Raw genomic sequence first — 55,066 nt, 5'->3', positions numbered from 1 at the left:
CGATACGGTGGGCGCGCGCACCATGCTCCTTGTGGCCGAATCCGTGTTCGACGGCGATCACGCCCCGCTGCACGCCATGACGCAGCATCACTGTGGCCCTGGCCCTGCCGCCAGGCGTTTCCAGAACAATTTCATCGCCATTTTCCAGCTTCAAACGCGCCGCATCGTCGGGATGCACGGCAACCGGGTTGTCAGGATGGATGCCGCGCAAGCGCCGCGCGCCGATGCTGTAGGAGTTCTGCAGCGCTGATTTAAAACTGATCAACTCGAATGGCCACTCGCTGGTCGGGTAGGCCTTGCGCACGGGCGTGCCGTCGGCAAACGCCGCCACTCTCCAGGCGGGCGTACCGGGGAAGCGTTTGCCGCTCAAGCTGTTCTTGCTCACGCCCAGGCCCTCGTTGTACAGCATCATGGGCTTCAGATAGCGGTGCGTGGACCAGTCCTGCGGATACGGCGTCTCATCGGCCACCGGGGCAGGAGCCACGGGCACCTTGGCATTCGCCGGCGGCGGCAGGCGCAGGCCGAACATCTCGCCATAGCTCTGGTAGCGCCCTCCCCGCGCCAGCATGAAGGCCACCTTGCGCCATTCTTCCGGCTTCAAGGTGCGCTCCAGTTCGGGACGGATGCGCGCCACGCCGGAAAGCTCGATGTCGTCGTCGCTCGCTTCCGGCACGGCCGTCTTGCCCTGCCAGGCGATGTTGGCGCCGCCGCGCAGATACCAGTCTTCCGCGCGCTGCAGGGGGAAGCGCTGGCCATCCATGTCTTGCAAGGCCTCGGGCCCGAAGCCGGGCAAGGCCATCGTGTTGGCCAGCGCAATGAAGAACGATTCCATGCAGATGGTCTGGCCATCCGGCGTTTTCTGCACGCGCGGTTCGACCACGGGCCAGCGCGCCGTGCTCATTTTGACGGGCATGCCACCCCAGGCGCCGGCCCAGCCCCAGCTTTCATACAGCAAGGTATCGGGCAGCAGGTAGTCGGCAAACGCCGAGCTTTCATTTATGAAGGGGTCGATGGCGACGATCAGGGGAATCTTCTTCGGATCGGCCAGCTCCTTGCCGATCTGCGCGCGCAAACCCGTGATGCCGTACACAGGATTGCAGCTCCACAGGATCAGCGCCTTCAAGGTGTACGGGTAGCCGTTCATGGCACTGGTGAGCCATTCGGTCGCCAGCGCGGGCGCGTTCGGATACCACGGCGCCCTGGCCGGATACGGCTTGCCCGCTTCCTTCTTCAGCTTGAATTCCGAGGTTTTTTCATAGGGCACATTGCGCCCGATCGGCATGCCCGCCGCCTTGATCTCGCCGTCGAAACTCTCGAGGTTATAGCGCGGACCGGGCCCCGCATCCTTGAAGCTGCCGCCATTGACCAGCGTGCCGCCCTTGCGGTTCAAATTGCCGATCAGGGTATTGAGCATGACCAGCGCATACGCGTTATAGAAACCGGCGCCCGACATCATGCCGCCATGCGCATTGACGGCCGCGCGCTTGCCATGGCTGGTGAGTTCCCGCGCCAGCCCTTCGATGATGTCGCGCGGGATGCCGCAGGCGGCCGCGTATTCATCCATGCTGTGGCGCTGCGCTTCCTCGTTCAGCATCGTCATGGCCGTCTTCAGGCGCAGCGGCACGCCTGCCACTTCCAGCGGGCCGTCGAAGAACAGCCGTCCCTCGCCCTTGGCGGCGTTGTGCGGCACGATGGCTTGCGTGGCAGCGTCGATCACGCAGAAGGCGTCGCCATCCTTGTAGCGCTCTTCTTCCGCCAGCTCCACCGCGCCGATGTCGGACGCGCGCAGGTAGCGGCCGTCGCGCGGATGGCCTTTCTCATTGATGATCAAATGCGTGGCATTGCACCAGGCGGCCTCGCCCGCCGCCTCCGCCACCTTCAGATTCGGCTGCGCGAGGAAATGACGGTCATAGCGTTCCTGCTCAATGATCCAGCGGATCATCGCCATGGCCAGCGCGCCATCCGTGCCCGGCTTGATCGGTACCCAGCGGCTGCGGTCGCCCGCTGCCAGGCTGTCCGCATTCGTCAGCACGGGGTCGACGACGACATAGCTGAAATCGCGCTTGCCCGAGCGGGCTTTCGCTATGAGCGTGCCCTGGCGCTTGAACGGGTTGCCAGCATTGCCCGGCGCCGTGCCCACAAAAATGCAAAATTCCGTATTTTCCAGGTCCACTTTCGCATGCGGCATTTTCTTCATGTCGCCGAACATGGCGCCCGAGCCGCTGCGGTAAGCGCCGCCACAATACGAGCCGTGGTTGACCAAATTCAAACTGCCGTACGACTGCTTGAAAAAGCGCGTACCGAACGCCAGGCGGCCGTCGTCCGTGCTGCACATCAGGCCCACCTGGTTGACTTGCGGGCCCAGTTCCGGCTGCGCCGGATCGATGGGCTTTTCCAGCTCGCGCAAGGCGCGCAAGCCCTGCACGTGACCTTCGCCAAACAAGTCACCGCCTTCCGTCACTTCCTTCACCAGCTGATCGAAGGCGATCGGCTCCCACTGGCCGCCGCCGCGCGGTCCCACGCGTTTCATGGGCGCCAGCACGCGAAACGGCGACTCCATCTGCTCCAGCACGCCATTGCCGCGACCGCAAGCGGTCGAGCGGCCTTTCAAGCCCTTTTCCTGGAAACGCGAGAGCGACACAAAGCTGTCGCGGATCGAGGTTTGATATGGCAGCGCCGGGTCGGCCGACATGGGACTGTAGGGATTGCCCGCCACGCGCAACACCTTGCCGCTTTTCTTGTCGAGGCGCACGCGCACGCCGCAAAACGTGGTGCAGCCCATGCACATGGTGTAGCTGACTTGCTGGTCCGGGTTGACCGTCAATTTCCCCGTGGCCGTGTCGACGGAAAACTCGGGCGGCAGAGAATTACCGTGCAGTTTCTGCACAGGCTTGTCTTGACCCAGCGCGTGGTCGACCATGCGGCCTGCCGTGGTGGAAAAGCTGGCGGCAAACGCGGCCAGGCCGCCGCCGATGGCGCCGTAGCGTAGCAGCTTGCGGCGCTTTTCGTTTTCGTCGTCAGGGCCGTCGTTGTTTGCGTTGTTGTGTACTTGATCGTTCATCATTAACTCCTCAGTGCGTGGCCATGGCAGGACGGCTGCGTGTAGTGATCGCGCGCCCCGCCCATGGCAAAAATTCCAGCATCAGCAACAGCAGCGCGATCCACAGGCCGGCCGTGCCGATGATCCCCAGCAAGCCGTCGTTCCCCATCGGCAGGTGGTAGTCGTACAGGCCCGCGCCCGTTTTCGGGATCGTCTGTCCGCCGATGAAAATCGTCCAGCGCATCATCCAGGCGCTATGCAGCGCGATCAGGCCATTCACCAGGCCACTCGTGGCCGGGCGCCAGATGGCCAGGGCCATCGGCACGATGGACGACAGCACGGCCCAGACAGCCGTGAACTGCCATTGCAGCATGCCCGCCACCTGGGTAAATGCCATGCTGTGGCTGACGCTCACGCCAGAGAGACTGACGAACAGCCAGCCGCCGCCCAGTGCCAGCACCAGCGCCAGCGACAGGGCCAGTGCGCGGTTCAGCGACACTTCCAGCGCCTTGTCGCGGCCCGGCAGGAAGCGGTTGAACAGCAGCGCCAGGCCAATGGCCCCCACAAAGGCAGTGGCGGCAAATTGCGCCGGCAGGAAAGGCGTGAACCACAGGGGACGGGCGCGCACCACCATCACTTCCATGCCCGTGTACAGGCCCACGACAAAGGCGGCGAGCAAGGTGAAGGCGGCGGCGATACGGATGGCCCGCAGGGAGGCGGCACCACCGCGCCCGGCCAGGCGGTACAGGAAGGCTAAACGGTCCTGTCCCTGGCCCCGCGTGGCGAAATCCACGCGCAGCGCCAGCCATGCGTACAGCATCAGACAGCCCAGATAGAGCGGAATGAAGAACGAGCCCCACGACATCCACGACTGCGGCTGGAAGTAAATATAGAAGTGGTAGAAGCGCCCCGGCCCGTGCAGGTCGGCCAGCAGCGCCACAGGCGCCGTCATGCCGCAGACGAGCGACGCCAGCAGCGCGATGCGCCCCAGGCGCTCATACGCCTTGCGGCCGAAGACGAAGTACGGCAGGGTCAGCATGAAGCTGCCGTAACTGAGGCCGATGAGGAAAAAATACTGCACCGCCCACGGCAGCCATGCTGCTTCGCGCGTGACGTTGACAATTTCGGTGATGTGGCTGTCCATGGTTTATTTCCCGTGTTTGCTCGGTTGCCAAAGAGTCGCTTCGCCCTCGACGTGGCCAGCGAAGCGCGTGTCCAGTCCCAGATAAAACACGTGGGGCTGGGTACCTTGTTCGGGTTTCAGCACTTTCACCTTGTTCTCGGTGAGCAGCTGGTGCACCATGCTTTGCGGGTCATTCAGGTCGCCGAAGATGCGCGCGCCGCCGACGCAGGTTTCCACGCAGGCAGGCAGCAAGCCTTCGTCGACGCGGTGCGCGCAGAACGTGCATTTGTCGGCCTTGCCCGTTTCGTGGTTGATGAAACGCGCGTCGTACGGGCAGGCTTGCACGCAGTAGGCGCAGCCCACGCAGCGGTCGCCGTCGACGACGACAACGCCATCCTTGCGCTGGAAGGTGGCGCCTACGGGACAGACGGGAATGCAGGGAGGATTGGCGCAGTGGTTGCACAGGCGCGGCAGCATGTAGGTGCCGCAGCGGTTCTCTTCCTTCACTTCATAGGTCGAGACGACGGTGCGGAAGCTGTTTTCCGGCACGGCGTTTTCCATGATGCAGGAGACCGTGCACGCCTGGCAGCCGATGCATTTCTGCACATCGACCACCATCGCCCAGCGCTGACCGCCTTCGCCCTTGGTGGCAGCCTTGCCGGGCAGCGGCGCGATGGCCGCCCCGATGGTAACGGCTGGCAAGGCGCGCAAAAAACTGCGGCGCGATTCAATCATGACACTCTCCTTGACTATGGGCGGCAAGCCCTTGTTGACTTGCTGCCATGATAGAAAAGAAGGTGCTGCGGGGGTATTGGGGTGATCGGGTGGAGACCTAGATGATCATGCCAATTGACAGAGGAGGAGAATGGGGGTAATGCGCCTAGAGCTCGTCGAGCGAATACAGCCGGCGGTGCTCGCGAATCGCGTAGCGGTCCGTCATGCCCGCGATGTAGTCGGCGATCTTGCGCGCCTGCTGCGTGACGTCGCCATCCTTGAGTTGATAGTCGGGCGGCAGCAGGGCCGGTTCAGCCATGAAGCTGTCATACAGTTCGCGCACGATGCGGCTCGCTTTCACGCGCATGCGGTTGACCTGGTAGTGGCGGTACAGATTGGCCCGCAAGAAGCGTTTCAACTCCGTCGCATCGCGACGCATGGCATCTGAAAAACGGATCAGCGGGGCACTGGCGCGCACTTCGCTGACATCGCGCGGCGCCGCGTCAAGGATCAAGGCATTCGACGTGACGATCAAATCATCGGCCAGCGCCGTGATCAGGCGGCGCAGGGTTTCGTAGATGGCGCGCCGGCCCGACAGGCCGGGAAACGCCTGCTGCACGTCGCGCCACAGGCGGCCAAAGAATTCCACCTCTTCCAGCTGGGCGATGGTGATCAGGCCGGAACGCAGGCCATCGTCGATATCGTGGCTGTTGTAGGCGATTTCATCGGCCAGGTTGGTCAGCTGCGCTTCCAGCGTTGGTTGCGTGCGGTCGATGAAGCGCAGGGCCACGGGACCCAGTTCGCGCGCATGCGCCAGCGAGCAGTGTTTCAATATACCTTCGCGCGTCTCGAACATCAGGTTCAAGCCATCAAAAGCGCCGTAGTGCTCTTCCAGGGTATCGACCACACGCAGGCTTTGCAGGTTATGTTCGAAGCCGCCATGCTCCCGCATGCACTCATTGAGCACGTCCTGGCCCACGTGGCCGAATGGCGTGTGGCCCAGGTCATGCGCGAGCGCGATGGCTTCCACCAGATCTTCATTGAGGCGCAGGTTGCGCGCGATGGAGCGCCCCACTTGCGCCACTTCCAGGCTGTGCGTCAGGCGCGTGCGGAACAGGTCTCCCTCGTGGTTGAGGAAAACCTGGGTCTTGTATTCGAGGCGGCGGAAGGCCGAGGAATGGATGATGCGGTCGCGGTCGCGCTGAAACTGGCTGCGCGAGGCGTGCGGCGCCTCGGCAAAGCGACGTCCCTGTCCCTGTGCCGAGTGAGCTGCGTAGGGAGCAAGGAAGTCTTCTGGCAGCATGTTATTGCACTCCGGCGGCCAGGGTGGCCAGCACCAGTTCGTGCGGCGCGGACGTGATGCACGGGCTGCCCAACGGTTTCAACAGGATGAACTTGATGGCGCCGCCCTCGTTCTTTTTGTCCACTTCCATCAGTTCCAGCCAGCGCTCGACACCGAGGTCCGGCGCCTTGATCGGCAGGCCGGCGGCGGCCACCAGCGCGCGCACGCGCTCGACGGCCGCCTGGTCGATATAGCCCATGCGGCAGGACAGGTCGGCCGCCATCACCATGCCGCAGCCGACGGCTTCGCCGTGCAGCCAGTGGCCGTAGCCCAGGCCCGCCTCGATGGCGTGGCCGAAGGTGTGGCCGAAGTTCAGGATGGCGCGCAAGCCGCCTTCGCGCTCGTCCTGGCGCACCACGTCGGCCTTGATTTCGCACGAACGGGCGATCGCATACGCGAGGGCGCCCTTGTCGCGCGCCATCAGCTTGGCCATGTTCGCCTCGATCCAGTCAAAAAACGCCGCATCGATGATGGCGCCATGCTTGATCACTTCGGCGAGACCGGCCGACAGCTCGCGCGCAGGCAGGGTTTCCAGGGTCGAGGTGTCGGCGATCACGGCGCGCGGCTGGTAGAAGGCGCCGATCATGTTCTTGCCCAGCGGGTGGTTGATGCCCGTCTTGCCGCCGACGGAGGAATCGACCTGCGCCAGCAAGGTGGTGGGCACCTGTACGAAGCCGATGCCGCGCATATAGCTGGCCGCCGCATAGCCGGTCAGGTCGCCGATCACGCCGCCGCCCAGCGCCACCAGGGTGGTCTTGCGGTCGCATTTATTGGCCAGCAGCGCGTCGAAGATCTGCATCAGGCTGGCCCAGTTTTTATATTCTTCGCCGTCCGGCAGGACGATGCAGATCACTTCGCGGCCATCGCTGGCCAGCGCGGCCTGCAGGCGGCCCAGGTACAGGGGGGCGACGGTGGTATTGGTGACGATGGCCACCTTGTGGCCGCTGATATGGCGCAGCAGCGCATCGGCGTCGGCCAGCAAGCCGGGACCGATGGCGATCGGATAACTGCGTTCGTCGAGGTCTACGCTCAACAACATTTTGGATTGCTCGTTCATCGAAGGCTCTGCATGAATGACGCAGTTGGGCGACGCCTCGCATTCGAGGCTGGCCAGCTGCATCAGGATGGTCTGAACCATCGATTGTACGTTAGGACGGCCCGTGTCGATCACAATGTCGGCCACTTCCATGTAGTGAGGCTCGCGCTGTGACGTCAATTCTTCCAGCTTGCGGCGCGGGTCGGCCGTCTGCAGCAGGGGACGGTTCTTGTCGTGGCTGGTGCGCGCCAGGATGTTGCTGACGCTGGCGCGCAGGTAGACGACCGTGCCCCGCTCCTTCAGGTAGGCGCGGCTGTCGGCGTTGAGGATGGCGCCGCCGCCCGTAGCCATGACGATGCCTTCCTGGGCGCTCAGGTCGCGGATGACCTCCGCCTCGCGCCGGCGAAAGCTGGCCTCGCCCTCGATTTCAAAGATCCACGGGATGGTCGCTCCCGTGCGTGCCTCGATTTCGTGGTCGGAATCGACAAAGCGCAAGCCCAGTTTGCGGGCCAGGATGCGCCCGATCGTGGTTTTGCCTGCGCCCATGAGGCCTACTAAAAACAGATTTTGCATGTGCTGCGACAGTTATTTTGAATCACTACAAACATTCGCCTGCCCGTACGGACTAATCACGCCCGGTGGAGACACATCCTGGCGGTTGAAGTCCGAGAACAGTCCCGGAAGCAAAGTGTAACCGACATAAGTTGCTTCCGTCCCGGAACTGTTGCCGCGAATTGTCAATTCGACATTCAGCCAGTTGGCCCTGTCGCGTGGATAAGTCAGGGTGACGGTGGTGGTGCCGCTGCTGTCGGTCTTGCCTCCGGTGGATACATTGAGAGGAATGCCGGGATCGAGGAAGCCGTTCTTATTCTCGTCTTCGTTCGCGTCGAGCATGCCATTGCGATTCTGGTCCTCATTCCTGCATTCCACATGCTGCGCCACGATCCAGCTTGTTGCAGCAGTGGAAAACTGCAGATAGCCCTTGTAATACGACTTGGGCCAGGCAGCGGCCGTGATAATCACATCAGGGACCGGATTGCCTGCGGCGTCCGTCACAAACACGGTGTAAGTCTTGCGATAGGTGCTGCTGTCGGCGCCGTCAAGCACATTTCCGCTGCCGGCGCTGATGAACAGCGATTTCTTCGTCACCGTAAGCTTGGCCGTGGCGCTGCTGGTCGATACGCCCTGCAACTGTGCCTGAACGATCACGCCATCGACACCGGTACTGGCCTGGCCGGCGACATAGCTGACCGTGGCCATGCCGTCGCCATCCGTATTGACCACTGACGGCGAACTCAAGGAGCCACCGCTGGCATCGCTCAGGATGGTGAAGCCGACCTGGGCATTCTTGACGAGGTTGTTTTCCGCCGTGCCATCGCGAACGACGGCGCGCAGGGAGCTGCGCTGGGAGGTGCTGCCTGACGTATTGGCGCCGATCACCGCAGGGTCGGCCTGCAAGGTAATGGTTGACTGAGGCGTCAGCGGGGCGACGAATTCCACGTCAGCCTGCACCGACACGCCCGTGGCCTCGTTCCTGGCCGTCAGCGCCGTCCGGCCTCCGCCAACAGCCTGCACATAGGCAATGGCATTGCCGCCAACGAGCGCCAGCGGCGCCAGCAAAGGCGTGGCGCAGCCGGCATCCCGGTAAATCGCACCGCGCGAAGTACTGAAACGGACATTTCCCGTTTGCGGCGTGCCGGCCACGTCGCTGTGCACGCTGATCGCGTAGCAGGTCTGCGTTGCCAGTGTTGTCAACGCTACATTGGCGCCGGTGACGGCGTTAATCGTGAAATTGGCCGCATTGATCACCACGGGCATGACCAAGCTGTCGCCCTGGCCCTTGATGGTGATCGTATCGCTGGTGCCGGACTGAGCGTCGTAGCTCAATACCAGCTGTCCATTATTGTCCGTCAATGCCGGGCTGGCGCCGCCACCCTTCACCGTCAGCGGATTGATCTGCGCGCTGAAAGTCACCGGCTTGCCCACCAGCGCATTGCCGCTGGAGTCGACCAGCTTGACCACCATGTCGGTACTCGTTTTCAGATTGATCGACGAAAAGGCATTGACGGCCAGTTTCGTGCCGCTGACGCTGATATCGGTACTGGCCGTTTGCGCGCCGGCACTGGCGCTGACCTTGATAGTGCGCAAGCTGGCATCGCCCCCCGTGTTCAGGCTAACCAGCGCCTGTCCCTGTGCATTGGTCGTGACGCTCGTGGCGCCCAGCGCACCCGAATCGGCTTTGAAGGTGACATTAGCATTGGGCACTATCGCGTTATTGGCATCCTTGACAAACGCGATGACATTGACAGCGGTACCGCCCGACGACGCCAGGGTACCACCGGAGGAAGTCAGCAGCAAAGTCGCGATACCGGACGTGACTGGCACCACCTTGACCACGACCGGGGCGGACGTGATACCGCCGCTGCTGGCCGTGATCGTGATGTCGCGCAAGGTCGCATCGCCTTTCACGCTGAGCTTTTCAGTCACCGTGCCGCTGGCATCCGTGACGCGCGTCGTACTACTGATCGTACCAGAACTGGCCGTCAAGGCGACCGTCTGCCCGCTCAGGGCATTATTAATGGCATTCTTGACAACCACCGTCAACGTCACTTCGGTACCATCGGCTCCCGAGGCAACGATGGTCGTGGCGCTGGCCACGAGCGAGACGCTGGCAACGCCGCTGTTCGTAGCGCCAGGCTTATCAATGGTCGGGTCACCGCCACCGCCGCCACACGCGACCAGCAAGGCGCTCAGCGCCAGCAAAGCCAGCCAATTCAATGCACTATTCCAAGAAGTATTGCCTAAAGAAAAATTCCGCATAGTCGCCATCAGTCCGCTTTCGTTTGCACTGTTACTTAAACGTAAAGATGTGACATTAACGTGTTGCTGGCCGATCTGCCACTATTTTCGGCGTAATAAACACCATCAGTTCCGTTTTTTCTTGACTGCGGCCCGTGCTGCGGAAAAAAACACCGAGCAAGGGGATGTCGCCGAGAATCGGCACCTTGCTGTCCGTGCCCCGTTCGGATTGCTGATAAATGCCGCCCAGCACCACCGTGCCGCCGTCTTCCACCATCACTTGCGTGCGCACGTGCTTGGTGTCGATGGCGAAACCGGAACGGGTTTCCTGGCCCACGCTATCCTTGTTGACGTCCACTTCCAGCACCACGTTGCCGTCCGGCGTGATCTGCGGCGTCACTTCCAGGCGCAGGTTCGCCTTGCGGAACGTGATCGACGTGGCACCGCTGCTGGTGGCCACCTGGTAGGGCAATTCGATGCCCTGCTCGATCAGCGCCAGCACCTTGTCGGCCGTCACCACGCGGGGGCTGGAAATGATCTTGCCCCTGCCATCGGCTTCCAGCGCGGACAGTTCCAGGTTCAAAAAGCGGTTGGCGGCCGCCGAAAACAGGCTCAGGGCGAAGCTGGCCGGCGGCAGGCCATTGATGCTGGCGGCCGGCAAGTTGATGAATTGCGTGTTCGGCACGAAAGCGCCACTGCCTGCCACCGTTTGCCCCGTCGCCTCGCCCACACCCTGGTAGCTGCCACCGATAGCCGCGCGGCGTCCACTGCCGCCCAGGGAAAAGCCGGGCAGCTGGCCCTGTGCCAGGCGCTGGTCCGTAAAACCCAGGCGCGCGCCCAGATTGCGGCTGAAACTGTCGTTCGCTTCGACGATGCGCGCCTCGATCATCACTTGCCGCGTTGGAATATCCGTCTTGGCGATCAGCTGACGGATCTGCTCCAGCCGCGCCGGCACGTCGGTCACGAACAGCTGATTCGTGCGCGGCTCGATCAGCACGCTGCCACGACGCGACAGCAAGCGGCTGCGCCCTTCCCCCGCGTCCAGGCCGAACACCGTGCGGAACGCTTCCGCCTTCTGGTAGTTGAGCTGGAAGATGTTTGATTGCAAGGGTTCGAGTTCGGCGATCTGCGCGCGCGTTTCGAGCTCCAGTTTTTCGCGCGCCAGCATTTCCTCGCGCGGCGCGATCCACAGCACGTTGCCATTGCGCCGCATGTCCAGGCCCTTCGCCTGCAGCAGCACGTCGAGCGCCTGGTCCCACGGCAAGTCGCGCAGGCGCAGGGTCAGGTTGCCCGCCACGCTGTCACTGGCGATGATATTTTGCCCCGACGCGTCGGCCAGGATATGCAAGGCCGCGCGCACGCCCACGTTCTGGAAATCGACGGAGATTTTCTCGCCGACATACAGACGCGGCGCCGTCACCTGCACCACCGCCTCATCGCCGGCCAGGGCGGCACCGTGCAGCAAGGTCCAATATATCAAGCACATCGAGCACATCCACACAGACGGCTTCATGGCGCGCCCTCCGGCACGCCAGCTTTGGCGTCACCCGTTTTTTGCAGGGACAGGCTGCCGTGCCGTTCGCGCCACCCGCCGCCCGCATCCTGCAGCAACTCCCGGTACTGCAGCGCCTGTTCACTGACCTGCGTGACCAGGCCGTGGTCTGCCCCCAGATACTGGCCCACCGCCACCCGGTACACGCGCTGGCCCGCCAGCAGCAGCGCGCTCAGGCGCCCGGCCTGTTGCACGCTACCGACCATGCTGATGCCCGGCAAGGCCACGCTTTCCAGCGGTTCGCGCACACGCTGGGGGTCGGGATCCGCCACGCTGCCACGTTGACCCGGCGCGCCGGCGGCGGGCAATGCATCAAAAGGATCGGCCAGGGCGCTGGCCTCGTAGGGATACGGGGCGACAGCGGCAAGCGGGCGCCATGCCGGTGCGGCGGCAGGCGCGCCTGCCTTGGGCGACAAAGCCGCTTGCGCCGCCCGTTCCCCCGCTTCGGGCAGGCGATATGCCTGCAGCACGGCATCGAACGTCAGCAAGCGGTCCTTGCCGAGGGTCAAGGCCAGCTCATGCACCGTGACGATGCGCGGCAAGCGCGCCAGGTCTGCCAGCAGCGCACCCATGGCGTGATAGCCGCCGCGCAACTGTATGGCGATCGGCAAGGCGACATATGGCGCTTGCGGCCGGGCCGCCCCCGGTTTGAACAGCGAAAATTGCAGACCGCGCGACTGGCCTGCGGCGTTGATGTCCGTCAACAGCACCGCCATCGCTTGCTGGTCGGGCAGTTGCTGTTCCAGGAGGGCCAGCTCGGCGCCAGCCTCGCGCTGCTGCGCACGCCACTGCGGCAATTGCTTCGCCCGGGCCTGCGCCACCACATACTCGGCGCGCAAGCGGCCCTCTTCCCTTTGCGCCGCCTGCACGGCAGCCATCATGCCATCCAGCCATGCGGCGTGCAGCAGGGTGGCCACCAGCATGCCAGACAGGACGGCGCAAGCGAGACGCACGGTTAGCGGCCACAGTGACGCGGTCTTCAAGCTCAGCATGATCAACCTCCACGACTAAGATTGCCCAGCGCTAGCCAACGCCAGCCGTATCGTCCACTCCACGGCGCCATCTGCCGCACCGCGCACTTCCAGCCGCACTTCCAACAATTCCGGCCGGGACCAGGGCGCTGCCCGTTCCAGCGCCAACAGAAGTTCCGCGACCTTGTCCTGCGAGACTGCATGCCCTTGCAGGCGCACCATCGCCGATTCCTGGCGCACACTGTGCAAGGCCACACCGGCCGGCATCGCCCGCGCCAGCGCGTCCAGCATGCGCACCCAGGCATTGCGTTGTTCTTGCAAACTGGCAATGACCTGCTGGCGCAGCACCAGCGCCGCCGTCTCGCGCTGCACCCGCTTGCCGGTGACAAGGATGGCATTGACTTGCTGCATGGCATTGCGCCAGCCCTCCTGGCGGCGCAGCTGCGCGTCGAGCTGCTGCTGCAGCCAGGCGCCCGCCGCCAGCACCAGCAGCAAGCCCAGCAGCGCCCCGCCGGCCAGTTGCCACAACAGCATCTGAATACGCCTGCGCCGCGCCGCCTGGCGATGCGGCAAGAGGTTGATGCATGGCATGTGCGCCACGCTCTTCATCGGGCGTACCGGTGCAAAGCCAGCCCCCAGGCTAGCTGAAATGCCAGTCCGCTGTCCGGCAAAGCTTGCCATCCCCCTTGTGCAACGGCCGCCTGGCGCGCCAGCGTCTCGCTATCCATGACGACGGGCGTCAAGCCGGCCGCCGTAGCCGCATCGAGGCGACGCTGCACGCTGGCGCGCCGCGCCGCCACGAGCAGTACTTCGATCTCACGCTGCGCCTGGCCGGCAAGCGGCGGCGCCGGCCCCAGCTGGTAAAAATCCAGGCTGGCGTCTTCCAGCGCAAACGGCATATATTGCGCCGCCTCCAGTTCCACCAGGATTTCCAGTTGCTCTTCGGACAAGCCCGCCTGCAGGCGGATCACATGCGCGATCAAGGCCGTGGCCGGCATGGCCAGCGCCACCCGCGTGCAGGCGCTACCACTGTTGCGGTGAGCCAGGCGCACGGCATCAGCCAGGCCGGGCAAATCTTCGACATTGCCTTCAAGCATCACTCCTGCAGCCAGCGCGGCGCTGCCGCAATGCCGGCACGACAGTTTTCCCCGCCGGCGTCTCAACTCGACCACGCGCACGGCATCGTCCGCCATGTCGACGCCCAGCAAACCGATGCCAAGAAAACTGCGGATAGACAAGTTTTTCATACAGAAACGTCAGCGTGGGAGGGGTGCCTGCCATCCGAAAGCCTAGTCCTGGCAACGCTGGCTTGTAAATGGATTTCCCACTGGTGTCTGCGGCGTGCAGCGCCTATCTGGCCCGGCTATGATCTGGCGCAGGATAATTGTTACCAAATCCTGGTTGCCAGCGGGCCAATACACGCTTATATAGAGTATCGACAAGTGTCTACACTTCCCCCGGCAAGCGCCACGGCGCGCTGCCACCCCGGCAAGCTCGCTTATAATTGACCGGCATAATTAACCGAAAGACATACGACGCATGACATCTTCAAACACCGCTGGCTCCGCTGGCTCGAAGCCGCCCACCAAGGGCAGCAAACCCAAACGTTTTCTGCTGATGGCGCTGGTATCGCTGCTGGGCCTGGGCATCGTCGGCGTCTTGCTGGTGGTTTTTGGCCTGGCGATGGCCTATCCGAACCTGCCGGCGCTCGATACCTTGACCGATTACAAGCCGAAAATGCCGCTGCGCGTGTTCACGTCCGACAGTGTATTGATCGGCGAGTTCGGTGAAGAACGGCGCAACATGGTGCACATCAAGGATATTCCCGATGTCATGAAGAAAGCCGTGCTGGCCATCGAAGATGACCGCTTCTATGAACATGGCGGCGTCGACTATCTGGGCATCACCCGCGCGACCCTGCACAACCTGACGGGCGGCGCCAAGCAAGGCGCCTCGACCATCACGCAGCAGGTGGCGCGCAATTTCTTCCTGTCCAGTGAACAGACCTTGAAACGCAAGGCGTATGAAGTCTTGCTGGCCTGGAAGATCGAGAAAAACCTCAGCAAGGACCAGATCCTCGAAGTGTATATGAACCAGATTTATCTGGGACAGCGCGCCTACGGTTTCGCCTCGGCCGCGCAAATCTATTTCGGCAAGAATATCCAGGATATCACCGTGGCCGAAGCGGCCATGCTGGCCGGCTTGCCAAAGGCGCCGTCGGCCTACAATCCCGTCGTCAATCCGAAACGCGCGCGCATGCGCCAGCAATACATTCTGCAGCGCATGGCGCAGCTGGGCTACATCACGCCAGAGCAATACACGGAAGCCAAGAATGAAGAGCTGAAAGTGAAAACCGACAGCAGCGCCTTCGGCGTGCACGCGGAATACGTGTCGGAAATGGCGCGCCAGCTGGTCTACGAGCAATTCAAGGAAGATACCTACACGCGCGGCCTGAACGTCTACACCACCATCACCAAGGCCGACCAGGACGCTGCCTACATCGCCTTGCGCAAGGGCGTAATGGATTACGAGAAACGCCACGGCTACCGCGGCCCGGAAGCCTACATCGAGATTCCGAAAACCAAGGCAGAAGCGGACGATGCGATCGAGACGGAACTGGCCGACCACCCGGACAGCGACGACATCATCGCCGCCATGGTGCTGCAGGCGTCGCCAAAATCGTTGCAGGCAGTCACGTCGGCCGGCGAGGAAATCACCATCACGGGCCCCGGCCTGACATTCGGCGCGGCCTGGCTGTCGGAAAAAGCGGCACCGAACCGCCGCATCAAACGCGGCGCCGTGATCCGCGTCATGCAGGAAGGCAACGCCTGGGTCTTGACGCAAATGCCGGAGGTGCAATCGGCCTTCGTCTCGGCCAGCACCACCGACGGCGCCATCCGCGCCATGGTGGGCGGCTTCGATTACAACCGCAACAAGTTCAACCATGTCACGCAGGCGTGGCGCCAGCCAGGTTCGGCCTTCAAGCCCTTCATCTATTCCGCCTCGCTGGAGCGGGGCCTGTCGCCCGCCACCATCATCAACGATGCGCCGATCTCGTTCGACGCGGGCCAGACGGGCGGCCAGGCGTGGGAACCGAAGAACTACGACAGCAAATATGATGGTCCGATGACCATGCGCAAGGGTTTGATGAAATCGAAGAACATGATTTCCATCCGCATCCTGCACAAGATCGGCGCCAAATATGGCCAGGAATACGCGACGCGCTTCGGCTTTGACGCAGACAAGAACCCGCCGTACCTGACCCTGGCCCTGGGCGCCGGCAACGTGACGCCGCTGCAGATGGCGGGCGCCTACGCCGTGTTCGCCAATGGCGGCTACAAGATCAATCCGTATCTGATCGCCAAGGTGACCGATAGCGATGGCAATATCCTGTCGCAAGCCAAGCCGGACCTGGCGGGCGAGGAAGCCAACCGCGTCATCGACGAGCGCAATGCCTTCATGATGAACAGCATGCTCAACGACGTCGTGCGCTTCGGCACGGCGAACAAGGCCATGGCCTTGAAGCGCCCTGACCTGGCAGGCAAGACGGGCACCACCAACGATTCCATCGACGCCTGGTTCGCCGGCTACCAGGCCAAGCTGGTGGGCATCGCCTGGATCGGCTACGACCAGCCGCGCAACCTGGGCAACCGGGAAACGGGTGGCGGCCTGGCCTTGCCGATCTGGATCAGCTACATGGCAAAAGCCCTGAAAAGCATTCCCGTCGAGGAACGCGCGGTACCGGAAGGCCTGATCCACGTGGGCGACGAGTATTACTATGCGGAAAATCCACCGGGCACGGGCGTAGGCAGCCTGGAAGGCGCGGCGCGCGGCACGCCGGAGGAAGAAAAAGCCAAGGAAGCCGTCAAGAACGAACTGTTTTAAGATCGTTTGATGCAAAAAGGGCAGACTGCAAAGTCTGCCCTTTTCTATTGCCGTGGCGAAAAGCTTATTTCAGGACCACGGGCGCACCGGCCTGCTCGCTGGCCATGGCAGACAGAGCCGCAAACAGTTCCGAACCGTCGCGCGTGTTGATCCACTCGTCGCCTACGCGCTTGTAGTGGAAACCGCCGGAACGGGCGGCCACCCACATTTCGCGCATGGGGGCCTGGCTGTTGACGATGATTTTCGTGCCGTTATCGATGAATTCGATTTCCAGCACATTGCCGCTGCGGCTGCATTCGACGTCGAGCACGTCTTCATCGTTCAGCCGGTCCAGCGCCGCCTCGATCTGGGTCAGGGTGGCTTCGGCCAGGGCCAGGAATTCCGATTCGCTCATGCTACACTCCAAAGATCTTAATCAAACCGTGATTCTAATCGTGAAGTCATCCTCAGCGTTTTATATCGGCATCGCCATTGTGGTCTCTAGCGTCCTGGCCGGCTGCGGCCAGCCCGGACCCCTGTACCTGCCCAAGCCGCCAGCGGCCAAGGGCGCACCAGCCAAAGGGCCGGTCGAACCGGCACCCGTGCCGCCGCCACCGGTCATCGTGCCAGCCACTTAAACGGAACGCACCGGGGTGGCGGCATTCGCCGCCCTGGCGCTTTTTACGCGCTTGCGCCAGGCGTAATACACGCGTATTAGCAGTAGTAGCGCGACGATACTGCCGAACAGGATCGGTTGCCCAAAATTGTGCTTGCCCGCCTTCATCCACCAGAAGTGCAGGATGCCCAGCGGCGCGATGACGTAGATCAACCGATGCAGCCACTGCCAGCGCTTGCCGCCCAGGCGTTTCACCATGCCGTTCGTGCTGGTCACGGCCAGCGGAATCAGCAAGACGAAGGCGATGAAGCCCACTGTGATGAACGGACGCTTGAGCACATCCTTCCACATTTCCTGCACATCAAAAAAGTGATCGAACCACAGGAAGGTGGTGAAATGCAGCGCCGCGTAGAAAAACGCGAACAGGCCCAGCATGCGCCGCAGCTTGATCAGCCAATTCCATTGCGTGATGCGCCGCAAGGGCGTCACCGCCAGGCTGATGCACAGGAAATACAGGGTCCAGTCGCCCGTGCCGCGCGTAATGAATTCCAGCGGCTCCACCAGTTGCCCCGTGTACGTCAGCCAGACCATGCGCACAAACGGCAGCAGCGCCAGCAAAAATATCAGGCTTTTGAATAGCGACAATTGTCTGGTCGTGGGGTTGAGGGCCATGGTTTTTCCTTAAAAGAACTTCTTCAGATCCATGCCCGCGTACAAGGAAGCGACATCGTTGTAGCCGTTGAACATCAGGGTCTTGCGCTTGCGCGTGAGAAAGCCGTCTTCGCCGATGCGCCGCTCGGAAGCCTGCGACCAGCGCGGATGATCGACGTTCGGATTCACATTCGAGTAAAAACCGTATTCGGACGGCGCCGACAGGTTCCACGAGGTGCGCGGCTGTTCCTTGACGAAACGGATCTTGACGATGGATTTGGCAGACTTGAAACCATATTTCCACGGCAAGACCATGCGCACGGGCGCGCCGTTCTGGTTCGGCAAGGTTTCGCCATACATGCCCAAGGTCAGCAGCGCCAGCGGATGGTTCGCTTCATCGATGCGCAAGCCTTCCGTATAGGGCCACTCCAGCACTCTGCTGCCCACGCCCGGCATTTGCTTCTTGTCGGCCAGGGTGATGAATTCCACGTACTTGGCATTGCCCGTCGGCTCGACCTTCTTGATGATTTCCGAGAAGGAATAACCAACCCACGGAATCACCATCGACCAGCCTTCCACGCAGCGCAGCCGGTACACGCGCTCTTCCAGCGGCGCCAGCTTCAGCAAGGCGTCGAGGTCCAGCGTCATCGGCTTTTTCACTTCCCCTTCGATACTGACTGTCCACGGCCGCGTGCGCAGGGTGCCAGCATTTTGCGCAGGGTCGCTCTTGTCCGTGCCGAATTCGTAGAAATTGTTGTAGCTGGTGGCGTCTTTATAGGCCGTCTGCTTTTCCAGCGCCGAATAGGCGGGATTAAGTTTGGCGGCCAGTTTGGGATTCGTGCCTTGCGCGAAGGCTTCGCGGCTGGCCATTTCCAGCAATGCCGCGCTGGACACGGAGCCCAGGGCGATTTGCTTGATGAAGCTGCGGCGCGATTCAAACACGGCACGCGGCGTGATTTCGGAAGAATACGGCAATTCGATGCCGTTGGGACTGCGCTTGATCAACATGGCGGCTCCGGGAAAGGTGAATGAATGTACCTTACACCAGTTTTCCCGGGCCGTTCATGACGCTTCTGTCATTAAAGTTTGCCGTAAGAATGCAGACCAGAAAGGAACATGTTGACGCCCAAAAACGCAAACGTCGTCACCAGCAAGCCCACCAGCGCCCACCAGGCGGCAACGCGACCGCGCAAGCCCGTCATCAGGCGCATGTGCAGCCACGCTGCATAGTTGAGCCAGACGATCAGCGCCCAGGTTTCTTTAGGGTCCCACGACCAGTAACCGCCCCACGCTTCGGCTGCCCACAGGGCACCGAGGATGGTCGCTACCGTAAAGAAAGCAAAGCCCACGGAAATGGCCTTGTACATGACGTCATCGAGCACTTCCAGCGACGGCAGGCGGTCGACCAGGTAGCCGCTCGATTTGAGCAGGTACGCCGCCGCCACCATGGCCGACAGGGCGAACGTGCCGTAGCCGATGAAGTTGGCCGGCACGTGGATCTTCATCCACCAGCTTTGCAGGGCCGGTACCAGCGGCTGGATTTCCGCAGCGTCGCGCGTGACCGTGTACCACATCAGGAATACGACGGCCGCCGAAATGACCAGCATGACGAAGGCGCCCAACTGGCGCGTCGCATAATGCTGCTCGTAATACAGGTAGAACATGGCCGTGATCAAGGAAAACAGGATGAACACTTCATACAGGTTCGACACGGGAATATGGCCCACGTCGGCACCGATCAGGTACGACTCGTACCAGCGCACCAGCATGCCCGTCAGGCCCAGCACCACGCCGGCCCAGCACAGCAGGGAGCCGACGGACGAGCCGAATTCCGAGCGAGCTACCAGGCCGATCCAGTAGAACAGGGTCGACAGTACGAACAGGGTGCCCATCCACAGGATGGCGGACTGGCTCGACAGGATATATTTCAGGAAAAATTTTTGATTCGCCATCTCCAGATGGCCCGAGTACAGCTCGATGGCGAACAGCGACAGCACGGCCGCCAGGGGGATCAGCCAGCGCACAGGCTTCCAGTACCAGCCTAGCCACGCAAACGTGGGCGCCGCTGCCAGCAAGATGGCCTTTTCATAGATATCCATGAAGGCGCCAAAGCGCATCAGGCCGAACAGGGATGCCGCCAGCAAGCCGGCGCCATACAGCCAATCGATCAGGCTCAGGCGCTTGAAAAATCCTGGTTCCTGCGTATATATTTGCTTGTTTGCCAATTCCATCATTTTCTCCAATCCCGGCGACGCGCAAGCGTCCCGGACACAGCGCAGCTTACGCCGATTGCGGCAGCTTTGCCTTCAAAGTCTCAAATTCTTTTTCAAAATCCAGCGTCTTGCGTTGCGTGCTCATGGCCATCAGCGCTTCGCTGCCGCCTTCGCCATCCTTGATCCACACCCACAGGCGGCGCTCGCGGATATAAAACATGGAAAAAACGCCGATCACGAGGAACAGGCAACCGAGGTACACCACGCTCTTGCCCGGCGAACGCGTCACTTGCAGCACGGAGGCCTTGATTTCCGTGAACTCGTCCAGCTGCAGATACACGGGCGCACCATAGAAGAAGCTGTCGGACAGCGCATTCGTGGCCAGTTGCAGGAAGCGGCCGTGCTTGTCATCGGCCTCGATGGCTTTCAAGCCATCCTGGGCGCGCGCCGCCTGCCACAAGTCCCACAGGCTGCCATTCAAGATTTTCATGAAGATATCGGCCGCTTTTTCTTGCTCGGCGGCGGGAATTTTCTCCAGGAAGCGCGAAATGGCGAGGAAACCGCCCTCTTGCCCATTGCCGGCAAAGATGCCCAGGCTTTTCGCCGCCGATTCCTGCAACTGGCCGCGCAAGGCTTCCGCGTTCGCCTGCGGCATGGCGCGCGCCGCATAGCGCGTGGCGGCCTGCTGGCGCAGCGCCGGATCTTGCAGCGCGGCACGCAAACGCATCCATTCCGTCACGCTGTAATTGTCATCGACGGGAATGCGCAGATAGCTGAACGGGTCGCTGGGGTTGACGCGCATACCGGCCAGAAACACCGTCGTGCCATCCACGGTGACAGGCTGCATGTAATTCTGGTACTCGCGCGCCTGGCCCGTCTTGTCGCGCAATTTGTATTGCACCGAGGGGCCGACATTCTTGAGATCCTTGTTATTCGCGTTCTTCGCGGCCGAACCGAGGCGCTTGTCCAGGCCGACGGCAAATTTATCGTTGAAACTCTCCGCCTTGCTGACGGCGCGCACATCCTGGCCGGCGCTGAGGTTTTCCACGTTGAAAGGACGGAAACCCGACCATTCCACCGTGTAGGAATTGCCGTCGCTGCGCTCGAGCGGCGTACTGCCGCCCACTTCGCCGCCGATATCGAAGCGCTTCGTCGTCTTGCCCGTCATGGGAAAACCAGTCAACTTGAGCTTGCTGCCGCCATCCTCAAAGCTGGACTGGTACAGGGCCAGGCCCTTGTACAGCAGCGGCTGGTTGACTTTGATGGTTGCTGGAAAACTTTCACCTGTGACATGGTCGGTGATGACGACATCGCTGGCAAACAGCTTGGGCATGCCCGTGCTGTAGAAATCGATATGGAATTTCTTCAGCAAAATCGTGATCGGCAGATCCTGGATCAGCACACCATCGGCCTGGGGAATGATGGCCGTGTTGCTCGACGAGCCTTCCGGGATCATGGTGTTGCCGCGGAAAGTGGGGTTTGACAGGCTCAAACGGTGCTGGGCGGGAATGTCGGCGATCACACCGCTGCCGGAAAACGGCGTCTTGCCAAAGAACCATTGCTGTACGCGGATCGGCATTTCCGAATCGAGCAAGCCACCCACACAAATAATGACGATGGCGCCATGGGCAAAGATATAGCCCCATTTATTGGCGGCGCCCCGCTTGGCCGCCACCAGGGTGGCATTGTCCTTCTCGACCACCTTGGCTGCATAGCCGCTGTCTTTCAGGCGCATCACCATCTGCTGCGCCAGCACGGCACGCGGCAGCGGCGCCTGCCACTCCATCTTGTGGTGGAAATTGCGCAAGGATTGCTCGCGCACATTGTCGCGCCAGCTACGCATATCCTTGAGCATCTTCGGCGCATTGCGCACGATGCACAGCGAGGTCGAGGCGACGAGGAAACCCATGATCACGAGGAACCACCAGGCCGAATACACGGAATACAGGCTCAGCTTGTCGAAGACGGCGAACCAGAACGGACCGAACTGGTTCACATAATTGGGCATGGGCTCGTTCTGCTTGAGCACGGTGCCGATGATGGAGGCGACGGCGATCAGCGTCAGCAAGCTGATGGCAAAGCGCATCGACGAGACCAGCTCGACAAATTCAGCCAGATTGCGGCGTTTGGTCTTTAACTCTATTCCGGTCGTGCCTGTGCTCATACGTTGATACTCATACGGGATATGCAATCTTCAAGAAAATGTGGCATGGAGCAGATAGTTTCTCCGCGCAAGGCGGCAGCATACTCCTGTTTGACCCCTGTCATAAAAAAGGGCAGCCCGTTGAGACGGCCGCCCTCTTCATGCGCGCTGGTGCGCCTGGCAATCTCTTGCCACTATGAAAACTTACTTCAGGCCGGCGATATAGTCGGCCACGGCAGCGATTTCGTCGTCCGACATGCGGGCGGCGATGGTGTGCATTTGCGCACTGTTCTTGCGGGCGTCGGCCTTGGTGCTGCGGAACATGGCCAGCTGTGCCACCGTGTAGTCCTGATGCTGGCCGGCGATGCGCGGATACTGAACGGGCATGCCATTGCCCGTCGCGCCATGACAGCTGGCGCAGGCAGCAACTTGCTTGGAAGCAATGCCACCACGATAGATTTTCTTGCCCAGGTCGATCGTATCCTTGTTTTTCGCGGCACCCGGCTTCGAGACCTGCGCGCCCAGGTAGGCGGCGATATTCTTCCTGTCGGCATCGCTGAGCATCTTCGCGTACGTCGTCATGACGGGCTGGCTGCGCTCCGGCGTGGTGAAGTCGACCAGTTGCTTGTAAATATAGCTTTCGTGCTGACCGGCCAGCTTCGGGTTGACCGTGATGGTCGAGTTGCCGGCAGCACCATGACAGGATACGCAGGCAGGCAAGCCGCGCGCCGCATCTCCATCGGCGTACAGGGTAGCACCCTTGGCAGCGTCGGCCTTGACGGCCGGTTTCGGTGCTTCGACCGCAGAAGCAGTTGCCGATACAGCCAGCAAAGCGAGCAGCATGGATTGGATAAACGGTGAAAACGCACGATTCATTCAGGCACCCTGAGACAGTGAGAAATTAGTGGTGGACATTGCCGCGCTCCTGAGATTTTTGATTTATTTTCAGGGCCGCAAGCCGCATCGCTGCTACGCCGGCAACAATTAACAATCCCTTATTGTACAATAGCTTCTTGGCGTTATCGCTCCCTTATCGCTCCATTTTGTTGCTTTACTACTCCCATGTCAAAACTCTGGCAAGCCCGCTTCTTTACGACCGTCAACCAATTGCGTGACCTGCCCGATACCACGGTGCCGGAAATCGCTTTTGCCGGCCGCTCCAATGCCGGTAAATCGACCGCCATCAACATCTTGTGTAATCAGAAAGGCTTGGCGTTCGCCTCCAAGACACCTGGCCGTACCCAGCACATCAACTACTTCTCCATCGGCGGCGCCCACGTGGCGCAACACCGCAAGGATGCCACCATCGTCGAAGAGATCGAATGCCTGCTGGTCGACTTGCCGGGCTACGGCTACGCGGAAGTCTCGGGCTCGGCCAAATTGCACTGGCAGCGCCTGCTGGGCGACTACGTGCAACGCCGCGAACAATTGGCCGGCTTGATCCTGATCATGGATTCGCGCCGTCCGTTCACCGACCTGGACATCCAGATGCTGGAATGGTTCGCCCCGACGGGCAAGCCGATCCACTGCATCCTGACGAAAGTCGATAAGCTGAACCGCAATGAGTCGGTCAACGCGCTGCGCCAGGCGAAAGCCAAGCTCGACAGCTATGTGGATGAAGACGGTGTCGGCTTCCCGTTCACCGTGCAACTGTTCTCGGCCTTGAAACGCGTCGGCATCGACGAAGCCAACGACAAGATCATGGAACTGGCCGGCATCAGCGAAGATGGCGCGGCCCAGATGGTCGAACTGATCGAGATGGAAGACGACGTCGAACCGGAAGCGGGAACCGACAAACCGGCTTGATCGACATCAACGCTGCGTAAAAAAAAGGCTGCCCGTTCACACGGTGCAGCCTTTTTTATTGCAGCGAGTTCCTAGCGCCGTCCCGGTCCTGGCCGCTTCTCCGAAAAGAATTCCTGGCGCAGGAAAGCGCTCAGCTCGGCCGTGTCTTCCACGCGGGCGCTGAGGTTGACATTACGCCCCAGGCGCCGCGATTCCCATACGAAGTCGCCCGGCTTTTCGGCACGGATCAGCTGGATCATCTTCTTGATGATGGCTGTTTCGATATCGGGCTCATTGCCCAGTTCGACTTTTTCCTGTTTCAGCCAATTGCGCTTGAAGTTGCCATTCCAGCCCTTGAACTTGACTTCGGCACTGAACGACGTCTGGTTGACGATGGAAAACACGCCACCCGAATCCTCGCGGTCGCTGCCGGAATTGCGCCCCTGGGCACCGGCGATATTCGCCTTGGCCACGCGCATGGCGCGGTCGTTTTCGCTTTCCTCGGCCGGTGGCGTGGGATTCTGCGCCTCGCGCTGCTTGCGGCGCTGCTCGATCATCGAGCTCATGTCTTCAGCCGGTGGTGGCGGCAACGGTACTTTCGACACCAGCGGCGGCGTGTATGTTTCCAGTTTCGGCTTGTCGCGCGGTACGTCCTTGCTCACCACGCGCTTGCTCGGGGCCGGCGGCGGTTTCACCTTGGCCACTTTCGTGTCCTTCGGTTTCGGCGTGGGTTTCGGCTGCGGCTTCGGTTGCGGCTTGTCCTTCAGCGGCGCGATGTAGACCATCGCACTTTCCTTCTTCGGCGGCGGAATCTTTTCGATCTTGTCGCTGCGCAACAAGGCATACGCCGCCAGCAGCACGTGCAGCAAGACGGACACCCCGAGCGCAACCTTGCGCATGGTGCTGGTCCTGGACCCGTAGGCCGGTGGTGGCTGGATTACTTGCCCACAGGTGGGGCAAACATCGGAATCGGCAGCCATCAAATGGGTCGTGTCATGCAAAATGAATCGTGCTTTCTGTGTAGCGAAGAAATAACATTACAGGGCAGCCATAGTGCCAGAGTCCCTTGCTTTTGGGAACACTTCCTCGGCCTTTCCAACCCGAAGCGTACAGGATAGCGACATTCCTTGCAGCGCTAAACAGAGTACCCGAGCCGTCTCTTGACGGTTGTTACCGTATGTATCACTGCCCATACAAAACCGGCGCCCCATTCACGCAGGAATGGGGCGCCGGTCAAGAGCCCACGGGGCACGCACGCGCTCAAGCCTTGTTGTCGAGTGCGACCAGTTGCTCATCCGTCACCGGTCCCGTGCCGCTGTACTTATCCAGGAACAAATAGATGACGGGGGTAATGAACAGGGTAATCACTTGTGAAAAAAGCAAACCACCGACCACTGCCAGGCCCAGCGGCTGGCGCAGCTCGGCGCCGGCGCCCAGGCCCAGGGCGATGGGCAAGGCGCCCATCAGGGCCGCCGCCGACGTCATCATGATGGGACGGAAACGCAGGATGCAAGCCTGGCGGATGGCTTCAGGCGGGCTCATTCCCTCGTTACGCTGCGCATGCAGGGCAAAGTCGATCATCATGATGGCGTTTTTCTTGACGATACCGATCAGCATCAAAATACCGATGATGGCGATCATGGTCAGGTCCATGCCGAACAGGCGCAAGGTCAGCAAGGCACCCACGGCCGCCGACGGTAAGCCGGCCAGGATGGTCAGCGGGTGGATGTAGCTTTCATACAGCACGCCGAGCAGTACATAGATCACGGCCAGCGCGGCGATGATGAGGATAATCTGGCTCGCCTGCGAATCCTGGAACACGGCCGCGTCGCCGCCGTAGCGCGTGATGATGGAAGCCGGCAAGCTCATGTCCTTGCCCATCACGTCGATCTTGCCGGTGGCGACACCCAGCGGCACGTCCGGTGCCAGGTTGAAGGAGATCGTCACGGCCTGCAACTGTCCCTGGTGATTGACGGAGGTGGGACCAATCGTACGTTCCACGTAGGCAATACTCGACAGTTTCACCAGCTCGCCCGACTTGCTGCGCACGGACACGCGCGTGAGCGCATCGTCATACTGGCGGTCCGCCGTGGCCGCTTCCAGGATCACGTAATAGCTGGCCGCCGAAGAATAGATGGTCGACACTTGCCGCTCGCCAAAGGCGCTGTACAGGGCCGTGCGGATATCGGACATTTGCACGCCCAACAGATTGGCCTTGTCGCGGTCGATCCGCAGGGACGCCTGCAAGCCCTTGATCTGAGAATCGCTGGTGACGTCGCGGAAAGCGGGATCGGCGCGCATGCCCGCAATAAACTTTTCCGCCCAGTCATTCAAGGCATCGGGACTGACGCTTTGCAAGGTGTACTGGTAGCGGCTCTTGCTCTGGCGTCCGCCCAGTTGCAAGTTTTGCACGGGACGGAAATATACGGCCATGCCGGGCACGGTACTCGTTGCGCGGCGCAGGTTTTCCAGCACCACGGGCATTTTCGGCCGTTCGTTGCGCGGCTTCAAGACCATGAACATGCGGCCCGTGTTGCCGCCACCGACGAACGAGGTCACATCCTGCACGCTGGGGTCCGCCTTGAGCACGGCCGCCACGCGTGCCTGCAAATCCTGCAATGCCGCCGAGGAAATATCCTCCGACGCTTCCGTATTCACCTGGATCTGGCCCAGGTCTTCCTCGGGGAAGAAACCTTTCGGTATCGTGGCGTACAACAGCACCGTCAGCGCGAAAGTGCACAAGGCGATGAACAGCACCACGTTGCGGTGCGCCAGGGCCTTGTCGAGCAGATGCACGTATCCGTTGCGCAACTTCGTGAATCCGGCCTCGAAGTGGCGGCCGATGAAGGACTTTTCACCATGCGTGGGGTCGCTGTCATTGTGTTCGCGTGTATCGGCCGGCAGGAAACGGCTGGCCAGCATCGGCACCAGGGTCAGCGACACGACGGCGGACACCAGCACGGCCAGCGAGACGACGACGGCGAACTCATGGAACAGCAGGCCGATCACGCCCGGCATGAAGAAGATGGGAATGAACACGGCCACCAGCGAGACGGAAATCGAAATGATGGTAAAGCCCATCTCTTTCGCCCCGTCCAGGGCCGCCCGTATCGGTTTCTTGCCCATCTCGATATGGCGCACGATGTTTTCCAGCACCACGATGGCATCGTCGACCACCAGGCCCACGGCCAGGGTAATGCCCAGCAGGGAAACGTTGTCGAGGCTATAGCCGAGCCAGTACAGCAGGGCCAGGGCGCCGAGCAGGGAAATCGGCATGGTGACGGCCGGAATGAAGGTGGCCGCCGCGCGGTGCAGGAACAAAAAGATCACCAGCACCACCAATACCACCGTCAGGGCCAGGGTCAGGTTGACGTCATGGATGGCTTCGCGGATCGACAGCGAACGGTCGTTGACCAGGCTGATCTGTATCGACTGCGGCAATTGTTCCTTGAAGCCCGGCAGCAAACGGCGCACGCCATCGACTACTTGCACGGTATTGGCGTCCGGTTGGCGCTGCACCATCAGGCTGATCGAGCGCTCGCCATTGAAACTGCCGACGGCCTTGATCGATTGAAAGCTGTCTTCCACCTCGGCTACGTCTTTCAGGCGCACGGGCTGGCCGTTGCGGCTGGCGACGATGAGTTCGGCAAAATCGGCCGCCTTCATCATCTGCGGATTGCCCTGAATGGTCAGCGTCTGGCTCGGGCCATCGAGGATGCCCAGCGGGGAATTCGTGTTCGAGGTGCGCAAGGCAACAGCCAGTTCGTCCATCGTCAAGTTGCGCGCATTCATCAGGTCGGCACGCGCACGCACGCGCACGGCAAAGCGCTTCTGGCCATTCACGATGACCTGGGCTACCCCAGGCAAGGTCGACAGACTGGGCGCAATCAGGTTTTCCGCATAGTCATTTAAATCCGACAAGTTCAGCGAGGGCGACGTCATCTGGATGAACAGTACGGGCGCATCGGCCGGGTTAACCTTGCGATAGGATGGCAAATCCGTCATTTCCGTCGGCAACTGGCGCTGCGCGCGCAGCAGGGCCGCCTGCACGTCGACGGCCGCCTCGTTGACATTGATGCTGGCGTCAAATTCCAGGGTCAGCGAAGTATTGCCCAGGGTGCTCGTGGAGGTGATCAGGCTGAGGCCAGAGATGGTGGAAAATTGTTTTTCCAGCGGCAAGGCTACCGACGAGGCCATGGTTTCCGGGCTGGCGCCGGCCAGATCGGCGCTGACGTTGATGACGGGCGTGTTATAGCTCGGCAAGGCCGCCACGGGAATGTGGCGATAGGCCAGTACGCCAGCCAGAATGATGGAGAGGGACAACAACACCACCATCACGGGGCGGCGAATGCTCAATTCGGACAGGTTCATGCTGGCTTGCCCTGCGGTGCGGCGGCGCCATCGGCAGCCTTGTGCTTTTCCACCAGGCGTACCTTGCTTCCCGGACGCAGGTTTTGCTTGCCATCGACGATGACTTTTTCATCACCGTTCAATCCGGTGACGACGGCATTCGGGCCGAACGCATACACGCGGGCAATCTTGCGCATCTTGGCCGTATTGTCCGCCTCCATCGAGTACACGAAGGTACCGGAGGTACTCGTAATGATGGCGTTTTGCGGGACCACCAGTGCATCCTTGAGCGTGCGCACGGTCAGCTGCGTATTCACGTACTGGCCAGGCCACAGGTCGGTGCCGGCATTATTGAAACGGGCCTTGATCTTGATCACGCCGGTGGCAGGATCGACGGCATTGTCGATAAAGTTCAGTTTGCCATCGAGTTGCTTGCCGCCTGCATCGGCCAGCAGCGCCTTGACCGCCACCTCGCCCGCCTTCTGCGCCGCCAGCAAGCCTGACAGACTGCTTTCCGGCAAGGTGAATACCACATCGATCGGGTCGAGCTGGGTGATGCTGGTGAGCGAAGTAGTCGGCTGCACCAGGCTGCCCGCGTACACATTGATGGCGCCCACCCTGCCCCCCTGCGGCGCGCGCAGGACGGTGTAGCTGGAGTCGACCTGGGCGGCGCGCAAGGCGGCCTGATCGGCGGCCAGCAAGGCGCGTGCCGCGTCGAGCTGGCTTTGCAGGGTATCCACGGCGCCCTGGGCGATGAAGTTCTTGCTCAGCAAATCCTGGCTGCGCTTGAGCTGACGTTCGAGGTCCAGCACCGAGGCGCGGTCGCGCAAGAGTTGCGCCTGCGCCTTGTCGACGTTCGCGTGCTCGCTGCGGGCGTCCAGCGTGAACATCAGCTCGCCCTGCTTGACGAACTGGCCTTCGCGGATGTGCACCTTGGTAATCGTACTGGTCGTCTGCGGATGCAGATCGACACTGCTGATCGGCGTCACGCTGCCATTGGCTTGCAGCAGCATCGGCACATCCTGGCGCAGCGGCGCGACCACGCTCACCGTCGTCGGTCCCGGCCCGCCCTTGCCGCCCTTGCCCCCTTTGCCATCCTGACCACCGGCCGCCACGCCGGACTGATGATTGAAATACCAGATACCGCCACCGATACACAGGGCCGCACCCACGAGGATTGCCAGGCTAGTCTTTTTCATTGTTCTGTCATGCTGTTGCAGCGCAAGGCTGCAGGTTGAATGTAGTTGCCAGGGGGTATAAAGCACAATATTGTCGCACGGAAATGCTCACTTTCCAGCGTAATACTCTGGCACGATCAGGGTGACTTCCAGTCCACCGTCGACATGATTGGCCAGCAATACCGTGGCGCCATGCTGCTCGGCGATGTTGCGCGCGATGGTCAAGCCCAGGCCCGTACCGCCCGATTCGCGCGAACGCGAGGTTTCGATGCGGTAAAACGGTTCGAATACCTTGGTCAGTTGATCTGACGCAATACCCGGCCCGCCGTCGCGGATACGGATGCGGGCCGCGCCGGCGATGCGCTCGACGGTCACCTGCGCGTACAGGCCATATTTGACGGCATTGTCGATCAAGTTCACCAGGCAGCGCTGCATGGCGATGGGACGCGCCATCAAGGCCATGCCGGCCTGCCCGGCCAGGGTCACATTCTGGCCGGCATCGGCCGCGTCTGAGCAGACGCTGTCGAGCAGGGAGTCGAGATCGAGCGCCTGCATCGCTTCCGTGCTATCCATCGAGCGGGCCAGCTCCAGCCCTTCCTTGACCATGCTCTGCATGGCCGACAGATCGCCCACCAGGCGCTCATATAACTCCGTATCGGCCACTTTTTCAAGGCGCAAGCGCAAGCGTGTCAGCGGCGTTTGCAAATCATGCGTGATGGCGGCCAGCATTTGTGTACGTTGGGAAATGTGCTGGCGTATGCGCGCCTGCATGGCATTGAAGGCAGCGCTGGCCTGGCGGATCTCGCCGGCGCCCGACAGGGTCAGCGGCGGATGGTTGATGTCGTTACCCAGGTCTTTCGCCGCCTGCGCCAGTTGCTTGAGCGGACGCATCGTCATGCGCGTGACCAGGTAAGCGAGGATGGCGATGCTGATCAGGAAAGGCAGCAGGGTCATCCAGTCGTTATGTTCATTGAACGGTGGCTGCTGGCGCGGTGGCAAGACCATCAGTCGCAGCACGTGACCATCCTGCATGCGCACGTCGAGGTTTTCGCAGGTGCCGCCCCAAGGCCTGGCACCAAACATGCCCGGCGACTGGCGTGGCTTGACGCAGGCTTCCGGGCGTTCGGCCAGCGCGCTGACCTTGAAACCCTCGCCCAGCTTGGCTTGCAGGGCGCTGGAAAATTCCGTCGGCGCGCCGGGCACATGTTCTTTGTCGGGACGCAATTCCAGGCGCACGCTGCCCTTGTTGGCCACCTTCAGGTAGGCCGCGCGCGAGGCCAGCGGCACCACGTCGGCCGCCATTACCAGCTGCTCGGCTCGCTCGACGGCGTGGTAGTCGCGATATTGCTCGATGGCGCGCTGGCGTTCGCCCACGGCCAGCCACTGCGTCAGCGCAGCCGAAGCGACGATGCCGATCAGCAGAAACATGAATACACGGCCCGTCATCGACCCCAGGAAGGCCTTCACGCGTGCGGCTCCACATTGACCTGGCCGGCCAGCACGTAGCCGCCATTGCGCACGGTCTTTATGATTTGCGGCAAACGGGCATCTTCGCCGAGTTTTTGCCGCAGGCGGCTGATCTGAATATCGATCGAACGGTCGAACGGGTCGGCGTCGCGCCCCTGTGTCAGGTTCAGCAGCTGGTCGCGGTTGAGCACGCGGTTTGGATGTTCCAGGAACACGCGCAACAGGCGGAACTCGGCGCCCGACAGCATGATCACCAGCCCGGTGGGATTGAGCAGGTGGCGCGCCGTCAGGTCCAGGGTCCAGCCAGAAAAACGGATTTGCTGCGCCATGTCGGACGGGGCATTCGACGGCATGGCGTGACTGCGGCGCAGCACGCTGCGTATGCGCGCCAGCAATTCACGCGGCTCGAACGGTTTCGGCAAATAATCGTCGGCGCCCATTTCCAGGCCCAGGATGCGGTCCAGCGGCTCATTGCGCGCCGTCAGCATGATCACCGGCACCGTCGATTGGGCACGCAGCTTGCGGCACAAGGTCAGGCCGTCGTCGCCAGGCAGGTTCAAATCGAGCACGATCAGGTCGGGCCGCGTTTCGTCGAGGATTTTCCACATGGCCGTGCCATCTGCCGCGCCCAGGGTGCGGTAGGCGTTCGTTTCCAGGTAGTCCGCCAGCAAGCTGCGGATGTCGCGGTCATCGTCGACGATGAGAATTGTAGAAGTGGGTTCCATGGTACGAATTATCCCCACTTCCCCCACCCTTGCACAGCGCATTTGTATCGTCTTGTATATAGGAGACCCGAAGAAACAGTTAGATACAAACTGTCTGGCAGCGGACACTTCGGGGAAACATGGCACGTCCAACATGGCTTCATGTGCAGCAATATGTACATCCCTCATCTTTTACAAAGGAATCCAGATGAACGCCTCAATGACAAGCTTGCGCAAGAATTTGATCATCGCCATGAGCGTACTCGGCATGGGTGCGGCATCGCTGACCGTCCACGCCCAGGAAGCGGCCGCCAGCGCGCCTGCCGCCAGCACCAAGATGCAACATGATGGCCAGCGCGGCCAGCACCGCGGTGGCAATCCCGCCGAACGCATGGCGAAATACCAGGCCCGTCTGCACGACAAGCTGAAACTGACAGCCGCGCAGGAACCAGCCTGGGCCGCCTTCACGGCGGCCAACGCGCCGAAGAAGCCGATGGGCGACTGGAAGGCCAGGCACGAAGCGATGGCCAAGCTGTCGGCGCCGGAACGTATGGAGCAATGGATCGCCATGTCGAAGGAACGCATCGCCGGCCAGGAAAGCCGTTTGGCCTCGCTGAAAACCTTCTATGCCGTACTGACGCCGGAGCAAAAGAAAGTGTTTGATGACAACGTGCCTGGCGGCATGCATGGCGGCCATCGTGGTGACCACCACGGTATGCAGGAGCATCCCAAAGCTGGTTAAATCTCGCTGTATGCAAGAATGGAAAAAGCCTGCAATGCAGGCTTTTTCTTATTTACAAGGCAAGTAAACGCTTACTGACCGTCGAGCTTGCGCAACGAAGTCAGGAACGTTGATGCGTTCTGGAAACCTATCACACGCGACTGGGCGATCTCCTGCCCTTGCGGATTGAACATGATGATGCCAGGCGGGCCGAACAGCTGGAAACGCTTCAGCATGGCCTTGTCGTCGGCGTCATTGGCCGTCACGTCCACTTGCAGCAGCACGGCTTGCCCCATCTTCTCGCGCACGGCGGGATCGACAAAGGTCAATTTTTCCATCTCGATGCAGGACACGCACCAGTCCGCATAAAAGTCCAGCAGGGCCGGCTTGCCATTGAGCTGCGCCAGCGCCGCATCGAGCTGCGCCACGGTTTTCACGCGCGTAAATGGTTGCGCATGCACCTGGCCACCGCCCAGATGCGCCAGCGGCGCCAGCGGGTCGCGGCCACCGCTGGCCACGCCGACCAGTTGCAGCACGCCCAGCACGGCAAACACCAGGCCGAAGGCCTTGGCCACCCAGTTGCCCTTACCGTTCAGCAAATACATGCCATAACCGATACCCAGCGCCGTCCAACCCAGCATCTTCACGGCTCCCGGCAACACAGGGGACACCATCCACCATGCCGTCACGAGCAGCATGAAGCCGAAGAAGCGCTTGACGGCATCCATCCAGGCGCCGGCGCGCGGCAACAGCCAGCCGGCCGACGCGCCCACCAGCAACAGCGGAATGCCCATGCCTATCGCCAAGGTGAACAGTGCCTGGCCGCCGAGCACCGCATTGCCAGTCTGGCTGATGTAAAGCAGCACGCCGGCCAGCGGACCGGCCACGCATGGGCCAACGATCAGTGCCGAAATGGCGCCCATGACAAATACGCCAACCAGCTTGCCCGAAGCTTGCTGGTTCGATGCATTGGTCAAACGCTGCTGCAGTGCAGCCGGTACTTGCAATTCATAAAAGCCGAACATCGACAGCGACAGCAGCGCCAACAACACCGCAAACGTACCCAGCACCCAAGGATTCTGCAGCCGCGCCGCCAGTCCTTCGCCGAGCAGGCCAGCCGCCACGCCCAACGCGGTATAAATGATGGCCATACCCAGCACATAGGTCAGCGATAACAGGAAAGAGCGCGAGCGCTTGATGCCGGCGCCTTCGCCGACGATGATCGATGAAAGGATAGGCACCATCGGCAACACGCACGGTGTAAACGACAGCGCCAAGCCGAATACCAGGAAGAGCGGCACGATCACCAGCAGCTTGCCGCTTTTCAATGCGGCTTCGGCCATTCCCATCTCGCCAGCGGGTGCAGTGGGTGCAGCGACGACCGCCGCTGCCGGTGCAGCGTCCGGCGTGCCGGTGATATCCGCCTGGGGAATGCTCAGCACGGACACGCCAGGCGACGCTTGCGCCTGCGGGCCGTTGACGGCCGCCGTGTCGACTGCCGGCGCGCCTGGCAAGGCGAATTTCGATGCCACGCCGCCCGGCGCCATGCTCTGGCCGCCGCCCCCCCCCACCAGCTGGGCCGTGGCATCCTGCGGCGCATAGCACAGACCCTTGTCGGAGCAGCCCTGTCCCGTCGCCTTCAGGGTAAACGCGCCAGCCGCCTGTACGGGAATCGTGATGGTAAGGGTCTTGCGGAACGTTTCCACATTCTTCTGGAAGGTGTCGTCAAACTTGACCTTGCCGGCCGGATACACGGGCGTGCCCAGCTTGGCACCCACGGCGTCGAACTTGAAGCGCTCGCGGTACATATAGTAACCATCGGCAATCACATAGGTGACGGCAATGGTGGTCGGGTCCTGCATGCGGGCGGAAAATTTGAAAGCCAGCTCGGGATCGAGGAACTCATCGTCGGCACGGGCATGGCCGGCGCCAAAAACGGCGATCAACAGGAAGAGGCAGGCGACAAACCACGTGAGCAAGGGATGGCGTGGCGCGGCGCCCGCATTGGCGCTGGAGGGGAAACGGGACATGAACTACCTTTTCAACCATTCGACAGAGGACGCGCGGAGCAGGCAGCGCTTGTGCCGGGCCGGCGCGAAAGGAGAATAGTACACCGCTGAAAGGATAGCTGCAGCAGAAAACAAAAAAGCCAGGCTAGGCCTGGCTTTCTTAGATGCAATTACTGGGATTACTCGCCAGCGATTTCAACTGCTTCGGTCGTATCTGGACGATCCATCAGTTCAACGAACGCCATAGGAGCGTTATCGCCGACGCGGAAACCCATTTTCAGGATACGCACATAGCCGCCGTTACGGTTAGCGTAACGTGGGCCCAGTTCAGCGAACAGCTTCAAGACCATTTCACGATCGCGCAGGCGGTTGAAAGCCAGACGCTTGTTTGCCAGGCAGTCAGTTTTGCCCAGGGTCAGAATTGGCTCGACAACGCGGCGCAGTTCTTTTGCTTTTGGCAAGGTGGTTTTGATCGCTTCGTGACGCAGCAGCGATACTGTCATGTTGCGCAGCATTGCCAGACGGTGGGACGAGGTACGATTCAGTTTACGGAGGCCGTGACCGTGACGCATGATAAATCCTTTCGGTGAGTGTTTAAATTCCAGCTCTTCGATCGATGAAGCTAGTGCAACATCGCGGGCCGGTTTGGTGCTTCAAAAATAAAAGCCTGGGACACCTGTCCCAGGCAGTTTGCTACAACTACAAATTACTTTTCCAGGCCTGCAGGCGGCCAGTTTTCCAGCTTCATGCCCAAAGTCAAGCCGCGCGATGCCAGCACTTCCTTGATTTCGTTCAGGGACTTGCGGCCCAGGTTTGGCGTTTTCAGCAGTTCGTTTTCCGAACGTTGGATCAGGTCGCCGATGTAGTAGATGTTTTCCGCTTTCAGGCAGTTCGCCGAACGCACGGTCAACTCCAGGTCATCGACTGGACGCAACAGGATAGGATCGACCAGCGGAGCGCGCGATGGCGCTTCGGCGGCAGCTTCCGTGCCTTCCAGGGCAGCGAACACATTCAACTGGTCCACCAGAACGCGGGCCGACTGGCGGATCGCTTCTTCCGGCGAGATCACGCCGTTGGTTTCGATGTTGATGATCAGCTTGTCCAGGTCGGTACGCTGTTCGACGCGGGCCGATTCAACGAAGTACGATACACGGCGCACTGGCGAGAAGGACGCGTCCAGGATGATGCGACCGATGGTCTTGTTCGTGTCTTCCGACAGGCGACGCACGTTACCAGGAACGTAGCCGCGGCCTTTTTCAACCTTGATCTGCATGTCCAGCTTGCCACCAGCGGTCAGGTGGGCGATCACGTGGTCAGGGTTGATCAGTTCGACGTCATGCGGCAGGTCGATGTCGGAGGCCAGGATCGCGCCTTCGCCTTCTTTTTTCAGGGTCAGGGTTACCGAATCGCGGTTGTGGACTTTGAAAACCACACCCTTCAAGTTCAGCAACAGATCGACGACGTCTTCTTGCACGCCATCGAGGGAGGAATATTCGTGGACGACGCCAGCGATCGTCACTTCGGTCGGCGCATAGCCTACCATCGACGACAGCAGAACGCGGCGCAACGCGTTACCCAATGTGTGGCCATAGCCGCGCTCGAACGGTTCCATCACGACCTTGGCGTGACCTGCACCGAGAGCTTCAACATCGATAATACGTGGCTTCAACAAACTGTTTTGCATGAAATGTCCTTTTCAATACCCTCGGCTCATTACACCGATAAGGCTGATGGCATTAGTGAAACGCCCACTTTACAAAATGCAAAGTGGGCGGGAGTCTTGCTACTTGATACTATTAACGCGAGTACAGCTCGACGATCAGCGATTCGTTGACGTCGTTAGCGATTTCGTTACGCTCTGGCAGGGACTTGAAGGTACCTTCCATTTTCTTGGCATCAACCGAAACCCAGCTAGGCATGCCAACTTGTTCAGCCAGCGACAGTGCTTCAACGATACGCACTTGCTTTTTCGATTTTTCACGAACTGCAACGATGTCGCCAACTTTAACCGCGTACGAAGCGATGTTGACAACGATACCGTTCACGGTGAACGCTTTGTGGCTGACCAATTGACGCGCTTCAGCGCGGGTCGAGCCAAAGCCCATGCGGTAGCAAACGTTGTCCAGACGCGTTTCCAGCAACTTCAACAGCGTTTCGCCGGTGTTGCCTTTACGACGGTCTGCTTCAGCGAAGTAGCGGCGGAATTGACGTTCCAGCACGCCGTACATGCGTTTTACTTTTTGCTTTTCGCGCAGTTGGTTACCGTAGTCCGAGGTGCGGGCGCCGGATTTAACACCGTGCTGGCCTGGTTTGACGTCCAGTTTGCACTTGCTGTCCAGCGAGCGACGTGCGCTCTTCAGGAACAGGTCAGTACCTTCACGGCGGGAGAGTTTTGCTTTAGGTCCGATATAACGTGCCACGATACTTCCTTTTTTTAATGATAACGCCCCAGCCACATGCATGATCAAACACGCTGCTGCGGTTAGGCGCTAGTCTGACTCAGCTTCAATCAGACGGTGGCTGAAAACGAAAAACCCGCCAAATTGAATTTGACAGGCAAGAACAGCCGGGCAGTATAACCGTTTCCGGCTCCCTGCTCCAGCGATTTCACACAACTGTACTTAATACAACAGACAGAAAAGCAGCTGGCGCCGAAGCGCCCTCTGCAACACTATCTTAGATACGACGACGTTTCGGTGGACGGCAACCGTTGTGCGGTACCGGCGTCACGTCCTGGATCTCGGTGATCTTGATGCCCAGGTTGTTCAGCGCGCGAACGGCGGACTCACGACCAGGACCTGGGCCCTTGATACGTACTTCCAGGTTCTTGACGCCACACTCAACAGCCACTTTACCAGCGGCTTCCGCGGCGACCTGCGCTGCGAACGGGGTCGATTTACGCGAACCCTTGAAGCCTGCACCGCCGGAGGTAGCCCACGACAAGGCATTGCCTTGACGATCGGTGATGGTAATGATGGTGTTATTGAACGAAGCGTGGACATGTGCAATGCCTTCAGCGACGTTCTTTTTAACTTTTTTACGCACGCGTGCTGATGCGGCGTTATTTTGCGACTTAGCCATAATTATTCCCTAGCGGATTATTTTTTCAGCGATTGAGCGGCTTTACGCGGTCCCTTGCGGGTACGTGCGTTCGTACGCGTACGCTGGCCACGGCAAGGCAGACCCTTACGATGACGCATGCCGCGGTAGCAACCCAGATCCATCAAACGCTTGATGTTCATGGACAGTTCACGACGCAGATCGCCTTCGACGATGAATTTACCTACTTCATCGCGCAGTTTTTCCAGTTCGCTGTCATCCAGATCTTTGATCTTTTTGTTGGTTGCTACACCGGTCGATGCACAGATTTTCTCTGCGCGTGGACGGCCCACACCGTAGATGGCCGTCAGGCCGATAACGGTATGCTGATGATTTGGGATATTAACCCCTGCAATACGTGCCATTTGTTATTCCTCGATTAACCTTGACGCTGCTTGTGACGTGGTTCCACGCAGATAACGCGGACTACGCCTTTGCGCTTGATGATCTTGCAGTTGCGGCAGATCCGCTTGACTGATGCGAGAACTTTCATTTTTGGGCTCTTTCTTTCGCTTCTTTGGTTTGATTCAGTGTGTTACTTGGTACGGAACACAATGCGGGCTCGGCTCAGGTCGTACGGCGTTAACTCCACCGTCACCTTGTCTCCAGGGAGAATGCGAATATAGTTCATCCGCATTTTACCTGAAATATGCCCGAGCACCACGTGTCCGTTCTCCAGCTTCACTCGAAATGTTGCATTTGGGAGATTCTCAAGAATCTCGCCCTGCATCTGTATGACGTCGTCTTTTGCCATTCGGTATGTTTACCGCGCTTAACGCGTCGGAATTCCGCCCTTGAAATTTGCTTTGCGCAGCAGCGAATCATATTGCTGCGACATCACGTAGTTCTGTACTTGCGCCATGAAATCCATGGTGACAACTACAATAATCAATAAAGAAGTACCGCCGAAATAGAATGGTACTTTCCACTGGGCTTGCATAAATTCCGGCAATAAACACACCAGGGTGATGTAGACTGCGCCGGCAAGTGTCAAGCGTGTCAGGATCTTGTCGATGTAACGGGCTGTCTGCTCGCCTGGACGAATCCCGGGAATGAACGCACCGCTTTTCTTCAAGTTATCCGCTGTTTCCTTGCTGTTAAATACCAGCGCTGTATAAAAGAAACAGAAAAACACGATCGCCACTGCGTACAACAGCGCATGGATAGGCTCACCAGGCCCCATCGATGCTGCCAAATCTTTCAAGAACCGCACCGCAGGGTTAGCGTTGTCGGCGCCCTTTGAAAACCAGTCCACGATAGTGGCCGGGAACAAGATGATCGAAGAAGCAAAGATCGGCGGGATCACGCCGGCCATGTTCAGCTTCAACGGCAAATGGCTGGTTTGACCGCCATAAATCTTGTTGCCTACCTGGCGCTTCGCGTAATTGACCAATATTTTGCGCTGACCACGTTCGACGAATACGACGAAGTACGTTACCAGTGCTACCAGAATCACGATGAAAATCGCGCTGAAGCTGCCGATCGAACCATTCGACACCTGAGTGAACAAGCCACCCAACGCCGACGGCAGACCTGCTGCAATCCCGGCAAAAATGATGATCGAGATGCCATTACCCAAACCACGCTCGGTAATTTGCTCACCCAACCACATCAAAAACATTGTTCCGGTCAACAAAGTGACGACCGTTACGAAGCGGAATGCAAGACCAGGTTCCAACACCAGACCAGCTTGCGACTCCAGTGCGACTGCAATGCCTAACGCTTGGAACAGTGCCAGGGCAACCGTGAAATACCGGGTGTACTGGGTGATCTTGCGACGACCTGCTTCGCCTTCTTTTTTCAACGCTTCCATCTGCGGTGACACGATCGACAGCAATTGCATGATGATCGAGGCCGAGATATAAGGCATGATACCCAGCGCAAACACTGTAAAACGAGACAAGGCACCGCCCGAGAACATGTTGAACATGCCCAGGACGCCGCCTTCGTGCTCCTTGAACAGCGAGGCTAATTGTGTCGGGTCAATCCCGGGAACCGGGACGTGAGCACCGATACGATAAACCACCAATGCGCCAAGCAAAAACCAGAGCCGTCCCCAAGGGAAACCGGCCGCTGCACTTTTAGCAAGTTGTGGATTAGTCGCCAATTTTCGCTCCGATCAAGCTGTTAGCGGTCAACTCAGGCTACCGAGCCGCCGGCTGCTTCGATGGCGGCTTTCGCGCCAGCGGACACTTTCAAGCCCTTCAAATTCACCGCTTTGGTGATTTCGCCGGACAAGATCACGCGCACGTCACGGGCCAACACGCCCAGAACGCCAGCTTGCTTCAAGACCAGAATGTCGACATCGCCAACAGCCAGGTTGTTCAGATCGGACAGGCGCACTTCAGCTTTGAAGGTTGCGTGCATCGATTTGAAACCGCGCTTAGGCAGACGGCGTTGCAGAGGCATCTGACCGCCTTCGAAACCGACTTTATGAAAGCCGCCCGAACGCGATTTCTGACCTTTATGACCACGACCCGAGGTTTTACCCAGGCCGGAGCCGATACCGCGACCGACGCGACGCTTGTAGTGCTTAGCGCCTTCGGCTGGTGCAATAGTATTCAATTCCATGATTTGCTCCGTTCGTGTAAGCCCGAAGGCTTACCCGACAACTTTAACGAGATACGATACTTTATTGATCATGCCGCGTACGGATGGGGTGTCTTGCAATTCGGAAACCGAATTTACACGACGCAGACCCAGACCGCGCACGGTAGCGCGATGCGATTCGCGCGTACCAATCAAGCCCTTGACCAATTGCACTTTGACTGTGTTTGTCATTTTGTCCACCTTAAGCCAGAATGTCTTCGACCGACTTGCCGCGTTTGGCAGCGATATCGGAAGCAGTGCTCATTTTCGACAGGCCGTCCAGCGTAGCGCGTACCAGGTTGTATGGGTTGTTCGAACCGGTGGATTTCGCCACCACGTCCGTCACGCCCATCACTTCGAAGATAGCGCGCATTGCGCCACCAGCGATAACGCCAGTACCAGGCTTAGCTGGGTTCATCAGGACCTTGGAGGCGCCGTGACGACCAACAACCGTGTGATGCAAGGTACCGTTTTTGAGCGGTACTTTGATCAGGTTGCGACGGGCTTCTTCCATTGCCTTCTGCACGCCAACTGGCACTTCTTTCGATTTGCCCTTGCCCATGCCGACGCGGCCATCGCCATCACCAACTACGGTCAGCGCGGCGAAACCCATGATACGACCACCCTTGACCACTTTGGTCACGCGGTTGATCGCGATCATTTTTTCGCGCATGCCATCATCCGGCTTGTCGCTTTGCATTTTTGCTTGCATTTTTGCCATGATTGATCCTTAGAACTTCAGACCGGCTTCGCGTGCGGCTTCTGCCAACGCTTTCACACGGCCGTGGTAACGGAAACCGGAGCGGTCGAACGCAACTTCGGTAATTCCTGCTTTCAACGCTTTTTCAGCGACGCGCTTGCCGATCAAGGCTGCAGCAGCGGCATTGCCGCCTTTGCCGGATTGGCCTGCCAGTTCAGCGCGAACTTCCGCTTCAGCCGTCGAGGCCGAAACCAGGACTTTAGCGTCCGGGCTGATCAGGTTGGCGTAAATATGCAGGTTGGTGCGATGCACCGACAAGCGATTTACTTTCAATTCCGCAATCTTGATGCGGGTTTGGCGTCCGCGGCGAAGCCGTGATTCTTTCTTATCCATCGTCAGCCCCTAATTACTTCTTCTTGGTTTCTTTAAGCTTAACCACTTCGTCCGCATAGCGAACGCCCTTGCCTTTATAAGGCTCAGGAGCGCGGTAAGCACGAACTTCAGCGGCTACCTGGCCAACCTGTTGACGGTCGATACCTTTAATCAGGATCTCGGTCGGGGTTGGTGTTGCGCAGGTAACGCCAGCTGGCATGTCATGCACTACAGGGTGCGAGAAACCCAGGGACAGATTCAACTTGTCGCCTTGAGCTTGCGCCTTGTAACCCACGCCTACCAGGTTCAGCTTTTTCTCGAAACCCTTGGTGACGCCAACAACCATGTTGTTGACCAGTGCGCGCAGCGTGCCGGACATGGCATTGGCTTCGCGGCTGTCGTTCGCCACGTCGAAACTCAGGGTTCCTGCATTGTTTTCCACTTTAACCTGGCCGGTGAGGGCCTGGGAAAGTACGCCCAGCGGGCCTTTTACGGTGATCGCTTGTGCGGAGATGGCGACTTCGGCGCCAGCTGGCACTACGATAGGCATTTTAGCTACTCGAGACATGTGTAACTCCTTAAGCCACGTAGCAAATAACTTCGCCGCCGACACCGGTAGCGCGTGCTTTGCGGTCAGTCATGACGCCTTGCGGAGTCGACACGATCGCCACACCCAAGCCATTCATCACAACAGGGATCTCGTCTTTACCCTTGTAGACGCGCAGACCCGGACGGGACACGCGCTCCAAGCGCTCAATAACGGGACGGCCAACATAATACTTCAAACCGATTTTCAGTTCCGCTTTGCCACCAGCTTCGGCAACAGCGAAATCTTCAATGTAACCCTCGTCCTTCAGGACGCTGGCAATCGCAATTTTGACTTTCGACGATGGCATGGCCACGGTCGTCTTTTGCACGCCTTGTGCATTGCGAATGCGGGTCAGCATATCGGCGATAGGATCGCTCATACTCATTGCATATTCTCCTATTACCAGCTTGCTTTTGTCATACCCGGAATTTCACCACGCATGGCGAATTCACGGAGCTTGATACGACCCAGACCGAATTTACGGAATGTGCCGCGCGGACGACCGGTGATGGCGCAACGGTTACGTTGACGCGTCGGGTTCGAGTTACGTGGCAGCGCCTGCAGTTTCAGGCGAGCTTCGTAGCGCTCTTCTTCCGATTTCGATTGGTCATCGACGATGGCCTTGAGAGCTTCGCGCTTAGGGGCGAATTTCGCCACCAGGTCAGCACGCTTGATCTCACGATTAATCAGTGACAGTTTGGCCATGATCAGTTCCTGAAAGGGAATTTAAAGGCGGCGAGCAAAGCTTTGGCTTCGTCATCGGTCTTAGCGGTTGTCGTGATGCTGATATTCATACCGCGCAACGCGTCAATCTTGTCGTATTCGATTTCAGGGAAAATGATCTGTTCCTTGACACCGATGTTGTAGTTACCACGACCATCAAATGCACGGCCGTTCACACCACGGAAATCGCGCACGCGCGGCAGAGCCACGGTAATGAAGCGATCCAGGAACTCGTACATGCGAGCGCCGCGCAGGGTGACCATCGTACCGATCGGGTAACCTTCACGGATTTTGAAGCCTGCGATCGCTTTGCGGGACTTGGTGGTCACTGGCTTCTGGCCGGCGATCTTGGTCAAGTCAGCAACTGCGTGCTCGAGAACTTTTTTATCCGCGATAGCCTCACCAACACCCATGTTCAGGGTGATTTTGGTCAGGCGTGGAACTTCCATTACCGACTTGTAACCAAACTTGCTGGTCAGGTCGGCAACGACTTTTTCTTTATAGAATTCTTGGAGACGTGCCATGATTTCTTAAGCCTTCACTACTTCGCCGGAGGATTTAAAGATGCGGACTTTCTTGCCGTCCACTTCTTTGAAACCCACGCGATCTGCCTTGCCAGTCGCTGCATTAAACAATGCAACGTTGGACACGTGAATTGGCATGGTCTTATCGACGATACCACCAGTTACGCCAGTCATCGGGTTTGGCTTAGTCGCTTTTTTAGCGATGTTAATGCCATCAACCACGATATGTTCAGCATCGATACGCTGCTGCACCACACCACGTTTGCCCTTGTCTTTCCCGGTCAGAACGATGACTTCGTCGTTTTTACGAATCTTATCCATTACGACTCCTTACAGGACTTCCGGTGCCAGGGACACGATTTTCATGAACTTCTCAGTACGCAGTTCGCGTGTGACAGGTCCAAAAATACGGGTACCGATCGGTTCCAGCTTGGCGTTCAACAGAACGGCGGCGTTGCCGTCGAACTTCACCAGGGAACCGTCTTGGCGGCGAACACCTTTAGCGGTGCGCACAACCACGGCGTTATAAATTTCACCTTTTTTGACACGGCCACGTGGCGCAGCAACCTTAACGGTTACCTTGATCACATCGCCAATGCCAGCATAACGGCGCTTGGAGCCGCCCAATACCTTGATGCACATTACTTCTTTGGCACCGGTATTGTCAGCCACTTCGAGCCGGCTTTCAGTTTGAATCATAGTATTCTCTTTCCCAACTTAAGCCGAAGAATCCACACAATGTAGACCCACGGTCAGTCTTGGTCCCGCCAGAGCCGCCCTGCTGGGCTTCACTGTTTGGGTGCATGACCTTCATACATCAACTGACCGCGAATGCTACTGTCTGTGGCCAGACACTTTGCGGCGTTACATGAACGAAGCCCGCAAGTATTACATACAATTTGCGGGCCTGCAAGTACTAATTAAAACCCACCGCCGAAACGGTGGTTTTTATTTAAACGGTTGGTGCGGCTTGAACCACACGTGTCACCGTCCATGCCTTCGTTTTGGAGATCGGGCGACCTTCCTGGATCTCGACCGTATCACCGGCCTTGACTTGGTTGGTCTCGTCATGCGCGTGATACTTGTTCGAGCGCATGATGATCTTGCCATACAAAGGATGTTTTACGTGGCGCTCGATCAGAACGGTAACGGTCTTGTCCATCTTGTCCGAAACCACTTTACCGATCAGCGTGCGCTTGAGCGACTGTTTCACTGGTTCGTTCATTTGGCTTCCTTCAGATTCATTACCGTCTTCACACGCGCGATATCGCGGCGTACCTTCTTGAGCTGCGAAGTGTTGCTCAGCTGCTGCGTAGCGATTTGCATGCGCAGGCCGAACTGTGCCTTCAACAGGTCATTCAGCTCTTTTTGCAGAGCTGGCTGGTCCTTGCCGCGGAGTTCAGATGCTTTCATATACAACTCCAATTATTGGCCGACTTGGCGGATGACAAACGTCGTCGCCAGTGGCAGTTTAGCGGCGGCAAGACGGAATGCTTCCCGTGCCAGCGCTTCATCAACGCCATCCATTTCGTACAGTACTTTACCTGGCTGAATTTCAGCGACGTAGTACTCAGGATTACCTTTACCGTTACCCATACGGACTTCAGCCGGTTTGTTCGAAATCGGTTTGTCCGGGAAAATACGGATCCAGATACGGCCACCGCGCTTGATGTGACGCGTCATTGCACGACGCGCCGCTTCAATTTGACGCGCAGTGATACGACCGCGCGCAACTGCCTTCAGACCGAATTCGCCAAACGACACGGCGGTGCCGCGGCTGTGCGAAATACCGGTATTACGGCCTTTCTGCTCTTTACGATACTTTCTGCGTGCTGGTTGCAGCATGATTATTCTCCTGCTTTCTCAGCTGGTGCTGCTGCGGCGGCCGGTTTAGCGGCGGTACGCACACGTGCACCTGGTGCTGTGGATGGTTTCGCACCGGCACCGGCTGGACGTGGACGGCCAGCTGGCTTGCCATCGTCACGGCGTGGGCCGCGGCTTTTCTTCTCGTCAGCTGGGGTATCGATGACTGGTGCATCGCCGTTAGGCGCGCGGTCACCTTTGTATACCCACACCTTGACACCGATGATGCCGTAGGTGGTCGACGCTTCGCTGGTACCGTAGTCGATATCGGCGCGCAGGGTATGCAGAGGCACGCGGCCTTCGCGGTACCACTCTTTACGCGCGATTTCGATACCGTTCAGACGACCGGACGACATGATCTTGATACCGAGAGCACCCAGGCGCATTGCATTTTGCATTGCACGCTTCATGGCGCGGCGGAACATGATCCGTTTTTCCAGCTGCTGAGCGATCGAATCGGCGATCAGTTGCGAGTCGATTTCTGGCTTGCGAATTTCTTCGATGTTCACGTGAACAGGTACGCCCATGATCTTGGTCAGCGCGGACTTCAGTACTTCGATGTCTTCGCCTTTTTTACCAATGACCACGCCTGGACGCGAGCTGTAGATCGTGAAGCGCGCGTTCTTGGCTGGGCGCTCGATAACGATGCGGCCAACGGAAGCGTTCTTCAGTTTCTTTTTCAGGTAAGCACGTGCTTTCAAGTCTTCGTTCAGCATGGCAGCGAAATTACCGTTGCCTGCATACCAGCGCGAAGCCCAGTTACGGGTGACCGCCAGACGGAAACCGGTTGGATGAATTTTCTGACCCATCGTGGCTCCTTAGTTACCGACAGTCACGTAAACGTGACAGGATTGTTTCGAAATACGGTCGCCACGGCCTTTTGCACGCGCGGTGAAGCGCTTCAGGACCGGGCCCTTTTCGACGTAGATCGTTTTCACGAACAATTCGTCGATGTCCGCGCCATCATTGTGCTCGGCATTCGCAATAGCGGATTCCAGAACACGTTTGATGATCGCAGCACCTTTTTTCGGGCTGAATTGCAAGATGTTGAGTGCAGCGTCAACTTTCTTGCCACGGATCAGGTCAGCAACCAGGCGGCCCTTTTGGTCCGACAGGCGCACACCTTTGAGGATAGCTTTAGTTTCCATTATTTCTTAGCCTTTTTGTCAGCTGCATGGCCCTTGAACGTACGGGTCAGTGCGAATTCGCCGAGCTTGTGACCAACCATGTTTTCGGAAACATAAACCGGCACGTGCAGCTTGCCGTTATGAACCGCGATCGTCAGGCCGATGAAGTCAGGCATGATTGTCGAACGACGCGACCAGGTTTTGATTGGCTTTTTGTCTTTGGCTGCTTGCGCGGCTTCAACTTTTTTCACCAGGTGGGCGTCACAGAACGGCCCTTTTTTCAATGAACGTGTCATGTGCTACCCCTTATTTCTTGCCGCGGCGCGAGACGATCATGGAAGTCGTACGCTTGTTGCTGCGTGTTTTCTTACCCTTGGTCTGTTGGCCCCATGGCGAAACTGGATGACGACCAGCTGCTGTTTTACCTTCACCACCACCGTGCGGGTGATCGACCGGGTTCATGACCACACCGCGAACGGTAGGACGAACACCGCGCCAGCGCATCGCGCCAGCCTTACCGATTTTACGCAGGCTGTGCTCGGCATTGCCGACTTCACCCACCGTAGCACGGCACTCGATGTGCACGCGACGTACTTCACCCGAGCGCAGACGCACTTGAGCGTAGGTACCTTCACGCGCCATCAGCACAACGCCAGCGCCAGCGGTACGTGCCATTTGGGCACCTTTACCTGGCAGCATCTCGACGCAATGCATCACGGTGCCGACTGGGATGTTACGGATTGGCAAGCAGTTACCCGATTTGATCGGTGCTTCCGAACCGTTCATCACGCTGTCGCCAACGGCCATGCCTTTGGTTGCGATGATGTAGTGACGTTCGCCGTCGGCGTAGCACAACAGAGCGATATTCGCGGTGCGGTTTGGATCGTATTCGATACGTTCCACTTTCGCTGGAATACCATCTTTGGTGCGCTTGAAGTCGATCAGGCGATAGTGTTGCTTATGACCACCACCGATATGACGGGTGGTGATGTGACCGTTGTTGTTACGACCAGCGGTCTTGGATTTCTTTTCAACCAGGGCAGCGAACGGACGACCTTTGTACAGGTCTGGGTTCACCACCTTTACCATGCCGCGACGGCCTGGCGAGGTTGGTTTCATCTTAACGAGTGCCATTATGCAGCCTCCTCGGAGAAGTTGATTTCCTGGCCAGGCTTCAGGCACACGAAAGCACGCTTGGTATGGTTACGACGACCGTTGAACTTGCCGGTGCGCTTTTGCTTACCTTCGCGGTTTGCAGTTTGCACGGACAGAACTTCAACCTTGAACAGCAGTTCGACCGCTGCCTTGATTTCAGGCTTGGTTGCATCCGGCAATACGCGGAATACAATTTGCTCGTTCTTTTCCGCGACCATGGTGGCCTTTTCGGAAATGACCGGCGCCAACAGCACCTTCATCAAGCGTTCTTCGCTATGTTTCAAAATCGCGCTCATGCCAGCATCTCCTCAATCTTAGCCAATGCAGCTTTGGTGACCAAGATCTTCTTGTAGAACACCAGGGACATCGGGTCTGCGTGACGTGGCTCAACGACGAGTACGTTAGGCAGGTTGCGCGATGCCAGTTCCAGGTTTTCGTTCAGAACGTCGGTGATGATCAGAACCGAATCAAAGCCCAGGCCGTTCAATTTTTGCGACAGCAGCTTGGTTTTTGGCGCGTCGATCGTCAGATCGTCGATGACGATCAGGCGCTCTTCGCGAGCCAGCTGCGACAGGATCGAGCAGATACCTGCGCGATACATCTTTTTGTTCACTTTGTGGGTGAAGTTTTCGTCAGGCGAGTTCGGGAAAATCCGACCACCGCCGCGCCACAGTGGCGACGACGACATACCAGCACGAGCGCGGCCGGTACCTTTTTGGCGCCATGGCTTTTTCGTCGTGTGGTGAACTTCTTCACGGTCTTTTTGCTTGCGGTTACCACTACGTGCATTCGCTTGATAAGCGATGACGACTTGGTGGATCAGCGCTTCATTGTAGTCACGGCCGAAAATCGTATCGGCTGCAGCAACGTTCGAGGCGGCTTGACCTTGCGCATTCAGAAGCTTGAGTTCCATCGTTTAAGCTCCCTTCTTGGCTTTGGTTTTGATGGCTGGCGAGACAACTACCTGGCCATTTTTCGCACCTGGAATCGCGCCTTTGACCAGCAACAGCTGACGGTCGGCATCGATACGGGCGATCACGAGGTTCTGGATCGTACGGTTAACGTCACCCAGATGACCGGTCATGCGCTTACCAGGGAAAACGCGACCTGGATCTTGTGCCATACCGATGGAACCTGGAACGTTGTGCGAACGCGAGTTACCGTGCGTTGCACGGCCAGAAGCGAAGTGGTAACGTTTGATAACGCCTGCATAGCCTTTACCGATGGTAACGCCTTGCACGTCGATCTTTTGACCGACTTCGAACAGGGAAGCAGCGACAACATCGCCAGCTTTCAGTTCAGCGGCTTTAGCAGCATCGACACGGAACTCTTTCAACAGAGTACCGGCTTCAACACCAGCTTTAGCGTGATGACCAGCAACAGCTTTGGTCACGCGGGAAGCGCGACGTTGACCGAATGCGACCTGAACAGCGGAGTAACCATCTGTTTCAGGGGTTTTGATTTGCGCAACACGGTTGTTCGATACGTCCAACACGGTGACCGGGATCGAATCCCCTTCATCCGTGAAAATGCGCATCATACCAACCTTGCGACCGAGAAGGCCTAGGCTCATTTTTTCTCCATTCCCACCTGCGATTGGGCGGGGCTTGTTTAACTACAAAGTAACGTAGGATTCAAAAAAGACGAATCCATACCGAAGCCGGCTAGTATATAGCACAAAAACCCTTGACGCAACAAGTTAACACGAGGTATGTCAAAGTGTTGCGCGACGCCCCTGCGGGAGTTGTCGGCGCGCCGAAAAAAACCTGCTGCAGGGCAAGTTAACGGACGAAAAGCACGGCTTCATGCGGCCTGGCGGACGATGACAGAAACACACGCGCCGCGAAATGGCATGCGTGCCCCACCCCGCCCCGCCCGGACGTGAGGCCCGAAAAAAAGCCAGCCCGGGCATATACCGTCCGCTCTGGCTGGAAGGCGGCGCATGGCGCGCGGGTAGCGTTTATTCCTGCGGCACTCCTTTGCCAATCTGATACCAGTCTACCTTGCGCGTCGCCACCATGATGGCTGCCAGCACGGCAAACAGCAGGATGCTGCCCATCACCAGCGCATTGTTTTCCGAGTTCAGCAAGCCGTACAGCGCGCCATACAGCATGGTCAGCGCCACGCCGAAGCCGATGCCGCGCCAGGCGTTGTGCAGCACGTGCACCAGGTAAAAGCTGGTCAGCGCGATGCAGGCGGCGCTGGCGATCAGATAGGCCGCGAGGAAGGCGATATGCTCGGCCAGGCCCACCAGCAGCAGGAAGAAGATCACCAGCGACAAGCCCACCAGCAAATACTGCACTGGATGGATCGGCAGGCTTTTCAGGATTTCAAAGATGAAGAAGGCGGCAAAGGTCAGTGCCACGAACAGCAAGCCATATTTCGTCGCCCGGTCCGATTGCGAATACACATTCACCGGCTCGATGAAGCCCACGCTGAAGCGGTCCACCTGGCCCAGCGGCGCGCTGTCGGGCACCTTGAATTCGCCCTCGATCGTGCTCAGCTGCGTTTGTGCATTCGTGGCCAGCGACGAGATATTCCACTCGGCCTGAAAGCCATCGGCGTTGATCTGGCGGTTTTTCGGCGATGGCAGGAAGCGCCCGCCAAACTGCGGATGGGGCCAGTTTGACTTGATGCTGATCTGGCTGTTTTTCGCCACCGGCACGAAATGCTGGCGTTCGATGCCGTCCAGTCCCAGGTCAAAGCTGAATTTCACCTGTTGCGCTTGCGCCAGCGGCATGACGCCCAGCGGCGCGTGCAGCCCGCTGCGGAAGGCAAACAGGTCGGTGCCCTGCTCGAACTCGATCTGGCGCCCGCCCCAGTCGATTTTCGGGATATTGCGGATGCCGCGCACGTCCTCGATGGACAGGGCCACGAAGGGCTCGCCCAGCGTCACGCGCGAGTCCGGCGACTTGCGCGGCAACTGTGTGCTGGCAGGGACGGTAAAGTCGCCCTTGAACGCATGCTGGCCGCTGTACACCAGCACCTGGTGGATGCCACGGTAGCGGCGGTCAGTCTCGATGGTGCCTTCCTGCAGCAAAAAATTCGGGTACACCAGCAAGCGGCGCTGCACCGTGCGGCGCAGCAACTCCGTGCGCACAGGCACACTCACAGCCTGTGTCTTGTCATCGCCCTTGGCCACCTCCACGCGCTCTTCGTACTGCTCCGTGTAGGGAATCACCAGGATGGGACCGATGACGGTTTGTTCGCGCACCGAATCGGCGGCGATGCTGTTGACGGCTTCCTGGCGGAATTCCATCCGCTCCTTGATCGTTTCCTGAATCATCAGCAAAGGCAGGCCGATCAGCAGCATCAGGCCGAACACGATCAGCGCTTTGACGAGTAAAGTTTTTTGCATGGCGCATCCTTGAAGTAAGGATGCCAGTGTAGAAAAATCATATGCGCTGATGATGCGCTGCGTGTGAAGTCTGGAAATAAATGCACGCTAAGCCAGTGGCAGACACAGACGCGCGCAGGCGCCACCCTCCGCATGATTGAACACCTCGACCGTGCCTCCATGCAGAGAAGCGACCTCGCGCACGAAGGGCAGGCCCAGGCCAGTACTCTTTCCCGCGCTCGGGCGCGGCAAGGAATAAAAGCGCTCGAAGACGCGCTCCAGCGCATACGCGGGAATGCCTTCACCGCGGTCGCGCACGGTAATTTCCACCTGCATGTCCTGGCACCGCGCCGTCAGGTCGATGCAGCTACCGGGCGGCCCAAAGCCGGCCGCATTGTCGAGCAGGTTGCCCAGGGCCTGGCGCAGCAGCAGGGCGTCCCCGGCCACGCTCGCCTCGTCGGCCAGCAGCTGCAGGCGCACGCCGCGTGCCGCCAGGGTGGCGGCTGCGTCCTGCACCACTTGCGCCAGCAATGGCCCCAGCGCAATGCGCTCGGGATGCTCCAGGCGCTGCTGCTTTTCCACGCGTACCAGGGCCAGCAGCTTGTCGATCAGTTGCCGCTGGCGCGCATTCTGCTCCAGGATACTGGCCAGGAACTGGCGCCGCTCGGCCGGCGGCATGTCTTCCTGCAGCAGTTCAGCCGAGGCCTGGATGGCGGCGATCGGGCTTTTCAGCTCGTGCGCCAGCGTATGCATCAACTGCTCCACATATTCCTTGCCTTCCAGGCGCGTGCGCATCACCTCCAGCGCCCGCCCCAAAGTACCGATCTCGTTCTTGCCCAGCGCAGGCAGCGCCACCTTGCGCCCTGCTTCCACGTCGCCAATGTAACGCATCAGCTTGCCCAGCGCATGGTGCAACCACCAGGCGAATGCCAGGCCGATCAGCAGCGACAGCAGCAACAGGATGGCGCCGCGCTGCAATATCTTGCGCTGGCTACGCTCGACAAACGCTTGCACGCTGGCATTCGGCTTGGCGACCGTCAGCACGCCGATCACCTCATCGCCGTCGCGGATCGGCGCGGCCACGTGCATCACCGTCGACATCTCGTCATCGGGCCGGCTGCGCGTGCTGCGCGCGCCATACTTGCCCTGCAAGGTCAGATAGACGTCATTCCAGCGCGAATAGTCGCGCCCCACGTCGCGGCCGCTGGAATCGAACAGCACGATGCCGTGCCGGTCGGTGATGGTAATACGGTAATCGAGGGTTTGCTTGCGCACGCCATTGATATTGACGTCCACGCCATGGCGCGCATAGTCCTGCATGCGCTCGGCTACGGGCGACTGCGCCAGCGTACCCGCTTTCAAATCGGGCGCCACCAGGCTGGCCAGCAGTTGCGAGGTATCGACCAGGGTGTCTTCCAGGGTCGAGCGCACGCCCGGCTTGACCTGCTCCACGAAGACGTTCAACAGAAACCACGCGGCCAGGCCGACGATCAGGAAGTAGCCCAGCAGAATGCGCAGGCCGATCTTCATGCGCCGCTCAGGCTGTAGCCGAGGCCACGGTGGGTGTGGATGGGATCGACCTGCGCATCGACGGCGCGCAGCTTGGCGCGCAGCGATTTGACGTGCGCGTCGACCGTGCGCTCGAGCGTGTCCGGCGCTGCGCTCCACACGCGCTCCATCAGTTGCGCGCGCGACAGGACGTGGCCGGGATGTTCGAGCAAGGCCTTCAGCAGCAGATACTCGTAGCGGGTCAGGTCCAGTGGCTGGCCATGGAACAGCACCCGCGCCTCAAGCACGCGCAACTCGAAGCGCGCCTGCGCCGGCGCAGCGGGCGGGACGGCAGCAGCTATCGTCATGCCAGTCTCCGGCGGCTTCTGGAGCACGCCTGCGCGGCGCAAAATGACGCGGATGCGCGCCACCAGTTCGCGCGGCGAAAACGGCTTGGTGACGTAATCATCGGCGCCGATTTCCAGGCCGACGATGCGGTCGATTTCGTCGCTGCGGGCCGTCAGGAAGATCACCGGCACCTCGGAAAACTGGCGCAGCCGACGGCACACTTCCAGCCCGCTCATGTCGGGCAAACCCACGTCGAGCACCACCAGCACGGGCAATGACGCGGTGTCGCCGGGAGTGGGACGCAAGGCGGCCAGGGCTTGTTCGCCCAGCATCACATGGCGCGGCGTGAAGCCGTCCGTGCGCAAGGCATAGGCGATGCTGTCGGCTATCGCCTGTTCATCTTCCACGATCAGGACAGTCTTGGACATGGCGGCGGCGCGCATTAATGGACAAGCCCGGAGTATCCCTGAAGCGGGCAAGCGGCGTCAATCGCGCGCCTTGCCGTGCGCTGGCGAAAAGCCGCCCATGCCAAAAAAACTTATAGTATATTTGTCACAGCATGACTCCACTGATACACCGTGTCCATCACCCGTACGAGGAGACTATGAAGACCCATACCACCAGCCTGTTATGCGCAGTCAGCCTGCTGGCCGCCTGCGCGGCGCCCGCGACGCTCACCACCTCCAACGCACAACACGACGCCTGCAACGCAGCCGAACTCAAAGGCCAGTTTGGCGAAGCAGAACTGGCTTGCGTACAGGCGCTACGCAGCGCCGAGCAGGCCGGGGCCAGCGCAGACATCGTCTCGCAGCGCCAGTACAACCTGGGCCGCATCAAGCGCTTGCTTGGCAAGAATGCCGAAGCGGAACAACTGTACCGGCAAGCCCTGGCCACGGAAGAAGCGGCGCAACCACGCAGCGATGCGCGCGTCGGCCGCCGCATGGTGGAACTGGCGTCGGCGCTGGCGGCGCAAGGCAAGTGGCAGGAAGGTACGGGATATCTGGAACGCGTGCTGCCGCTGTTGCCGAAGCTGTCGCCAGCCTCGCGCACCTATTCGGCAGAGGTGCTGCGCCAGTACGCCAAACAACTGCAGGGCGGCCCACAGGCCGCGCTGAGCACACGCTTTGACGTAGTGGCAGCCAGCCTGCAATAAAGCATCGCGGGACCCAGCCTAAGGCTGGGCGATGTGGATGCTGGCCTTGATGTGCTTGAGGTGGGCCACGATGGTGAATGTCATCACCACCAGCAGCGACCATGAGCTCCATTTGCTGACGTGCACCACCGACCAGGCGCCAAGCTGATTGGGGTAGCGCCACACGCCCCAGAAGGTGCTGATGTTTTCGGCCAGCCAGATAAAGAAACCGACCAGCACGAAACCGAGCAGCAAGGGCATGCTGCGGTCACGGTCGAGCGGACGAAACACCACGCTGGTGCGCGCGTACAAACCCAGCGCGCAAGCGGCCAGATACCAGCGATAGTCGCCGATGTAGTGATGGGTGAAGAAGTTGGCGTAGATGAGCAGCGCGATCAGCACCGCCATCCAGTACGGCGGATGGTGGCGTATGCGCATATCGAGCAGGCGCCAGGTCTGGATGATGTAGCTGCCGACGGCTGCGTACATGAAGCCGGAAAACAGGGGGACGCCAAGCACCTTGCTGTAGGCGAAGTCGGGATAGCTCCACGACTGGATCGTCCCCGATACCTTGAACACCTCCAGCGCGAAGCCGACCGCATGAAACAGGCAGATGGCTTTCAACTCATCCCACGTTTCCAGCCCGCTCCAGACCATCGCGCCCTGGATCGCCAGCGCCACCAGCAGCAGCACGTCATAGCGAGGCAGGCCGAACAGGCCGGCGCGCGGCACCAGGAACACGGCAGCAAAAAACAGCCCCACGAACAGGCATGACCTCGCTTCCTTGATGCCGAAATACAGGAATTCGGTCAGGAAGCGCGGCCAGCCGCGCAAGCGCTGACGGGGAGTGGCATTTAAAAGATGGGTATCGAGGGCATTGAGCATGCAGCAACTTTATCGAGCGGCCGCGGCACTGTAAAGCGATTTTACTCACGTACGGCCGTGCAGCCAGTGTTGGCCAAGCACCAATAGCAATGGGGCCGGGCGCGCTCACGATTGTGAGCAGGCCCGGCCCCATCATCAGGCAGCGGGACACCCCGCCAGCCTGGAACAGCTGTCAACACCTGATGCTACGGTATTGTCAGCTGCCCTTGAAACTCTTATTGCAGTTTGATTTCAACATCAACACCAGCTGGCAGGTCCAGCTTCATCAGCGCGTCAACGGTTTTGTCCGTTGGGTCAACGATGTCCATCAGGCGTTGGTGCGTACGGATCTCGAACTGATCGCGCGAAGTTTTGTTGACGTGCGGGGAACGCAGCACATCGAAACGTTGAATACGGGTAGGCAGTGGTACTGGGCCTTTGACGACAGCGCCGGTGCGCTTCGCGGTTTCAACGATTTCCAGAGCGGACTGGTCGATCAGTTTGTAATCGAAAGCCTTCAGGCGGATACGGATTTTTTGGTTTGGTGCCGACATGATATTTCCTTAAAAGAACGAACCGCGCAGTCTGCACGGCAATGAGGTAATACGGGAATTTCTGACGCAACAACCGTCAGGGTCGACATGATAGCACCAAAATGCTTGCCAACCCCGGCAGTTGAATAAAAAGAAGGGCGCCGGGCGACGACGCGTCTTCTTTTATGCAGGCTTGAGAATTAAGCCAGGATTTTTGCAACAACACCAGCGCCGACGGTACGACCGCCTTCACGGATAGCGAAGCGCAGGCCTTCTTCCATCGCGATCGGGTTGATCAGCTTGACGGTGATCGACACGTTATCGCCTGGCATGACCATTTCTTTG

The 55,066-nt window shown here is 59.5% G+C and carries 60 protein-coding genes and 1 pseudogene (1 of these 61 cut by a window edge); 5 read left to right on the top strand and 56 right to left on the bottom strand.

What is annotated here, in order from left to right; genetic code table 11:
• From ACQ4WN_RS18630 to pilM, 10 genes and pseudogenes are all read right to left on the bottom strand, one after another.
• On the bottom strand, positions 1–3,061 hold the 5' portion of the coding sequence (locus ACQ4WN_RS18630; protein ID WP_436552866.1) for a molybdopterin dinucleotide binding domain-containing protein. The gene continues 158 nt to the left of window position 1, outside the view; only the first 3,061 of its 3,219 coding nucleotides appear in the window; its start codon is at positions 3,059–3,061; its stop codon lies off the left edge, out of view.
• A gap of 10 nt (positions 3,062–3,071) precedes the next feature.
• Positions 3,072–4,184 (bottom strand): NrfD/PsrC family molybdoenzyme membrane anchor subunit, encoded by a 1,113-nt coding sequence (gene nrfD, locus ACQ4WN_RS18625; protein WP_436552865.1) that lies wholly within the window; start codon positions 4,182–4,184, stop codon positions 3,072–3,074.
• A 3-nt stretch (positions 4,185–4,187) separates the two neighbouring features.
• Positions 4,188–4,898: a sulfate reduction electron transfer complex DsrMKJOP subunit DsrO gene (dsrO, locus tag ACQ4WN_RS18620; protein WP_219119017.1), complete on the bottom strand. Its 711-nt coding sequence runs from the start codon at positions 4,896–4,898 to the stop codon at positions 4,188–4,190.
• 145 nt (positions 4,899–5,043) lie between these two features.
• Complete coding sequence (locus ACQ4WN_RS18615) at positions 5,044–6,180, bottom strand: deoxyguanosinetriphosphate triphosphohydrolase (protein WP_436552864.1); 1,137 nt, start codon at positions 6,178–6,180, stop codon at positions 5,044–5,046.
• A gap of 1 nt (position 6,181) precedes the next feature.
• Complete coding sequence (gene aroKB, locus ACQ4WN_RS18610) at positions 6,182–7,801, bottom strand: bifunctional shikimate kinase/3-dehydroquinate synthase AroKB (RefSeq protein ID WP_436552863.1); 1,620 nt, start codon at positions 7,799–7,801, stop codon at positions 6,182–6,184.
• Between the two features lie 39 nt (positions 7,802–7,840).
• A complete protein-coding gene (locus ACQ4WN_RS18605) occupies positions 7,841–10,033 on the bottom strand; it encodes a beta strand repeat-containing protein (RefSeq protein WP_436552862.1) in 2,193 nt (730 codons plus the stop codon).
• A gap of 97 nt (positions 10,034–10,130) precedes the next feature.
• A pseudogene (locus tag ACQ4WN_RS18600) lies at positions 10,131–11,456 on the bottom strand (type IV pilus secretin PilQ); the annotation flags it as partial.
• 107 nt (positions 11,457–11,563) lie between these two features.
• Positions 11,564–12,598: a pilus assembly protein PilP gene (locus ACQ4WN_RS18595; protein WP_436552861.1), complete on the bottom strand. Its 1,035-nt coding sequence runs from the start codon at positions 12,596–12,598 to the stop codon at positions 11,564–11,566.
• Between the two features lie 15 nt (positions 12,599–12,613).
• Entirely contained in the window at positions 12,614–13,111 is a 498-nt protein-coding gene (locus ACQ4WN_RS18590; RefSeq protein ID WP_436552860.1) for a PilN domain-containing protein, read from the bottom strand.
• Positions 13,112–13,182: 71 nt separating this feature from the next.
• On the bottom strand, positions 13,183–13,824 hold the full coding sequence (pilM, locus tag ACQ4WN_RS18585; protein ID WP_436552859.1) for a pilus assembly protein PilM: 642 nt from the start codon (positions 13,822–13,824) through the stop codon (positions 13,183–13,185).
• Between the two features lie 292 nt (positions 13,825–14,116).
• On the opposite strand from pilM, the gene ACQ4WN_RS18580 reads away from it, so the two are divergent.
• Complete coding sequence (locus ACQ4WN_RS18580) at positions 14,117–16,462, top strand: penicillin-binding protein 1A (RefSeq protein ID WP_436552858.1); 2,346 nt, start codon at positions 14,117–14,119, stop codon at positions 16,460–16,462.
• A 64-nt stretch (positions 16,463–16,526) separates the two neighbouring features.
• Here the strand turns inward: ACQ4WN_RS18580 and cyaY are convergent, their stop codons facing one another.
• On the bottom strand, positions 16,527–16,856 hold the full coding sequence (gene cyaY / locus ACQ4WN_RS18575; protein WP_035824041.1) for an iron donor protein CyaY: 330 nt from the start codon (positions 16,854–16,856) through the stop codon (positions 16,527–16,529).
• Positions 16,857–16,896: 40 nt separating this feature from the next.
• Between cyaY and lptM the strand changes: the two genes are divergently transcribed.
• Entirely contained in the window at positions 16,897–17,079 is a 183-nt protein-coding gene (gene lptM / locus ACQ4WN_RS18570) for an LPS translocon maturation chaperone LptM (RefSeq protein ID WP_070221692.1), read from the top strand.
• Here the strand turns inward: lptM and msrQ are convergent.
• The 5 genes from msrQ to ACQ4WN_RS18545 form a co-directional block, all read right to left on the bottom strand.
• Positions 17,076–17,729, bottom strand: a complete 654-nt coding sequence (gene msrQ, locus ACQ4WN_RS18565) for a protein-methionine-sulfoxide reductase heme-binding subunit MsrQ (RefSeq protein WP_436552857.1) — start codon at positions 17,727–17,729, stop codon at positions 17,076–17,078. The genes lptM and msrQ overlap by 4 nt on opposite strands.
• A 9-nt stretch (positions 17,730–17,738) precedes the next feature.
• Positions 17,739–18,716 (bottom strand): protein-methionine-sulfoxide reductase catalytic subunit MsrP, encoded by a 978-nt coding sequence (gene msrP / locus ACQ4WN_RS18560; protein ID WP_436552856.1) that lies wholly within the window; start codon positions 18,714–18,716, stop codon positions 17,739–17,741.
• Positions 18,717–18,787: 71 nt separating this feature from the next.
• Entirely contained in the window at positions 18,788–19,939 is a 1,152-nt protein-coding gene (gene ccsB, locus ACQ4WN_RS18555; protein WP_436552918.1) for a c-type cytochrome biogenesis protein CcsB, read from the bottom strand.
• A gap of 49 nt (positions 19,940–19,988) precedes the next feature.
• The gene (locus ACQ4WN_RS18550) at positions 19,989–22,085 is read right to left on the bottom strand and encodes a cytochrome c biogenesis protein ResB (protein WP_436552855.1); all 2,097 of its coding nucleotides are present in this window, start codon (positions 22,083–22,085) and stop codon (positions 19,989–19,991) included.
• A 183-nt stretch (positions 22,086–22,268) separates the two neighbouring features.
• Positions 22,269–22,940, bottom strand: coding sequence for a c-type cytochrome (locus tag ACQ4WN_RS18545; protein WP_436552854.1), 672 nt, complete (start codon positions 22,938–22,940; stop codon positions 22,269–22,271).
• A gap of 186 nt (positions 22,941–23,126) precedes the next feature.
• Here ACQ4WN_RS18545 and yihA point away from each other — a divergent pair, with 186 nt between their 5' ends.
• Complete coding sequence (yihA, locus tag ACQ4WN_RS18540; protein WP_034753234.1) at positions 23,127–23,870, top strand: ribosome biogenesis GTP-binding protein YihA/YsxC; 744 nt, start codon at positions 23,127–23,129, stop codon at positions 23,868–23,870.
• A gap of 71 nt (positions 23,871–23,941) precedes the next feature.
• On the opposite strand, the gene ACQ4WN_RS18535 is transcribed toward yihA, so the two are convergent.
• From ACQ4WN_RS18535 to ACQ4WN_RS18515, 5 genes are all read right to left on the bottom strand, one after another.
• On the bottom strand, positions 23,942–24,748 hold the full coding sequence (locus tag ACQ4WN_RS18535) for a hypothetical protein (protein WP_436552853.1): 807 nt from the start codon (positions 24,746–24,748) through the stop codon (positions 23,942–23,944).
• Between the two features lie 361 nt (positions 24,749–25,109).
• Positions 25,110–28,220, bottom strand: coding sequence for an efflux RND transporter permease subunit (locus ACQ4WN_RS18530; RefSeq protein ID WP_436552852.1), 3,111 nt, complete (start codon positions 28,218–28,220; stop codon positions 25,110–25,112).
• Positions 28,217–29,398 carry an efflux RND transporter periplasmic adaptor subunit gene (locus ACQ4WN_RS18525; RefSeq protein WP_436552851.1) on the bottom strand — a complete coding sequence of 394 codons (1,182 nt, stop codon included), beginning with the start codon at positions 29,396–29,398 and terminating at the stop codon, positions 28,217–28,219. The genes ACQ4WN_RS18530 and ACQ4WN_RS18525 overlap by 4 nt, the downstream gene beginning before the upstream one ends.
• A gap of 87 nt (positions 29,399–29,485) precedes the next feature.
• Positions 29,486–30,844, bottom strand: a complete 1,359-nt coding sequence (locus tag ACQ4WN_RS18520; RefSeq protein WP_436552850.1) for an ATP-binding protein — start codon at positions 30,842–30,844, stop codon at positions 29,486–29,488.
• Positions 30,841–31,569: a response regulator gene (locus ACQ4WN_RS18515; RefSeq protein WP_436552849.1), complete on the bottom strand. Its 729-nt coding sequence runs from the start codon at positions 31,567–31,569 to the stop codon at positions 30,841–30,843. Before ACQ4WN_RS18515 ends, ACQ4WN_RS18520 begins: the two co-directional genes overlap by 4 nt.
• A 187-nt stretch (positions 31,570–31,756) precedes the next feature.
• Here ACQ4WN_RS18515 and ACQ4WN_RS18510 point away from each other — a divergent pair, with 187 nt between their 5' ends.
• Positions 31,757–32,290, top strand: a complete 534-nt coding sequence (locus ACQ4WN_RS18510) for a Spy/CpxP family protein refolding chaperone (protein ID WP_436552848.1) — start codon at positions 31,757–31,759, stop codon at positions 32,288–32,290.
• A 71-nt stretch (positions 32,291–32,361) separates the two neighbouring features.
• On the opposite strand, the gene dsbD is transcribed toward ACQ4WN_RS18510, so the two are convergent.
• From dsbD to creB, 32 genes are all read right to left on the bottom strand, one after another.
• Complete coding sequence (gene dsbD / locus ACQ4WN_RS18505) at positions 32,362–34,299, bottom strand: protein-disulfide reductase DsbD (protein ID WP_436552847.1); 1,938 nt, start codon at positions 34,297–34,299, stop codon at positions 32,362–32,364.
• Between the two features lie 158 nt (positions 34,300–34,457).
• A complete protein-coding gene (rplQ, locus tag ACQ4WN_RS18500; protein WP_010394482.1) occupies positions 34,458–34,850 on the bottom strand; it encodes a 50S ribosomal protein L17 in 393 nt (130 codons plus the stop codon).
• A 134-nt stretch (positions 34,851–34,984) separates the two neighbouring features.
• Positions 34,985–35,962: a DNA-directed RNA polymerase subunit alpha gene (locus ACQ4WN_RS18495; protein WP_008444343.1), complete on the bottom strand. Its 978-nt coding sequence runs from the start codon at positions 35,960–35,962 to the stop codon at positions 34,985–34,987.
• A gap of 112 nt (positions 35,963–36,074) precedes the next feature.
• Positions 36,075–36,698, bottom strand: coding sequence for a 30S ribosomal protein S4 (gene rpsD, locus ACQ4WN_RS18490; RefSeq protein WP_010394478.1), 624 nt, complete (start codon positions 36,696–36,698; stop codon positions 36,075–36,077).
• Between the two features lie 256 nt (positions 36,699–36,954).
• Positions 36,955–37,359, bottom strand: coding sequence for a 30S ribosomal protein S11 (gene rpsK / locus ACQ4WN_RS18485; RefSeq protein ID WP_010394475.1), 405 nt, complete (start codon positions 37,357–37,359; stop codon positions 36,955–36,957).
• A 17-nt stretch (positions 37,360–37,376) separates the two neighbouring features.
• Positions 37,377–37,742, bottom strand: coding sequence for a 30S ribosomal protein S13 (gene rpsM, locus ACQ4WN_RS18480; protein WP_046681666.1), 366 nt, complete (start codon positions 37,740–37,742; stop codon positions 37,377–37,379).
• A 14-nt stretch (positions 37,743–37,756) separates the two neighbouring features.
• Positions 37,757–37,870 carry a 50S ribosomal protein L36 gene (rpmJ, locus tag ACQ4WN_RS18475; protein WP_010394471.1) on the bottom strand — a complete coding sequence of 38 codons (114 nt, stop codon included), beginning with the start codon at positions 37,868–37,870 and terminating at the stop codon, positions 37,757–37,759.
• Positions 37,871–37,912: 42 nt separating this feature from the next.
• Positions 37,913–38,131: a translation initiation factor IF-1 gene (gene infA / locus ACQ4WN_RS18470; protein ID WP_005663428.1), complete on the bottom strand. Its 219-nt coding sequence runs from the start codon at positions 38,129–38,131 to the stop codon at positions 37,913–37,915.
• An 18-nt stretch (positions 38,132–38,149) separates the two neighbouring features.
• Positions 38,150–39,484 carry a preprotein translocase subunit SecY gene (gene secY / locus ACQ4WN_RS18465; RefSeq protein WP_010394438.1) on the bottom strand — a complete coding sequence of 445 codons (1,335 nt, stop codon included), beginning with the start codon at positions 39,482–39,484 and terminating at the stop codon, positions 38,150–38,152.
• Between the two features lie 32 nt (positions 39,485–39,516).
• Positions 39,517–39,948, bottom strand: a complete 432-nt coding sequence (gene rplO, locus ACQ4WN_RS18460) for a 50S ribosomal protein L15 (RefSeq protein ID WP_034753211.1) — start codon at positions 39,946–39,948, stop codon at positions 39,517–39,519.
• Between the two features lie 30 nt (positions 39,949–39,978).
• The gene (gene rpmD / locus ACQ4WN_RS18455) at positions 39,979–40,158 is read right to left on the bottom strand and encodes a 50S ribosomal protein L30 (RefSeq protein ID WP_010394435.1); all 180 of its coding nucleotides are present in this window, start codon (positions 40,156–40,158) and stop codon (positions 39,979–39,981) included.
• A 10-nt stretch (positions 40,159–40,168) separates the two neighbouring features.
• The gene (rpsE, locus tag ACQ4WN_RS18450) at positions 40,169–40,687 is read right to left on the bottom strand and encodes a 30S ribosomal protein S5 (RefSeq protein ID WP_010394433.1); all 519 of its coding nucleotides are present in this window, start codon (positions 40,685–40,687) and stop codon (positions 40,169–40,171) included.
• A 9-nt stretch (positions 40,688–40,696) separates the two neighbouring features.
• Positions 40,697–41,059, bottom strand: coding sequence for a 50S ribosomal protein L18 (rplR, locus tag ACQ4WN_RS18445; protein ID WP_010394431.1), 363 nt, complete (start codon positions 41,057–41,059; stop codon positions 40,697–40,699).
• A gap of 13 nt (positions 41,060–41,072) precedes the next feature.
• Positions 41,073–41,606: a 50S ribosomal protein L6 gene (gene rplF, locus ACQ4WN_RS18440; protein WP_034778281.1), complete on the bottom strand. Its 534-nt coding sequence runs from the start codon at positions 41,604–41,606 to the stop codon at positions 41,073–41,075.
• Positions 41,607–41,616: 10 nt separating this feature from the next.
• Complete coding sequence (gene rpsH / locus ACQ4WN_RS18435; protein ID WP_034753208.1) at positions 41,617–42,012, bottom strand: 30S ribosomal protein S8; 396 nt, start codon at positions 42,010–42,012, stop codon at positions 41,617–41,619.
• 14 nt (positions 42,013–42,026) lie between these two features.
• Entirely contained in the window at positions 42,027–42,332 is a 306-nt protein-coding gene (rpsN, locus tag ACQ4WN_RS18430) for a 30S ribosomal protein S14 (RefSeq protein WP_010394423.1), read from the bottom strand.
• Positions 42,333–42,334: 2 nt separating this feature from the next.
• Entirely contained in the window at positions 42,335–42,874 is a 540-nt protein-coding gene (gene rplE / locus ACQ4WN_RS18425; RefSeq protein ID WP_010394421.1) for a 50S ribosomal protein L5, read from the bottom strand.
• 6 nt (positions 42,875–42,880) lie between these two features.
• Complete coding sequence (gene rplX / locus ACQ4WN_RS18420) at positions 42,881–43,195, bottom strand: 50S ribosomal protein L24 (protein WP_034753204.1); 315 nt, start codon at positions 43,193–43,195, stop codon at positions 42,881–42,883.
• A 9-nt stretch (positions 43,196–43,204) separates the two neighbouring features.
• Positions 43,205–43,573 carry a 50S ribosomal protein L14 gene (gene rplN, locus ACQ4WN_RS18415; RefSeq protein ID WP_008444317.1) on the bottom strand — a complete coding sequence of 123 codons (369 nt, stop codon included), beginning with the start codon at positions 43,571–43,573 and terminating at the stop codon, positions 43,205–43,207.
• A 253-nt stretch (positions 43,574–43,826) separates the two neighbouring features.
• Positions 43,827–44,099 carry a 30S ribosomal protein S17 gene (gene rpsQ / locus ACQ4WN_RS18410; RefSeq protein WP_010394415.1) on the bottom strand — a complete coding sequence of 91 codons (273 nt, stop codon included), beginning with the start codon at positions 44,097–44,099 and terminating at the stop codon, positions 43,827–43,829.
• Positions 44,096–44,287 (bottom strand): 50S ribosomal protein L29, encoded by a 192-nt coding sequence (gene rpmC / locus ACQ4WN_RS18405; protein WP_010394412.1) that lies wholly within the window; start codon positions 44,285–44,287, stop codon positions 44,096–44,098. The genes rpsQ and rpmC overlap by 4 nt, the downstream gene beginning before the upstream one ends.
• Positions 44,288–44,299: 12 nt before the next feature.
• Complete coding sequence (gene rplP, locus ACQ4WN_RS18400; protein WP_034753201.1) at positions 44,300–44,719, bottom strand: 50S ribosomal protein L16; 420 nt, start codon at positions 44,717–44,719, stop codon at positions 44,300–44,302.
• A 2-nt stretch (positions 44,720–44,721) separates the two neighbouring features.
• Entirely contained in the window at positions 44,722–45,546 is an 825-nt protein-coding gene (gene rpsC, locus ACQ4WN_RS18395) for a 30S ribosomal protein S3 (protein ID WP_034753199.1), read from the bottom strand.
• 9 nt (positions 45,547–45,555) lie between these two features.
• Positions 45,556–45,888, bottom strand: a complete 333-nt coding sequence (gene rplV, locus ACQ4WN_RS18390; RefSeq protein WP_170840583.1) for a 50S ribosomal protein L22 — start codon at positions 45,886–45,888, stop codon at positions 45,556–45,558.
• A complete protein-coding gene (gene rpsS / locus ACQ4WN_RS18385) occupies positions 45,885–46,160 on the bottom strand; it encodes a 30S ribosomal protein S19 (protein WP_008444295.1) in 276 nt (91 codons plus the stop codon). Before rpsS ends, rplV begins: the two co-directional genes overlap by 4 nt.
• Before the next feature lie 10 nt (positions 46,161–46,170).
• Positions 46,171–46,998, bottom strand: a complete 828-nt coding sequence (gene rplB, locus ACQ4WN_RS18380; RefSeq protein WP_010394400.1) for a 50S ribosomal protein L2 — start codon at positions 46,996–46,998, stop codon at positions 46,171–46,173.
• On the bottom strand, positions 46,998–47,315 hold the full coding sequence (gene rplW / locus ACQ4WN_RS18375) for a 50S ribosomal protein L23 (RefSeq protein ID WP_010394398.1): 318 nt from the start codon (positions 47,313–47,315) through the stop codon (positions 46,998–47,000). Before rplW ends, rplB begins: the two co-directional genes overlap by 1 nt.
• Positions 47,312–47,932, bottom strand: a complete 621-nt coding sequence (gene rplD, locus ACQ4WN_RS18370) for a 50S ribosomal protein L4 (protein ID WP_034753197.1) — start codon at positions 47,930–47,932, stop codon at positions 47,312–47,314. Before rplD ends, rplW begins: the two co-directional genes overlap by 4 nt.
• Positions 47,933–47,935: 3 nt before the next feature.
• Positions 47,936–48,592, bottom strand: a complete 657-nt coding sequence (gene rplC / locus ACQ4WN_RS18365; RefSeq protein ID WP_010394393.1) for a 50S ribosomal protein L3 — start codon at positions 48,590–48,592, stop codon at positions 47,936–47,938.
• 387 nt (positions 48,593–48,979) lie between these two features.
• A complete protein-coding gene (gene creD, locus ACQ4WN_RS18360; RefSeq protein ID WP_436552846.1) occupies positions 48,980–50,377 on the bottom strand; it encodes a cell envelope integrity protein CreD in 1,398 nt (465 codons plus the stop codon).
• 87 nt (positions 50,378–50,464) lie between these two features.
• Positions 50,465–51,886, bottom strand: coding sequence for a two-component system sensor histidine kinase CreC (creC, locus tag ACQ4WN_RS18355; RefSeq protein ID WP_436552845.1), 1,422 nt, complete (start codon positions 51,884–51,886; stop codon positions 50,465–50,467).
• The gene (creB, locus tag ACQ4WN_RS18350; protein ID WP_436552844.1) at positions 51,883–52,620 is read right to left on the bottom strand and encodes a two-component system response regulator CreB; all 738 of its coding nucleotides are present in this window, start codon (positions 52,618–52,620) and stop codon (positions 51,883–51,885) included. Before creB ends, creC begins: the two co-directional genes overlap by 4 nt.
• Positions 52,621–52,796: 176 nt before the next feature.
• Between creB and ACQ4WN_RS18345 the strand changes: the two genes are divergently transcribed.
• Positions 52,797–53,345, top strand: a complete 549-nt coding sequence (locus ACQ4WN_RS18345; protein ID WP_436552843.1) for a tetratricopeptide repeat protein — start codon at positions 52,797–52,799, stop codon at positions 53,343–53,345.
• Between the two features lie 18 nt (positions 53,346–53,363).
• On the opposite strand, the gene ACQ4WN_RS18340 is transcribed toward ACQ4WN_RS18345, so the two are convergent.
• From ACQ4WN_RS18340 to ACQ4WN_RS18330, 3 genes are all read right to left on the bottom strand, one after another.
• A complete protein-coding gene (locus ACQ4WN_RS18340) occupies positions 53,364–54,209 on the bottom strand; it encodes a DUF817 domain-containing protein (protein WP_436552842.1) in 846 nt (281 codons plus the stop codon).
• Between the two features lie 215 nt (positions 54,210–54,424).
• Positions 54,425–54,742 (bottom strand): 30S ribosomal protein S10, encoded by a 318-nt coding sequence (rpsJ, locus tag ACQ4WN_RS18335; protein WP_010394389.1) that lies wholly within the window; start codon positions 54,740–54,742, stop codon positions 54,425–54,427.
• Positions 54,743–54,921: 179 nt separating this feature from the next.
• A partial coding sequence (locus ACQ4WN_RS18330; RefSeq protein WP_482799466.1) for an EF-Tu C-terminal domain-related protein occupies positions 54,922–55,066 on the bottom strand: 145 nt, incomplete at its 5' end.

Source organism: Janthinobacterium pasteuri (assembly GCF_051380775.1).
In the GTDB taxonomy this organism is placed as follows: Bacteria; Pseudomonadota; Gammaproteobacteria; order Burkholderiales; family Burkholderiaceae_D; genus Janthinobacterium.
This window is presented reverse-complemented; position numbering and strand designations above follow the sequence as displayed.

What these genes read in the sequence shown, in the direction of transcription:
- nrfD (WP_436552865.1), bottom strand. Translation starts at nt 4,184, where the DNA reads ATGGACAGCCACATCACCGAAATTGTCAACGTCACGCGCGAAGCAGCA.
- dsrO (WP_219119017.1), bottom strand. Translation starts at nt 4,898, where the DNA reads ATGATTGAATCGCGCCGCAGTTTTTTGCGCGCCTTGCCAGCCGTTACC.
- ACQ4WN_RS18615 (WP_436552864.1), bottom strand. Translation starts at nt 6,180, where the DNA reads ATGCTGCCAGAAGACTTCCTTGCTCCCTACGCAGCTCACTCGGCACAG.
- aroKB (WP_436552863.1), bottom strand. Translation starts at nt 7,801, where the DNA reads ATGGGCGCAGGCAAAACCACGATCGGGCGCATCCTGGCCCGCAAACTG.
- ACQ4WN_RS18595 (WP_436552861.1), bottom strand. Translation starts at nt 12,598, where the DNA reads ATGCTGAGCTTGAAGACCGCGTCACTGTGGCCGCTAACCGTGCGTCTC.
- ACQ4WN_RS18590 (WP_436552860.1), bottom strand. Translation starts at nt 13,111, where the DNA reads ATGCTGTTGTGGCAACTGGCCGGCGGGGCGCTGCTGGGCTTGCTGCTG.
- pilM (WP_436552859.1), bottom strand. Translation starts at nt 13,824, where the DNA reads ATGAAAAACTTGTCTATCCGCAGTTTTCTTGGCATCGGTTTGCTGGGC.
- ACQ4WN_RS18580 (WP_436552858.1), top strand. Translation starts at nt 14,117, where the DNA reads ATGACATCTTCAAACACCGCTGGCTCCGCTGGCTCGAAGCCGCCCACC.
- cyaY (WP_035824041.1), bottom strand. Translation starts at nt 16,856, where the DNA reads ATGAGCGAATCGGAATTCCTGGCCCTGGCCGAAGCCACCCTGACCCAG.
- msrQ (WP_436552857.1), bottom strand. Translation starts at nt 17,729, where the DNA reads ATGGCCCTCAACCCCACGACCAGACAATTGTCGCTATTCAAAAGCCTG.
- msrP (WP_436552856.1), bottom strand. Translation starts at nt 18,716, where the DNA reads ATGTTGATCAAGCGCAGTCCCAACGGCATCGAATTGCCGTATTCTTCC.
- ccsB (WP_436552918.1), bottom strand. Translation starts at nt 19,939, where the DNA reads ATGGAATTGGCAAACAAGCAAATATATACGCAGGAACCAGGATTTTTC.
- ACQ4WN_RS18550 (WP_436552855.1), bottom strand. Translation starts at nt 22,085, where the DNA reads ATGAGCACAGGCACGACCGGAATAGAGTTAAAGACCAAACGCCGCAAT.
- ACQ4WN_RS18545 (WP_436552854.1), bottom strand. Translation starts at nt 22,940, where the DNA reads ATGAATCGTGCGTTTTCACCGTTTATCCAATCCATGCTGCTCGCTTTG.
- yihA (WP_034753234.1), top strand. Translation starts at nt 23,127, where the DNA reads ATGTCAAAACTCTGGCAAGCCCGCTTCTTTACGACCGTCAACCAATTG.
- ACQ4WN_RS18535 (WP_436552853.1), bottom strand. Translation starts at nt 24,748, where the DNA reads ATGCGCAAGGTTGCGCTCGGGGTGTCCGTCTTGCTGCACGTGCTGCTG.
- ACQ4WN_RS18530 (WP_436552852.1), bottom strand. Translation starts at nt 28,220, where the DNA reads ATGAACCTGTCCGAATTGAGCATTCGCCGCCCCGTGATGGTGGTGTTG.
- ACQ4WN_RS18525 (WP_436552851.1), bottom strand. Translation starts at nt 29,398, where the DNA reads ATGAAAAAGACTAGCCTGGCAATCCTCGTGGGTGCGGCCCTGTGTATC.
- ACQ4WN_RS18515 (WP_436552849.1), bottom strand. Translation starts at nt 31,569, where the DNA reads ATGGAACCCACTTCTACAATTCTCATCGTCGACGATGACCGCGACATC.
- ACQ4WN_RS18510 (WP_436552848.1), top strand. Translation starts at nt 31,757, where the DNA reads ATGAACGCCTCAATGACAAGCTTGCGCAAGAATTTGATCATCGCCATG.
- dsbD (WP_436552847.1), bottom strand. Translation starts at nt 34,299, where the DNA reads ATGTCCCGTTTCCCCTCCAGCGCCAATGCGGGCGCCGCGCCACGCCAT.
- rplQ (WP_010394482.1), bottom strand. Translation starts at nt 34,850, where the DNA reads ATGCGTCACGGTCACGGCCTCCGTAAACTGAATCGTACCTCGTCCCAC.
- ACQ4WN_RS18495 (WP_008444343.1), bottom strand. Translation starts at nt 35,962, where the DNA reads ATGCAAAACAGTTTGTTGAAGCCACGTATTATCGATGTTGAAGCTCTC.
- rpsK (WP_010394475.1), bottom strand. Translation starts at nt 37,359, where the DNA reads ATGGCTAAGTCGCAAAATAACGCCGCATCAGCACGCGTGCGTAAAAAA.
- rpsM (WP_046681666.1), bottom strand. Translation starts at nt 37,742, where the DNA reads ATGGCACGTATTGCAGGGGTTAATATCCCAAATCATCAGCATACCGTT.
- rpmJ (WP_010394471.1), bottom strand. Translation starts at nt 37,870, where the DNA reads ATGAAAGTTCTCGCATCAGTCAAGCGGATCTGCCGCAACTGCAAGATC.
- infA (WP_005663428.1), bottom strand. Translation starts at nt 38,131, where the DNA reads ATGGCAAAAGACGACGTCATACAGATGCAGGGCGAGATTCTTGAGAAT.
- rplO (WP_034753211.1), bottom strand. Translation starts at nt 39,948, where the DNA reads ATGGAATTGAATACTATTGCACCAGCCGAAGGCGCTAAGCACTACAAG.
- rpmD (WP_010394435.1), bottom strand. Translation starts at nt 40,158, where the DNA reads ATGACAAACACAGTCAAAGTGCAATTGGTCAAGGGCTTGATTGGTACG.
- rpsE (WP_010394433.1), bottom strand. Translation starts at nt 40,687, where the DNA reads ATGGCAAAAATGCAAGCAAAAATGCAAAGCGACAAGCCGGATGATGGC.
- rplR (WP_010394431.1), bottom strand. Translation starts at nt 41,059, where the DNA reads ATGGATAAGAAAGAATCACGGCTTCGCCGCGGACGCCAAACCCGCATC.
- rplF (WP_034778281.1), bottom strand. Translation starts at nt 41,606, where the DNA reads ATGTCTCGAGTAGCTAAAATGCCTATCGTAGTGCCAGCTGGCGCCGAA.
- rpsH (WP_034753208.1), bottom strand. Translation starts at nt 42,012, where the DNA reads ATGAGTATGAGCGATCCTATCGCCGATATGCTGACCCGCATTCGCAAT.
- rpsN (WP_010394423.1), bottom strand. Translation starts at nt 42,332, where the DNA reads ATGGCCAAACTGTCACTGATTAATCGTGAGATCAAGCGTGCTGACCTG.
- rplE (WP_010394421.1), bottom strand. Translation starts at nt 42,874, where the DNA reads ATGGCACGTCTCCAAGAATTCTATAAAGAAAAAGTCGTTGCCGACCTG.
- rplX (WP_034753204.1), bottom strand. Translation starts at nt 43,195, where the DNA reads ATGGATAAGATTCGTAAAAACGACGAAGTCATCGTTCTGACCGGGAAA.
- rplN (WP_008444317.1), bottom strand. Translation starts at nt 43,573, where the DNA reads ATGATTCAAACTGAAAGCCGGCTCGAAGTGGCTGACAATACCGGTGCC.
- rpsQ (WP_010394415.1), bottom strand. Translation starts at nt 44,099, where the DNA reads ATGAACGAACCAGTGAAACAGTCGCTCAAGCGCACGCTGATCGGTAAA.
- rpmC (WP_010394412.1), bottom strand. Translation starts at nt 44,287, where the DNA reads ATGAAAGCATCTGAACTCCGCGGCAAGGACCAGCCAGCTCTGCAAAAA.
- rplP (WP_034753201.1), bottom strand. Translation starts at nt 44,719, where the DNA reads ATGCTGCAACCAGCACGCAGAAAGTATCGTAAAGAGCAGAAAGGCCGT.
- rpsC (WP_034753199.1), bottom strand. Translation starts at nt 45,546, where the DNA reads ATGGGTCAGAAAATTCATCCAACCGGTTTCCGTCTGGCGGTCACCCGT.
- rpsS (WP_008444295.1), bottom strand. Translation starts at nt 46,160, where the DNA reads ATGACACGTTCATTGAAAAAAGGGCCGTTCTGTGACGCCCACCTGGTG.
- rplB (WP_010394400.1), bottom strand. Translation starts at nt 46,998, where the DNA reads ATGGCACTCGTTAAGATGAAACCAACCTCGCCAGGCCGTCGCGGCATG.
- rplW (WP_010394398.1), bottom strand. Translation starts at nt 47,315, where the DNA reads ATGAGCGCGATTTTGAAACATAGCGAAGAACGCTTGATGAAGGTGCTG.
- rplD (WP_034753197.1), bottom strand. Translation starts at nt 47,932, where the DNA reads ATGGAACTCAAGCTTCTGAATGCGCAAGGTCAAGCCGCCTCGAACGTT.
- rplC (WP_010394393.1), bottom strand. Translation starts at nt 48,592, where the DNA reads ATGAGCCTAGGCCTTCTCGGTCGCAAGGTTGGTATGATGCGCATTTTC.
- creD (WP_436552846.1), bottom strand. Translation starts at nt 50,377, where the DNA reads ATGCAAAAAACTTTACTCGTCAAAGCGCTGATCGTGTTCGGCCTGATG.
- creC (WP_436552845.1), bottom strand. Translation starts at nt 51,886, where the DNA reads ATGAAGATCGGCCTGCGCATTCTGCTGGGCTACTTCCTGATCGTCGGC.
- creB (WP_436552844.1), bottom strand. Translation starts at nt 52,620, where the DNA reads ATGTCCAAGACTGTCCTGATCGTGGAAGATGAACAGGCGATAGCCGAC.
- ACQ4WN_RS18345 (WP_436552843.1), top strand. Translation starts at nt 52,797, where the DNA reads ATGAAGACCCATACCACCAGCCTGTTATGCGCAGTCAGCCTGCTGGCC.
- ACQ4WN_RS18340 (WP_436552842.1), bottom strand. Translation starts at nt 54,209, where the DNA reads ATGCTCAATGCCCTCGATACCCATCTTTTAAATGCCACTCCCCGTCAG.
- rpsJ (WP_010394389.1), bottom strand. Translation starts at nt 54,742, where the DNA reads ATGTCGGCACCAAACCAAAAAATCCGTATCCGCCTGAAGGCTTTCGAT.